Here is a 41,975-nt window from a genome sequence, read left to right as displayed (position 1 = left end):
AGATGTGTATAAGAGACAGAGCATAAGGCTCGCCGAATCATGTCCAGCTCGCCCAAGATCATCTATACGCTCACCGACGAAGCGCCGTTCCTCGCCACCGCCTCGTTCCTGCCGATCGTCGAGGCTTTCGCCGGTACCGCGGGCGTGGCGGTGGAAACGCGCGACATCTCGCTCGCCGGCCGCATCCTGGCGCAGTTCCCGGAGTGCCTCACCGATGCGCAGAAGATCGGCGACCACCTCGCCGAATTGGGACAGCTGGCCACCACGCCGGAAGCCAACATCATCAAGCTGCCGAACATCAGCGCCTCCGTGCCGCAGATGAAGGCCGCCATTCGCGAACTGCAGTCGCAGGGCTACGACCTGCCGGACTACGTGGATGCCCCGTCGACCGACGAGGAAAAGGAGACCAACGCGCGCTACGGCAAGGCCATGGGTAGCGCCGTGAACCCCGTGTTGCGTGAAGGCAACTCCGACCGCCGTGCGCCGCTGTCGGTCAAGAACTACGCGCGCAAGCATCCGCACCGCATGGGCAAGTGGTCGCCGGAATCGAAGTCGCACGTCGCGCACATGGATGGCGGGGATTTCTACGGTAGCGAGAAGTCGGCCACCCTGGCCAAGGCGGGTACCCTGCGCATCGAATTCATCGGCAAGGACGGCGCGACGAAGGTCCTGAAGGACAAGCTCGCGGTGAAGGCCGGTGAGATCGTCGACGCCGCCGTGATGAGCCGCAAGGCGTTGGCCACCTTCATCGACGCGCAGATCGCGGACGCGAAGGCCAGGGGCGTGCTGTTCTCGCTGCACCTGAAGGCCACGATGATGAAGGTCTCCGATCCGATCATGTTCGGCATCGTGGTACGCGAGTTCTACAAGGACGTGCTGGCGAAGCACGCCGACGCGCTCAAGCAGGTGGGCTTCGACGCCAACAACGGCATCGGCGACCTCTATGCACGACTGGACAAGCTCGACGCGGGCACGCGCGCGCAGATCGAGGGCGACCTGAAGGCGGAGTATGCGCAGCGACCGGCCCTGGCGATGGTCAACTCCGACAAGGGCATCACCAACCTGCACGTGCCCAGCGACGTGATCGTCGACGCCTCGATGCCGGCGATGATCCGCGACTCCGGCTGCATGTGGAATGCGGAAGGCAAGTTGCAGGACACCAAGGCGGTCATTCCCGATCGTTCCTACGCCGGCGTCTACCAGGCGGTGATCGAGGATTGCATCGCCCACGGCGCGTTCGACCCGGCCACGATGGGCAGCGTGCCGAACGTGGGCCTGATGGCGCAGAAGGCCGAGGAATACGGCTCGCACGACAAGACCTTCCAGATCCCCGCCGATGGCGCGGTGCGTGTCGTCGCGGACGATGGCAGCGTGGTGTTCGAACACGCCGTCGAGGCGGGCGACATCTGGCGCATGTGCCAGACCAAGGATGCGCCGATCCAGGATTGGGTGAAGCTCGCCGTCCAGCGCGCGCGGCTGTCGGCGACGCCGGCGGTGTTCTGGCTGGACAAGAACCGTGCGCACGACGCGCAGGTCATCGCCAAGGTCGAGCGCTACCTCAAGGACCACGACACCCGTGGCCTCGACATCCGCGTGCTTGCGCCAGTGGAGGCGACGAAGTTCTCGCTTGAGCGCATCCGCAAGGGCGAAGACACCATCTCGGTCACCGGCAACGTGCTGCGCGACTACCTCACCGACCTGTTCCCCATCATGGAGCTGGGCACCTCCGCGAAGATGCTCTCCATCGTGCCGCTGATGGCCGGCGGTGGCCTGTTCGAGACCGGCGCGGGCGGTTCGGCGCCGAAGCACGTGCAGCAGTTCGTCGAGGAAGGCTACCTGCGCTGGGATTCGCTGGGTGAATTCCTGGCATTGGCAGCCTCGCTGGAGCACCTCGCCGAGCGCTACGACAACAAGCACGCCCGCGTGCTGGCGAAGACGCTGGACCAGGCCAACGGCCGCTTCCTCGACAGCAACAAGTCGCCCGCCCGCAAGGTCGGCGAGATCGACAACCGTGGCAGCCATTTCTACCTGGCGCTGTACTGGGCCGAAGCACTCGCCGCGCAGGACGACGACGCGGACCTGAAGGCCAGGTTCACCACGGTGGCGAAGACCCTGGCCGGGAACGAGGCGAAGATCGTCGCTGAACTCAACGGCGCACAGGGCAAGCCGGTGGAGATCGGCGGGTATTACCACCCGGACATGAAGCGGGTAAGCGCCGCCATGCGCCCGAGCGCGACGTTCAACGCGGCACTGGACGTGTTGGTCGCTTCGCGCTGACGGGTAGGCGGGTTCGCCGCGGGCGCCCATCGCCGACAGGGTCGGCTCCCGCCACGAGCGGGAGCTTGCCGGTTTGGTGAGTCTGATGAACTTGGTGGGAAGCCGCTTCCCACCAGGACTCTCGCTCAAGCCGCCAGTCAGTAGTCGCTGGCGGCCTTCAGGGTCGCCAGGTCGGCTGGCGTCAGCTCGAGTGTCGCCGCCTTCGCGATCTCGTGCAGTTGTTCCAGCGAGGTGGCACTGGCGATCGCGGCGGCGATCGACGGCTGCGCCATCACCCATGCCAGCGCTACCTGTGCCGGCTTCGCATCGCGGGCCTGTGACACCTCGTCCAGCGCCGCCAGGACGCGGTACCCGCGATCGTTGAGGTACGCCTTCACCTTGCCGCTTCGGGCGCTGCTCTTGGACAGGTCGGCCTCGCTCCGGTACTTGCCGCTGAGGAAGCCGCTGGCCAGCGAGTAATAGCTGATCACGCCGACCTCCTCTTTCACGCATAGCGGTTGCAGTGCTTCCTCGAAGCCCTTGCGGTCCATGAGGTTGTATTCCGGCTGCATCGATTCGTAACGCGACAGGCCTTTGGACGCACTGGTGCTCAAGGCGTCGTCCAGTCGCGTGGCGTCGTAGTTGGAAGCGCCGATGACACGCACCTTGCCTGCATTCACCAGGTCGTCGAACGCGCGCAAGGTCTCCTCGAGAGGCACCTTCGGGTCGTCCTCGTGCGATTGGTAAAGGTCGATATGATCGGTTTGCAGGCGGCGCAGGGAGTCTTCCACGGCCTCCTTGATATTGGTGGGCGCCAGTCCGGGATAGCGCGCCCATTTGCCCACCTTGGTGGCGACGACGACCTTGTCGCGCTTGCCGCTCTTCTTCAGCCACTTGCCGATGATCGTCTCGGATTCGCCACCCTCGTTACCCGGTACCCAGGCCTCATAGACATCGGCCGTGTCGACGAGGTTGAAGCCGTGGTCGACGAAGGCGTCGAGGAGGTCGAACGACCGTGACTCGTCGACACTCCAGCCAAAGACGTTGCCGCCGAAGGCGAGCGGGGCGACCCGCAGGGGCGAACGCCCGAGGTTGCGTAACTTCATGCGTCATCTCCGATGAGGGCGGAAACCCCCATGATGACGCAAGCCAGGTTCAGGCCGTGTGTTTCAGCAGGTGGCGCAAGCTGGGTTTCCCGGTAGTCTTACTGCCGGCTTGACGCTTTCCTTGCGCGGAGCCGCCGAGGCCTGCCGGGCGCCTGCGCCGCGGTCGATCACGGTTTCCTCCCGGCCGAGCCGGAGCACGAGTTCCCGATTGACGATGTGGCCGTGCATGAAGGCAAGGCCGGTGAAGATCGATGCCATGACACCCTCCCATTACACCGTTCGCAACGACTTGCGGCTTTCGGTGAGGTAAAGGGTGCCCGTTCTAACGCGGGCCAAAAAGCGATATGTTTGCAACCCGGCCTTGAGGAATTTTCACATGTCTCGCCTCCCGCTTGGTCTGCTTCAGGGGTTCGTCCTGGTCGCCCGCACGGGCAAGCTGTCACGCGCGGCGGAACAGTTGAACCTCACCGTCAGCGCGTTGAGCCACCAGATCCGTAACCTCGAGGAACGGCTGGGGCGCTCCCTGTTCGATCGTGGGCCGCGCGGCGTGACGCTGACCGCCGACGGCGCCAACCTGCTGGAAGCCATCGGCCATCATTTCGAGGGTATCGAGCATGCCCTGGGCCGTTTCGAGGGAAGGCACCAGGATGCGGTGACGCTGAGCGTGCTGCCGTCGGTCGCGTCGAGCTGGCTGGTCCCCCGGCTGCCCAGACTCGTGGGCAAACATCCGGAACTGGAACTCAGTCTTCATTCCTCCGTCGCGGTGGTCGATTTCGACCGCGAACCCACCGTGGACGTGGCGTTCCGCTACGGCCTCGGCGCATGGCCGCGCACGAAGGCGGACCGCTTGTTCGACGAATACATCGTCCCGATCGCCAGCCCCTCCCTGGTGCGCCGCATGGGTGGCTTGCCTGATACGTCGCTCGCGGGATGGCCCTTGCTCGGCGATCCGTCCGGCCGCTGGAACGACTGGGCCGAAACCTTTGGCATGCCGCTGCCGTCGCGCTATGTCGCGCGCTTCGACAATACCGAGCATTTGCAGCGCGCGGTGCTCGAAGGCATGGGCGTGGCGCTGGGCCGCCTCGTCATGGCTCGCTCGCTGATCGAATGCGGCGCGTTGACGGTGCTGTGCAAGGAGCGCATGCGCGTCGCCGAGGCGTATTACCTCGTCTACCCGAAGCGCTCGGAATCGCATAGCGGCGTGGCGCGCTTTCGCGAGTGGCTGCTGGCCGAGGCGGCCGAGTACGAGGCCGGCATCAAGCAGGGTTTGCCCCTGCCGGCATGAATCCTCCCGGTCCGGCGGTTTTCGCTTGACCGCGCTTCGCCGCGGCGCGACAATCCCCCGGCTACCGCACGGGGTCTCGGGCGGCGGCAACCCTCTTAGCTTATCCAGGCATATGGACGTCTACCCTAGTCGACGCGCCGGCTCCCGCACGCATCGGGTCCCGGCGCTGGCAAAACTCATCGCCCGCGGCGACCGCACCCGGTCGGCCGGCGCTTTCCTCCGCTAGGGAAAGTCCGGCTCTCCTCGTCGGAAGCCGTGAGCTTCCGTTATTCGAGGATTGAGCCATGAACCTCCAGCTCGACAAGACCGCGCCGCGCATGTTCGGCCGCCGTCTCGCTTTCGCACTCGCCCGCCGTCGCGCCACCGGCCCGGTGCCGGCCAAGCGCACGATCACGGTGCCGCGCTCGCTCGACACCGTTGAAAGCTCGTTGAAACCCGCGGATGGCAAACTTCCGAGGCCATGAACAGCGACATAGACACTACGGCGCGGCTTACGCCGTCCGCCGTCGATATCCATAGCGACACCGAACGTCGGCTCCGCGCCGGCGCGCTCGCCTTCGGCTGACGCCGACGGCCGCTCGCGCCTGACCGGACCGCGCGTCCGGAGAGGTAGCGAGCCATGAAGATCCACACCTCGCAGGCGGCCGTCGCCGCCAAGATCTACACCCAGGCCACCGCGGACGCCTACCGTCCCGCGGACGAACTGCTGCGTGCGCTGGACGCCCGGCCGGACGGCCTCGACGAGGCCGCCATCGCCGAGCGCCTCGACCGCGACGGCATCAACGAAGTGGGCCATGAAAAACCGCCGCACTGGTCGATCCAGCTGCTGCGCGCTTTCCGCAACCCCTTCATCATCGTGCTGCTCGTACTCGCCGGGGTGCAGCTGTTCACCGAGCCCGACGACGTCACCGGTCCCGTCATCATCGCGGTGATGGTGGCGATCAGCGTGCTGCTTTCCTTCACCCAGGAGTTCCGTTCCTCGCGTGCGGCGGAGAAGCTGAAGGCGATGGTGCGCAACACGGCCACCGTCACCCGCCGTGCGGACGACGGCCACGCCGAGCGCATCGAGGTGCCGGTCGAGGAACTCGTCGTCGGCGACATCGTCCACCTCGGCGCCGGCGACATGGTGCCCGCCGACCTGCGCCTGCTGGCGACGAAGGACCTCTTCATCAGCCAGGCGATCCTCACCGGCGAGTCGATCCCGGTCGAGAAAGCCGCGCCCAACGGCACCACGGCCGGCGATACCTCGTCCGGTCCGCTCGACCTGCCGACGATCTGCTACATGGGCACCAACGTGGTTTCCGGCACCGCCACCGCCGTGGTGCTGGCGACGGGCGGGCGCACCTACCTGGGGTCGCTGGCGCATACCCTTTCGGGCGAGCGCGTGCAGACCAGCTTCGACCGGGGCATTTCCTCGGTGAGCTGGTTGCTGATCCGCTTCATGGCGGTGATGGTCCCGGTGGTTTTCCTGATCAACGGCTTCGACAAGCACGACTGGCTGGAGGCCTTCATGTTCGGGCTTTCGGTGGCGGTGGGCCTGACGCCGGAAATGCTGCCGCTGATCGTCACCGCCAACCTCGGCAAGGGCGCCCTCGCCATGTCGAAGCGCAAGGTGGTGGTGAAGCGCCTCAACGCGATCCAGAACTTCGGCGCGATGGACGTGTTGTGCACGGACAAGACCGGCACCCTGACGCTCGACAAGATCGTGCTGGAGCGCCACGTCGACCTCAATGGCGACGACTCGGACGAGGCGCTGGAGTACGGCTACCTCAACAGCCGTTTCCAGACGGGCCTGCGCAACCTGATGGACAAGGCGGTGCTGGCCCACCGCGACCTCGAACCCGTGGCGCACCGCTTCCACGTGGTGGACGAGATCCCCTTCGACTTCCAGCGCCGCCGCATGTCGGTGGTCGTCGCGGACGGGAAGGGCGAGCAGCTGCTGGTCTGCAAGGGCGCGGTCGAGGAGATGCTGGCGATCTGCAGCGAGGCCCGCATCGGTGATGTGACCGAACCGATGACGGCCGAGAAGCGTGCCGAGATCCGCGCGATGACCCGTCGCCTCAATGAGGATGGCCTGCGCGTGCTGGTCGTGGCCGTCCGCCGCGACCCGACGGGCGAGCGCGCCTATGGCGTGGCCGACGAGCAAGGCCTCACCGCCGTGGGCTGCCTGGCCTTCCTCGATCCGCCGAAGGACTCGGCCGCCACCGCCATCCGCGCGCTCAACCACCATGGCGTGGCGGTGAAGGTGATCACCGGCGACAACGAGGCGGTGACGCGGAAGATCTGCACCGAGGTCGGCCTCGACGTGGAAGCGTCGGCCCAGGGCCGCGACATCGAGCAGCTGGACGACGAGGCGCTCGACGCGATGGTGGAGAAGACCACCGTCTTCGCGAAGATGTCGCCGGTGCAGAAGGCCCGCGTGGTCCGCTCGCTCCAGCGCAAGGGACATACCGTCGGCTTCCTCGGCGACGGCATCAACGACGCGCCCGCCCTGCGCGACGCCGACGTGGGTATCTCGGTCGATACCGCGACGGATATCGCGAAGGAGTCGGCGGACATCATCCTGCTGGAAAAGAACCTCATGGTGCTGGAGGAGGGCGTGATCGAGGGACGGGTCACCTTCGGCAACATCATGAAGTACATCAAGATGACCGCCAGCTCGAACTTCGGCAACGTGTTCAGCGTGCTGGTGGCGAGCGCCTTCCTTCCCTTCCTGCCGATGCTGCCGTTGCAGATCCTCGTGCAGAACCTGCTCTACGACCTGTCCCAGCTGTCGATTCCGTTCGACCGCATGGACGAGGAATACCTGCGCCAGCCACGCAAGTGGGACGCCGGCGACATCGGCCGCTTCATGGTCTGGATCGGTCCGGTCAGCTCGGTGTTCGACATCACCACGTTCTGGCTGATGTGGCACTGGTTCGGCGCCAACGACGTCGCGCACCAGTCGCTGTTCCAGTCGGGCTGGTTCATCGAGGGCCTGCTCTCGCAGACCCTGATCGTGCACATGATCCGCACGCGGCGCATTCCGTTCCTGCGCAGCATGGCGTCCGCGCCGGTGCTGGCGTTGACCGGCGCGATCATGGTCGTCGGGATGTTGATCCCTTACTCGGGACTCGGCGCGCGCATCGGCATGCATCCCTTGCCAGGCATCTATTTCGCCTGGCTGGCGTTGACGCTGGTGTGCTACTGCGTGCTCACGCAGGTGGTGAAGACGATCTATATCCGCCGCTACGGGCGCTGGCTATAGACTCTTCCTACCCGGCGGCTGACCGGGTGGCTACACGCGTGCGTGGGCGGCAAGGGACATACGCGCCTTCGCGATGAGCGTTTCATGGTGGCTCCTCAACCAAGGAGTCACCATGATGCTTCGAAACGCGCTCGCCGCCGCCCTCTTCATCCTGCCTGCCGCCGTCTTCGCCCAGGTCGCGCCCGCTCCCGCCCGCTATGTCGACGCCATCGACTGGCCGGCATCGGAGCAGGGCATGGATCGCTTCTTCGAGGCGGAAGTCCGGCTCAACGCCGGCTTCGAGAAGATCTGCGGCGATACCTTCTGCGAAGGGGAATATGCCAACCTGCGCCCGATGCAGCTTCGCTGTTCGGTCGACAGCACCAAGGGGACACTGAAGCAGTGCCTCTGGCTGTTCTCCGGCAGCACCGCGGCGGTGAACCCGAAATCCGGTGCCGTGCAGACCGCGGCCAAGCTCTACAAATGCAAGCTCCTGCTCGCCAAGGACACCCCGGTGGACAAGTTCTACGAGGTGATGAACGGCGACGACGCGCTGCACGCGAAGCTGCCGATGTCCCGTTACTCCGTTTACGACGGGCTGGTGGGTTGCCTGTAACGACCGTTTCACAGCGTTGATCCACCGTCCCGCCGCACGCCCACTGGCGGCGGGACGGTTCCGCTGGTTTGCTCGATGCACCCATCATCGAGGTCATACCATGCGCATCCGCCACCTTCTCGCCCTGCTGGCCCTCGTGGCCGCCGTTCCCTGTGCCGCCGCCGATTCGCCGAAGGCCGAGATCGAACAGGTGGTGACGCGTTTCCAGGCGTCCCTGAAAACCCACGACCGCGCCGCACTGGCAAACCTCTTCCTCGCCGACAGCAAGGCGTGGTGGAACGTGCTGGGTGATGAAAGCTACCGCAAGGTCAAGGCGAAGCATCCGGAAGCCGCCCGCTACAAGGCGGGTACCTGGCAGGAGTTCGCCGACTACGTCGGCAGCACCAAGGCCGGCATCGAGGAGCGCTTCCACAACGTACGCATCGAAACCGACGGCAGCGTGGCCTCGGTCTACTTCGATTTCGAGTTCGTGGCCGACGGAAAGGTGGGCAACAAGGGCGCGGAGACCTGGCAACTGATCCATACCGACGACGGCTGGAAGATCGCCTCCATGCTGTACTCCTCCAACTTCTGACCGATACTGCGGACACGGAAGCCACGGGCAAGGCCATGCGTGAAGATCGCAGCGCGACGGTGTCGCCAGGCATGGCCTGGATCGCGGGCCTGCCCGTGCTGGGCTGCATGCTCGTCATGGGACTGCCGTCGGTCGGCGATGCGCATGTGCTGGCCTTCCGGCTCTTCTACGCCGTGGCCTATTTGTTCTGGATCGTGCCGGTGGGTTGGCTGCAGCGCATGCTTTGGCGGCGCGGCGCCAGCGGGTGGACGATGGCCGCGGTGCTCCTTCCGGCCACCTATGCGATGTCGGTGTTGAACGCCTTGATCGCCTTGCGCTTCATCGCGGACGAGGGCGCGCGTGCGCGCATGGACTGGACCTGGGTCTTTGGCGGACTGGACGGTTGCTGGCTCGCGCTCATCGCCTTCTGCGGATTACAGGCGGTCGTGCTGCACCGTGCGGCCCTGCAAGCCGAGGGCGAGCGCGTGAGGCTCGCGGGGCTCGCGGCGCGCGATGCCGAACTGCGCGCCTTGCGTTACCAGCTGCAGCCGCACTTTCTCTTCAATACCCTCAATGCGATCTCCGCCCTCGTCGCCGACGATCGAAAGCGGGAAGCCAGCCGGATGATCGCCCGCCTGGGCGATTTCCTCCGCGCCACGCTGGAGGAAACCCGTGGGCACGAAGTCAGCGTGGCCGAGGAGATCGCTTTCACCTCCACCTACCTGGATATCGAAAAGGCCAGGTTGGGCGATCGCCTGCGCGTGGACATGCGGGCAGGGCCGGATGTCCTCGACGCGAGCTTGCCGTACCTGCTTCTCCAGCCATTGGTCGAGAATGCGATCCGCCATGGCATCGCCCCGCGAGGAACCGTGGGTGTGCTGGCGATCCACATCGTCCGGGACGACGATCGCCTTCGCGTGACCGTCGACAACGATATACCGTTCCCCGCGGGTAGCCGGGCGACCGGCGTCGGGCTGGCGAACGTTCGCGCACGGCTGGAGGCGCTGTATCCCGGCGCGCATCGCTTCGAGGCCGGGCTCGTCGAAGCGACATGGCGCGCCGCGATCGAGCTGCCGTATCGGGTCACGAGCGCAGCGCGGGTCGCCGCATGATCCGCGTGGCGGTGGTGGACGATGAACCGCTGGCTCGCGCTGGTGTCCTGGCGCGCCTCCGCGGCGAGACCGATATCACGGTGGTCGGCGAGTTCGCGGACGGGCATGAACTGGCCATGCTCCGCCGCCATTCGGTGGACGTGGCGATCGTGGATGTGCAGATGCCGGGGCGCGATGGACTCGATGCCCTGGCGGCGATTCCGATGGCCGAACGTCCGCTTGCCATTCTTCTCACGGCGCACGAGCATTTCGCCGTGCGCGCCTTCGAACTCCAGGCGGTGGATTACCTGCTGAAACCCATCGACGACGAACGTTTCGGCGAAGCGATCGACCGGGTACGGCGGCAGTTGCGTGGCCAGGCGGCGGCCGCGACGATACAGCGCTTCGCCATCCGGACAGGTACGAAACTGAGTTTCATCGATGCGGACGAAGTCGAATGGATCGAAGCCGACGGTGACTACGCTGTCTTGCACGTGCAGGGACGACGGCATCTGCTGCGCGAACCGCTGCACGCGCTTTCGCGCCGGCTAGACCCTGCGCGATTCGTGCGCGTGCACCGGTCGGCGATCGTTCGCATCGACCAGGTGGAGGAGCTGCGCCCGCGACCGAATCGCGACGCGATGTTGCGCCTGCGCGACGGCACGGCGCTCAGGGCCAGCCGTACCTACATCGAGACGTTGCTCGCGGCGCTGCACCGCATCCCCTAGTGCCGCGCCACCCAGGCCGACGACGAGGCCTGCTTGGCTTCGGTGGACACGGATTCGGGCAAGGGTTCGTCAGGCAAGGCGATCTCGACGCGATTGCGTCCTCCGGCCTTGGCCCGGTAGAGCGCCTCGTCCGCCTTTGCCAATAGCCGGTCGAGCTGTTCGCCGTGGCGCGAGGTGCAAGCCACGCCGAAGCTCGCCGTGACGTGGGCCGTGGACGGGCCGCCGGCGGGTGGCGCGGCGAGCGCCACGCGGATCATGTCCGCACGCTTCGCGCCGGCGGTCTCGTCGGCGTTCGGCAGGAGGATGCCGAATTCCTCGCCGCCCAGCCGTCCGAACACGTCTCCCTCGATGATGTGGTCGCGGCATTCGGCGACGACGCGCAGGAGCACCCAGTCGCCCTCGGCGTGCCCGTAGGTATCGTTGACCAGCTTGAAATGGTCCAGGTCGAACAGGATCAGGCACGAAGGCTTGCCGTTCTTGCGAACGGCCTGCAATGTCTGCGTGGCTTCCTCGACGAAATGCTGGCGGTTACAGATGCCGGTGAGGCTGTCACGGCGAGCCATGCGCATGAAGCGCAGCTGCGAGCGCTTGGTGCGGACCAGCCACAGGCCGATCGCCGCCAGCACGGTGAGCAACAGCAGGATGTAGAGCCGGCTCGTTTCCATCGAGCGTCGGTCGACTTCGCGTTGCAGGTGCAGGATCTGGTTCTGGCGGTCGAGCGCGTCGGCTTCCATGCGGCTGGAGGTCACTTGTTGCTTTACCACCTGATAGGCGAGCGCACGTGCCGTCACGTCGTCGAGATATCCCTTGTCCGCCTGCATGTAGCGTTCGAGCCAATCGGTCGAGGCGCGGAAGTCGCCACGCCGCTTCGCGGCCAGGTAGAGCGTTCTCAGCGCCACCGCCAGTGGCTCGGAGTATTCCCCCGCGATCGAACTGTCGACCGCCGCATGCGCATACTTTTCCGCCGCGTCCACATCGCCGGTCTGCCAGTGACCCTCGGCGAGCAGCGATTCGAATTGTGAAATAAGGCTCGGGTACTGGTCGCGCACGACCGCCGGATAGTGTTTCTCCAGCATGGCGACGGCTTCGGCGGCATGTCCGGCGCGGATGGTCCCTTCGGCCATGTCCGCACGGAGCGCATTGGCGATGAGGTTCTCGCCGGCGGCCTCGCATGCCGCGATGCCTTGGGTGAAGCGCGGGTCGGCTCCCTCGATGCGCTTGCCCCGATAGAGCGCGTGGAGCTTGATGAAGGTGCCCTTGCAGGCGCTGTCGCCGGTGGGCGTGCTTTCGATCATCCGCTCGGCGTACTCGGCGGCGATGTCGTACTGGCCGGCGGACGTGAGCATCTGCGCCGCCTCGCCCAGGCCCTGGAGGCGTGCCTGCGGGTCGCTGACCTCGGGCAGGCTATCGGTGAGTTCCGTCAGGCGGGAGAAGGCTTCCTGGTAACGGTGCCCGATGCCCAGGATGTTGATCAGCGTGGCGGTGGCGCGAAAGCGCAGGGTGGTGTCGGAGGAACCGCCGATCACCGCCTCGAGCAACGGCACCGCGGCTTCGTAATCGCCGGCATAGGCGACCTGCCAGGCTTCGAGGTAATGCAGGTGGGCGCGTTGTGCCGCGGTCAGCCGTGGCGCGTCGCGGCCGAGCCGCGCCACCGTATCCATGAAGGCGGGATGGTCGGAGGTCTTGGTCGCGTCGGCACGTGCGAGCGTCGCCGTCGCGTCCTCGCCCGGCGTGTGCTGCGCGAGGACGGCGCCGGCATGGGACGCCAGCGTGAGTGCGATCGCCAGCCCCAGCCGGCGTCCGAAGCGACCGATCATGCGACCGTGGCCTCGCGCTCAGGCGTCCGAGGGATCGGGGACGTCGGGTGTTTCGGGTGTGTCCTTCGCCGGCGTTTCGGACTCTTCCTCGCTCTGTGGCGTGTCGCCGAGCTGGATGCTGTTGAAGGTGCCCGGCGCGACGCGGTCGCGCAGCGCTTTCTCGTCACCGGCGAGAATCGCGGCGGCCAGCGCGCCATCGACGGCGGCCTCGTCCAGCTCGCGGGCCAGTTCAGCCGTGCCAGCAGCGCGCAACGTGGCATTGCCACCCATGCGTTCCAGGAAATCGATAACGTCAGACATGTTCGCCCCTTGATGAGACGCCGGACCACCTCCCCGGTGCCCGTGCGCGTGGCGATCATAGCGCGGTGGGGCGCGGCCCGTCGGGCGCCCCGGCGGGGGCCACAAGCATTTGCCCCGGGAATGCCATGAAGGGGCCCCCGGTCCGGCCGCTGGCGGCTTCACCATGCCCCGGCCACGAGGGGAAATCCATGCACCGAACGCCAGGCCTCGATTCGCTCCGCGCCATCGCCATCGCCTGGGTGATGCTTTTCCATAGCTATCTCGTCGGCGGCCTCGGAGAGGGCTTCTCGAAACTGGAACGGTCCGGCTGGATGGGCGTCGACCTGTTCTTCGTGCTCAGCGGCTACCTTATCGGCTCACAGGTGCTGAAGTCCCTGGCCACCACGGGCCGGCTCGACTTCGCCGACTTCTACCGGCGCCGTGCCGTACGCATCCTGCCCGCGTTCCTCACGGTGCTGGCGCTGTACGCATGCTGGCCCGCATGGAGGGAGACATCGGGAATGCAGCCGCTATGGCAGTTCCCCACCTTCACCTTCAACCTGATGTTCGACAACGGCGAGAACTACGCCTTCTCCCACGTATGGTCGCTTTGCGTGGAAGAGCACTTCTACCTCGTGTTTCCCATCCTCGCCTTCGCCCTGACGCGCAAGCCAGCGGCGTGGAAGTTCGCCGTCGCGTGCGCCGCCGTGGTCGTCGGCGGCATGCTCGTGCGCGGCTGGTCGTGGACGCACTGGTTCGCCCCGGCCCAGGCGGCGGGCGATAACGTGGGAACCGTCTATCTGCGCTACCTGTACTACCCCACATGGGCCCGCCTCGATGGCCTGCTGGCCGGTGTCGCTCTCGCCGTGTGCGGCGTGTATCGGCCGTGGGCCATGGCGTGGTTGCGGACGCGGGTGAACGCGGTGCTCATCCTTGGCGCACTCCTGCTCGCGTCCGCGCTCGTGCTGTTCGATGGCGCGCGCACCGGGTTCTGGCCCTGCGTCGCCGGCTATCCGCTGATCGCGCTGGCGATGGCCGCCTTCGTGGCCGCCGCCAGTGGCGACACCTGGCTGGCGCGGCTGGATATCCCGGGTGCGGATTGGCTGGCGCGCGCCTCCTACAGTCTCTACCTCAGCCACAAGGGTGTCTTCCACCTCGTGCAGTCCGCCCTGGACGGCCAACTGGCCGACCATCGATTCCTGCGTTTCGCCATCTATGCGGCCGCGACCCTGGCCGGAGGCGCCGTCCTGCACTACGCGGTCGAGCGGCCCTTCCTGCGTTGGCGGGACAAGCGCGCCGTGCGTTCGGCTACACTGTCGGCGCCCAAGGTGATCCGCGGCGTCAGCGCCGGGGATTGAAACGGGAATCCGGTGACGTGCGCGGCCTGCCAAGGGGTCGCCGCCATTCCGGAGCTGCCCCCGCAACGGTAGGCGAGCAAAAGGTCGGCATCGAGCCACTGTGCCAAGGCATGGGAAGGCGCCGTCCCCGCAGGGATTCCCTGCGCTCGCGAGCCCGGAGACCGGCCTCGAGGTACACCGGACAGGCGGAGGGCCATGTCGTGGGTGGCCGACAGCCTTCCGCCGCCGGCGATCCCGCCATCCCGCTTCCTGTCCCTCGCCATTCATGCCGCGCGGGTAGGCGCGGTGAGCAGGGAGTCACCCCGTGTCATTTCGTTCCTCCAGCCTCGCGGTCGCCATCGCGGTGGCTTTCCTCACGCCGGCCGCGGCGTTCGCCGATGCGTCCACCGACCTCGACCAGGTCGTCGTCACCGCCAGCCGCACCGACCAGGCCCTCAACCAGGTGCTCGCCGCTTCCACCGTGATCGACCGGGCCGAGATCGAGCGGCTGCAACCGCGGTCGCTGGCCGACCTGCTGCGCGGTACGCCGGGCGTCTCGATCGCCAACAACGGCGGCCCGGGCAAGGCCACCTCGGTGTTCCTGCGCGGCACCGAGGCCGACCACGTGCTCGTCCTGGTGGACGGCGTGAAGATCGGCTCGGCCACCTCCGGCACCGCGGCGTTTCAGGACATCCCGGTCGACCAGATCGAGCGCATCGAGATCGTGCGCGGCCCGTATTCGAGCCTGTATGGCTCCGACGCCCTCGGCGGCGTCATCCAGATCTTCACCCGCCATCCCGAGGGTGGCTTCGTCCCCCATTTCTCCGTGGGCGTGGGCAGCTACGACACGCTGCGCGGTTCGGCGGGCTTCGCCGGCCGTGGTGCCCAGGGCTGGTACGCGGTGGAGGCGAGCCACGACCAGACCGATGGCATCAACGCCTGCCGGGGCAAACCCAGCCCGGGCGGTGGCGGCTGCTTCACCTATGAGCCGGACAAGGATGGCTACCGTAACAATGCGCTGTCGTTGAAGGGCGGCTGGCGATTCGACGAGCAATGGGATGCGGACGCCAACGCCACGCGCACGGAAGGACGCAACCACTACGACGGCACCAGCAGCAACTTCGCCGAATCCGCCACCCAGGTCGTCGGTGGCCGCCTGCGTTACAAGCCATCGCAGGACATGTTGTTCACCGCCAGCCTGGGCCGTAGCGAAGACCTGTCCACCGATTACGAGAACGGCGTCTACGCCGATACCTTCAACACGCATCGCGACGTCGCGTCCGTGCAGGCCGACCTTGGCCGCGTGGGCGGTGGCGCCGGCCTCACCACGCTCGGCTTCGACTGGCAACGCGACCGCGTCGTCGGCAACACCGACTACCTGGTGGACGCGCGGCGCAACCACGCGTTGTTCGCGCAGTGGCAGCAGGAGTTCGGGGCCAGTTCGGTACAGGCCAGCCTGCGCCGCGATGAGAACAGCCAGTTCGGCGGAAAGACCACCGGCAGCCTGCAGTACGGTTACGCGCTGACGAAGACCCTGCGCGTCACGGGCAGCTACGGCACCGCGTTCAAGGCACCGACGTTCAACGATCTCTATTACCCCGACTACGGCAACCCCGACCTCGGCCCCGAGACCTCGCGGAACTGGGAACTGGGTGTGCGTGGCACGCCTGGCTGGGGTAACTGGTCGATCAACGCCTTCCAGAACAAGATCGACCACCTGATCGTATTCGACTCGGGCCTGAGCGGGCCGCTGTTCCCCTTCGGTGGGGCGAACAACATCGATCGTTCGCGCATTCGCGGTGTCGAACTGGCGGCGGACACCACGCTTGGCGATTGGCGCATCGCCGGCAACGCGACATGGTTGCAGCCGGAAGACGATAGCGACGATGCCTCCCACGGCAACCTGTTGCCGCGCCGCGCGCGCCGTACCGCGCATGTCGACGTCGACCGCAGCTTCGGCGCGTTCAGTGCCGGCGCGAGCGTGTTCGCCTCCGGTTATCGCTACGACGATACCGCCAATGCCCATCGCCTCGGCGGCTACGCGTTGACCGACCTGCGCATGGCATACGCCTTCGACGCGGCATGGAAGGTCGAGCTTTCAGCCAACAACGTCTTCGACCGCCACTACGAGACGGCCCGCTACTTCAACCAGCCGGGCCGCAACTGGATGCTGACGCTGCGCTACCAGCCCCGTTCATAACCGTGCATACATCGAGGTTCTTCCGATGAAATCGCTTTCGCGCCCCTTGTTCGCCGCCGTCGCCGCGTTGTTCGCCTTGCTCATGATCGGCACGCGCTTCTCCCATTTCGGCGACGCCTTGCACCTGCCCGACGCGTCGATGGCGCTGTTCTTCCTGGGTGGTCTGTACTTGCGCAAGCACCTGGCCTTTCTCGGCTTCGTGGCGCTTTCGGTGCTGATCGACTGGTATTCGGTGAGTTATGCGGGAGTGAGCGACTTCTGCATCACCGTGGCCTATTCGTTCCTGCCGCTGGCTTACGCGGTGCTGTGGTACGCGGGGCGGCTCCTGGCGCCGCGCTTCGACGGATCGCTTGCCTCGCACGCCCTCGTCTTCGCGGGCATCGTCGTCGGCGCCACGGTCTCCTATGCGATCTCGAACGGCGCGTTCTACTGGCTGGGTGGCCGTTACACCGAGCCGAACATGCCCCAGTACGTGCAGCGTTTCGCCCAATGGGCGCCGTTGTTCGTTCGTGCCGCCGCCGGCTACGTGCTCGCGGCCCAGCTGGTCCAGGCCCTGGTGTTCCGCTTCGCGCCGCGCGCAGGCGACGGCAAGACGGCCAGCGCATGAACGACGCGGTGCCCTGGCAGGACATGGACGAGGATGCGCGCCATCGGGACCGGATGCGCCGCAAGAAGGAGTTGATCGACCGGCGTATCGCCAAGGCGACCATCGACCGCGGCGTGCTGGTGGTGAACACCGGCAACGGCAAGGGCAAGAGTTCGTCGGGCTTCGGTATGCTGGCGCGGTCGCTCGGCCACGGCTTCCGCTGTGGCGTCGTGCAGTTCATCAAGGGCAGTTTCTCCACCGGCGAGGAGGCGTTTTTCCGCATGTTCGAGGACGGCCCGCTGGACTACCACGTGATGGGCGAGGGCTACACCTGGGAGACCCAGGACAAGGCGCGCGATGTCGCCGCGGCGACGGCGGCGTGGGAGGTGGCGGAGAGCATGCTTCGCGATCCCGCCTACGACTTCGTGTTGCTCGACGAACTCAACATCGCCCTGGTGAAGCGCTACGTTCCGCTCGACCGCGTGCTGGAGGCACTGCGCTTGCGGCCCGAACGCCAGCATGTCGTCATCACCGGCCGTGGCGCGCCCGATGAACTCGTCGCCGCCGCCGACACCGTCACGGAGATGCGCGTGGTCAAGCATGCATACCAGGCAGGTATCCGCGCGCAGAAGGGCGTCGAGCTGTGACCCGTGCCTGTCCCGCGTTGCTGGTTTCGGCGCCTGCGTCGGGGCAGGGCAAGACCAGCGTCACCGCCGCGCTCGCCCGTGCCCACGCGCGGCAGGGACGCCGCGTGCGCGTGTTCAAGACGGGGCCGGATTTCCTCGATCCGATGATCCTGGAGCGTGCGAGCGGGGCACCGGTGTATCAGCTCGATCCCTGGATGGGTGGGGACGACGACGTTCGCGCACGGCTTCATGCCGCCGCGGGCGACGCCGACCTGATCCTGGTCGAAGGCGTGATGGGCTTGTTCGACGGTGCGCCGTCGAGTGCGGACCTGGCCATGGCTTTCGGCTTGCCGGTGATGGCGGTGATCGACGGCGGCGCCATGGCACAGACCTTCGGTGCGCTGGCACATGGGCTGGCGAACTATCGCCCCGGCCTGCACGTGCAAGGCGTGCTCGCCAATCGCGTGGGCGGCGCGTACCACGCCGGATTGTTGCGCGACAGCCTGCCCCCGGGCATGGCGTGGTACGGCGCATTGCCGCGCGACGCGGCCATGGCCTTGCCGGAGCGGCATCTGGGCCTCGTCGCGGCGGCGGAGCTGGCCGATCTCGATGCGCGGCTGGATGCGCTGGCGGATGCGTTGCTTGCACAGGGGCCGATCGATCTGCCGCCTCCCGTCGCCTTCGATGCGCCGCCGTCGATCGTATCTTCGGTACGCCTGGACGGCGTACGCATCGCCATCGCACGCGATGCGGCATTCGCCTTTCTCTATCCCGCCAACCTCGACGTACTCCGCGACGCGGGCGCGGATCTGTCGTTCTTCTCGCCCGTGGCGGGCGATCCGCTGCCCGATTGCGACGCGGCCTGGCTGCCCGGTGGTTATCCCGAACTGCATATCGACGCGCTCGCCGCACGCGACGACCTGCGCCGCGACCTGCATGCGCACGTCGAGGCAGGCCGTCCGCTGCTCGCCGAATGCGGTGGACTGCTCTACGCGCTGGACCGCCTCGCCGATCGCGATGGCCATGAAGGCGCGATGATGGGCTTGTTGCATGGCCACGCCACGATCCAGCCGCGGCTGGCGGCGCTGGGCATGCAGGCCGTCGACTTGCCGGAGGGAAGCCTGCGCGGCCACTCGTTCCATTATGCGCAGGCGACGATGGAGGCGACGCCGCTGGCCGTGGCGAGCAACCCTCATGGCGGTCCCACGGCGGAGAAGGTCTATCGTCGCGGACGCATGACGGCGAGCTTCGTGCACTTCTATTTTCCGTCGAATCCCGACGCGGCGTGCCGGCTCTTCCTTCGATGACGACCCTGCTGGCGATGCTGCTGGCCTTGACGCTGGATGGGGTGTTCGGCGAGCCACGCCGTTTCCATCCACTGGTCGGCTTCGGCGCGCTGGCCAGCGCGGTGGAGCGCCGGCTCCATGCCGACCATCGGCTGGCGGGTGTCGCCGCGTGGACGGTCGTCGTGCTCCCGCCCGTGGCGTTGCTTTGCGGGTTGCACGCCGCTTCACCACCATGGGTGGTCTTCGTCGTCGATGTACTCGTGCTGTACTTCGCCTTGGGACGACACAGCCTCGGTGAACACGCCCGGCCGGTGGCTGCCGCCTTGCGCGACGGCGACCTGCCACGGGCGCGTGCCGCCGTGGGCCGCATGGTGAGCCGCGACACAGGTGTATTGGATGCCACGCATGTCGCCGCGGCCGGTACGGAATCGGTGCTGGAGAACGGCCACGATGCCGTGTTCGGTGCGCTGTTCTGGTTCATCGTGTTCGGTGCGCCCGGGGCCTTGCTGTTCCGCCTGGCCAATACGCTGGATGCGATGTGGGGCTACCGGACCGCCCGTTACGAACGCTTTGGCTGGGCCGCGGCGCGAGCCGACGACGCGCTCGGTTATGCGCCGGCCCGGCTTACCGCGCTCGGCTATGCCGCCATGGGCGATGCCGTCACGGCCCTCCGTTGCTGGCGCGCGCAAGCCCCGTCTTGGGACAGCCCCAACGCGGGCCCGGTGATGGCCTCCGGTGCGGGTGCGTTGCGCGTGCGCCTGGGTGGCCCGGCTCCTTATCACGGCCGGTGGGAAGACCGGCCCGTGCTTGGCGACGGTGAGCTGCCCGATGCGTCCTCGATAGTTCGTGCGTTGCGACTGGTCGATCGCACGGTCGTCGCCTGGCTGGTTGTCGTGCTCTTGGTGGGAGTGGCGGCGCATGCTTGAACACGGTGGACGTCTTGCGCGTGCCGCTCGCGAGTTCGGTATCCCCCGCGAGGTGTGGCTCGATCTGTCGACGGGGGTGAGTCCCCGCGGGTGGCCGGTGCCTCCGGTCCCGGCCGACGCGTGGCAGCGTCTTCCCGAGGACGACGATGGGCTCCTGGACGCCGCGCGTGCTTATTACGGTACCCGGCACCTGTTGCCGGTCGCGGGATCGCAAGCCGCCATCGCGGCGTTGCCGCGATTACGCGCACGTTCGCGCGTAGGCGTGATCGCGCCCGGCTATGCGGAGCACGCGCATGCGTGGCGGCAAGCGGGCCACGATGTCGTGGCACTGCCGCTTCCGGAGCTGCTCGCGCGTGCCACGGAATTCGACGTCGTCATCGTGATCCGCCCGAACAACCCCACCGGTGCCTGCCTGGACCGCGAGGGACTGCTGGACTTGCATGCCGCTCTTGTGGGAGCCGCTTCAGCGGCGATCCCGCGGCAGCGGGCCAGTTCGAGTCAAGCACCTATCGCCGCTGAAGCGGCTCCCACAAAAGCAGGCCCTGTAGCAGGCCCCGTAGCAGGCTCTATGGCAGGCCCTGCAGCAGGTTCCGCAGCAGCTCCCATGGCGGGTAACGATCCTTGGCTCGTGGTGGACGAGGCTTTCATCGACACGCGGCCGGACGACAGCCTGCTGCCGCATGTACGCGACGGCATCATCGTCCTTCGCTCGGTCGGTAAATTCTTCGGGATGGCCGGTGCACGCGCGGGTTTCGTCGCGGCATGGCCGGGCTTGCTCGATGCATTGGCGGAGGTGCTCGGACCGTGGACGCTGACGGGCCCGAGCCGGTATGCCGTGACACAGGCGCTGATGGACCGCGCATGGCAGGTCTCCGCGCGGGCGTGGTTGCACGAGGCGTCCGTACGATTGCGGACGATGCTTATGAAGCATGGCCTGCGTCCGTCCGGTGGCTGCGAATTCTTCCAGTACTGCGAACGATCCGACGCGGCGGAGCTGCACCGGTCGCTGGCGCGACACGCGGTCCTGGTCCGCCATTTCGACGCCCCGCGGGCCTTGCGTTTTGGCTTGCCCGTGGATGATGCGGCTTTCGCGCGACTGGACCGTGCCCTCGCGGAGGTCATGCGATGAGCGCGCGCGTACTCATGGTGCAGGGCTGCACGTCCGACGCGGGCAAGAGCACCGTCGTCGCCGCCCTGTGCCGTTGGCTGCATCGCCGCGGTGTCGCCGTCGCGCCGTTCAAGCCCCAGAACATGGCGCTCAATTCCGCCGTGACCGTGGATGGCGGGGAAATAGGCCGCGCACAGGCCGTGCAGGCACAGGCGGCGGGCGTGCCTCCGCATACCGATTTCAATCCGGTGCTATTGAAACCGAACAGCGATACCGGCGCCCAGGTGATCGTGCACGGACATCCCATCGGCAACATGGATGCCGTCGGCTACCACGCCTACAAGCGCGTGGCGATGGAGGCAGTGCTCGCGTCGCACGCGCGCCTGGTGGAGCGGTACGAGGCATTGGTGGTCGAGGGCGCGGGCAGTCCGGCCGAGATCAACCTGCGCGACCGCGACATCGCGAACATGGGTTACGCCGAAGCCGTGGATTGTCCCGTCGTGCTGGTCGCCGATATCGACCGCGGTGGCGTGTTCGCGCACCTTGTCGGCACCTTGGCCTTGCTCTCCGGAAGCGAGCGCGCACGCATCGTGGGTTTCGTCATCAACCGGTTCCGTGGCGACATCGCCTTGCTTCAGCCTGGATTGGACTGGTTGGAGCGCGAAACGGGAAAGCCGGTGCTCGGCGTGCTGCCCTACCTGCATGGCCTGGTTCTGGAAGCCGAGGATGCGTTGCCGCGGGATCGCGGCGAACGTCCGCGGTCCGCCTTGCGCGTCGTCGTACCCGCATTGCCGCGAATCAGCAACCATACCGATCTCGATGCGCTGCGCTTGCATCCCGACGTGGACTGCATCTTCGCCGGTCCTGGCGACGCGCTTCCACCCTGCGACCTGATCGTCCTGCCCGGTTCGAAATCCACGCGTGCCGATCTCGCCTGGTTGCGTGCACAGGGTTGGGACGAGGCGATCCTCCGACACGTTCGCTATGGCGGACGGGTGATCGGTATCTGCGGCGGCATGCAGATGCTCGGCCGGGCCGTGCACGATCCCGATGGCATCGAGGGCCAGGAAGGTTCCAGCGAAGGCCTGGGCTTGCTCGACCTGGAAACGACCCTGGCGCCGACCAAGCAGTTGCGCAACGTGCGTGGTCGGCTCGCAGGTAACCATGCCGCCGTGAGCGGTTATGAAATCCACTGCGGCGTGAGCGAGGGGCCGGCCATGGCCACGCCGGCGGTGTGGCTGGATGATGGCCGTGGCGATGGGGCACGTTCGGACGACGGGCGAGTGATCGGTACCTATCTGCATGGCGTTTTCGATCACCCCGAGGCATTGGCCGCATGGCTCCACGATGCCGGATTGCAGGCCGCCACGCCGTTCGACATCCAGGCACGGCGTGAAGTGACACTGGAACGCCTGGCCGATACGGTCGACGCGCATATGGATGTCGCCAGGCTGGAACGGATCTTCGGATGGTCCGCATGCTGACGCTCGTCCTCGGCGGCGCGCGCTCGGGCAAGAGTGCACTGGCGGAACGCCTCGCCATCGACAGCGGCCGCGACGTCGTCTACATCGCGACGGCGCAGGCGCTCGATAGGGAGATGGCGGATCGCATCGCGCATCATCGTGCGCGGCGGCCCGCCGGATGGGTGTCGGTCGAGGAACCGCTGGCCTTGGCAGCCACGCTTCGCCAGCACGCGCGGGCGGACCGCTTCCTGCTGGTGGATTGTCTCACCCTCTGGCTTTCGAACCTGCTCGGCATCGACGAGGGTGCGCACTTCATGTCACAGCGCGACGCCTTGCTCGACGGTCTCCGCGGATTGCCGGGAGACGTCGTCTTCGTCAGTAACGAAGTCGGCCTCGGCGTCACGCCGTTGGGCGAACTCACGCGCCGCTTCGTCGACGAAGCGGGACACCTCCACCAGGCCCTGGCGCAACGGTGCGATCGCGTCGTCTTCGTCGCCGCCGGACTACCCCTGACCCTCAAAGGAACACCACCATGATCGACTGGCTCGCGGCACCGGGCCGCGTTCCGGACCACGCCGTCGCCCGCGCCGCGGCCGCACGCCAGGACACCCTCACCAAACCGCCGGGCTCGCTGGGCCGGCTAGAGGCGCTCGCCGTGCAACTGGCCGGCCTGCAAGGGCGTGAACGACCCTCCGCATCACGCGTCCGGATCGCCGTGTTCGCCGCCGATCATGGCGTCGCGGCCGAAGGCGTATCCGCGTTTCCGCAGGCGGTCACGGGAGAGATGCTGCGCAATTTCGCCGGCGGCGGCGCGGCGATCGCCGTGCTGGCGCGCGAAATCGGCGCCACGCTCGAGGTGGTGAACCTCGGCACGGTGAACGATCCCGGCGAGGTCCCGGGCGTGCGGCGTCGCGTGATCGCCCCCGCGAGCGCCAACTTCTGCGAAGGGCCGGCGATGACGGATACCCAGCTGGATGCCGCGTTGATGGCGGGTGCGGCGAGCGTGGCCGATGCCATCGACGCGGGTACGGACGTCTACATCGGTGGCGACATGGGCATCGGCAACACCACGGTCGCCAGCGCGTTGGCCTGCGCCTTGCTCGGTGCGGAGCCGGAGGTGCTTACGGGCGCGGGGACCGGGCTGGACGCCGACGGCATCGTGCGAAAGCGGCATGTGATCGCGCGCGCCCTGGCCCTGCACGCCGATGCGACCACCGCACGCGAACGTCTGCGCCGCCTGGGCGGTTTCGAGATCGCGGCATTGGCCGGCGCCTTCGTCGCCGCGGCACAGCGCGGCTTGCCGGTGCTCGTCGATGGCTTCATCACCAGCGTGGCGGCACTCGCCGCGGTCGCATTGCGTCCGGATGCGAAGCCGTGGCTGATCTTCTCGCACCGTTCGCAGGAGCTGGGTCATGCACGCGTGCTCGCGGCCCTGGAGGCCGAGCCGTTGCTCGACCTGCGGTTGCGCCTGGGCGAAGCGAGCGGCGCGGCCATCGCCGTGCCGCTGCTTCGCATGGCCTGCGCGCTGCATGCGTCCATGGCGACCTTCGCCGAGGCGGGCGTGTCCGAAGCATGAGCATCGACCTGCTTCGCCATGGAGATACGGGCCAGCGCAGCTATCGCGGGCAGCTGGACGATCCGCTCAGCGAGCTCGGCTGGCGGCAGTTGCGCGAGGCCGTCGAAGGCCGCGGGTGGGATCGCGTGGTGTCATCGTCGATGACGCGTTGCGCCGCGTTCGCGGCGGAGTTCGCGCAACGGCGCGGATTGCCTCTGCGTGTCGACGCGCGCCTGGCCGAATACCATTTCGGCGACTGGCAGGGCGTGCCGATCGAGACGATCGCGGCGACGGACAGCCAGGCGCTGGAGCGTTTCTGGGCCGATCCGGTCATGTGTCCGCCGCCGGGGGCGGAACCCTTCGACGCTTTCCACGCGCGCTTGTCCGCGGCGCTGGACGATGTCGCGGCGGAGGCGGGCGATGCGCGCGTCCTCGTCGTCACCCATGGTGGCGCGATCCGCCTGTTGCGTTGCATCGCGGAAGGTCGTGGCTTCGGCGACATGGCGGGTATCGACGTGCCACATGCGTCGCTGCACGCCGTGCACTGGAGCCGGTGATGCGCGGATTGGCGGTAGCCTTCGCGTTCCTTACGCGCCTGCCCGTGCCACGGGTGAACTTCGGTACCGTTGCGCAGGCGGCGTCGCTGAAATGGTATCCACTGGTGGGACTGGCGATCGGCAGCTTGCTGGTGGCTACCGCGCACCTGCTGCATGCATTCCCCGTGCTACCGGCCGCGGCGATCGTCCTCGTCGTCTGGGTGGGGTTGACCGGCGCCTTGCACCTGGACGGCCTCGCCGACAGCGCCGACGCGTGGATCGGCGGCATGGGCGACCGCGAGCGCACGCTGTCGATCATGAAGGACCCGCGCAGCGGCCCGGCCGGCGTGATCTCGCTGGTGCTCGTGTTGCTGTTGAAGTTTTCGGCGCTGGCGACGCTGGGTGGCACATGGTGGCTTGTGTTGCCACCGTTGCTCGGGCGCACGGCGATCGTCGCGTGGTTCCTCACGACACGCTATGTGCGCCGGCAGGGCCTTGGCGAACCGTTGCGCGGCGCACCGGCCATCGGTTGCCGCGTGGCGCTGCTGATTGCCGTGGGATGGGCGGCGTGTTTCGGATACGCCGGATTGCTGGCACTCGGTACCGCCACCATCGTCGGCTGGCTATGGCGGCGCGCCTGCGTCCACCGCCTCGGCGGTTTCACCGGCGATACGGCCGGCGCGCTGGTGGAAATGGTCGAAGCGACGACGCTGGTCGCACTCGTGGCGATCCACGGCTGAGCGTCGATACTTTCCAGGTAGCCACAATTTGGTGGGAGCCGACCTTGTCGGCGATCCCGCGGCAGCGGGCCAGGCTACGGCAAGCACCCATCGCCGACAGGGTCGGCTCCCACCCAACGACATGACGGGTCCCTAACGGAACCCCGCGTTCAGCCGCCTACTTCACGCATCCACGCTTCCATCCCGCCTTCGACGTTGAAGATGCGGGTGAAACCGTGGGCGGCGAAACGCTCGGCGGCGGCGCGGCTGGACATGCCGACGTTGCAGATGAAGGCGATCGGCGTGTCCTTCGGCAACTGGCCGAGGCCTTCGTAGCCCTCGTCTTCCAGGATGCGTGCGCCGTTGATCGGGGCGACCATCGCGCGGCTCTGGGCCGGGCGGACGTCGATGAGGACCACATCGCCCGCGTCGAGCTTGCCCTTGAGTTCCTGCACGCTCATCGAGCCGATCTCGACCGCGCCGGGGAACTTCAGGCTCAGGCCTTCGCCCTGCACCGTCGACACCCAGTCGATCACGATACCCTTCGCGCGCGCGGCGCTGCCCGGATCGAAATGCACTTCGATGCCGTTGGCGACGACGACGATGTCGTGGTCGCCGGCCGGCGCCAGCTGGAAGCCGGCGCTGTGGTCAGGGCCGATCTCCAGGTGCAGGGCCATGCCCTGGGCGTTGGCCATGCCACCGCGGATCGCCTCGGCGGCCTTCTCGGTGATGGTGATTTCCGGCGGCGTGCGGTCCGGCGCGTCGACGCCGAACATCGTGTAGAGCTCGCCGCTGGTGTAGAGCTGGCGGATGATGTCCGAGCCGCCAACCAGTTCGCCCTTCACGTAGAGCTGGGGAATGGTGGGCCACTGGCCGTATTCCTTGATGCCTTCGCGGATCTCCGGATCCTGCAGCACGTCGACCGTGTGGTAGGCGGGAATCACGTCGTTGAGGGTGTTGATCGCCGCCGCGGAGAAACCGCACATCGGCTGCTGGCGCGAGCCCTTCATGAACAGCACGACGTCGTGCTGGCCGAGAAGGGTTTCGATGCGCTCGCGGGTGGGGGTATCGAGGGCCATGGGGTCACCGCGGAAAGGGAAGGGAGCCATTTTACCGGCATCCACCGCACATGGGCCCTATCCGGTCCGTTTCAACCCGCTATCGACACCCCGGTGCCTCGGAGGGTGGAGAGATCGGCCCGGCAATCGGCCAAGGGGGCGAATCCGAGCACTGCCTCCGGCGAGGGCAATACGGTCTCGCGGCTGGCCCGGCCCAGCGGGGTGACCCGCTCCGTCCAGTGGATCAGCTCCATGGCACCGGTGGCGTCCTCGACCAGGGCGGTGCAGTGCTCCACCCAGTCGCCGTCGTTCAGGTAGAGGATGCCGTCGATCGGGCGGACGTGGCCGAAATGGATGTGTCCGCAGATATGGCCGTCGAGACCACGTTCGCGGGCGTCGCGGGCCACGCGCTGCTCGTAGCCGCGGATGTAATCGAGTGCCGCGCCGACGTGCGACTTCAGGATGATCGACAGGGGCAGGTAGGGCAGCTCCAGGCGCAGGCGCACCGCGTGCACGCGGCGATTGGCCCAGCAGATGAAGCGGTGCAGGGTGTCGCCCAGCCAGGCGATCCAGCGACGGCCGACGTGCTCGGGATCGAATTCGTCGCCGTGGCTGACGCGGTAGCGGCGGCCATCGGCGCCTTCGTGGATGGCATCCAGTTCCACGCGGATGCCGGCGATGCTCGATCCGGCCAGGCCGCGCATCTGGAAGTCGTGGTTGCCGGGGATGTAGATCACCTCGACGCCACGCGCGGCGATCGCGACCAGTTCGGCGATCACGGCGCCATGGTCCGGATGCCACCAATGGCGCTTCGCCAGCGCTTCCAGGTCGACGATGTCGCCGACGAGGTAGAGCCGCTCGCACTCCAGGTGGCGGAGGAAGTCGAGCAGATAGGCCGCCTTGCAGTCGGGGGTGCCGAGGTGCACGTCGGAGATGAAGGCGCTGCGGCAGGTGAGCTTCGCCATGGCATCGGTTCCCGGGGTTGTCCCGGGTGCCCAGTCTCGGGCCCGGAGGTAACGGATGCGTGGCGAAGGTGTTGCAGGGGTGTTGCGGCCTGGCCGGCGCTTCGCGCCGGATCGCCGATGAATCGGCTCCCACAGGGCAGGAGCATCGCCGACGGGGAGCGGGCTCCCACAGGACAGGAGCATCGCGACGGGGATCGGCTCTCACAGGACAGGAGCATCGCCGATGAATCGGCTCCCACCCTGCCGGACCCTGGACAGTCAATGCTCTGGTGGGAGCCGACCCTGTCGGCGATGCTCCTGTGGGAGCCGATTCATCGGCGATCAGCGGTGAAGTTCACGCAACGCCGCCTGCGCCTCGGGAAGGATCCGCTTCACCCACTCCGCATACTGCGCAGCCGACGGATGCAGCCCATCGCCCACCAGCATGCCGGGCTTAGCCCCCGCTTCGCGCGATGCCGCCGCCACGTCCACCCACCGCGCATGCATGCGCGACGTTTCATCGCGTGCGATGGCGTTGAACGTATCGATCTCGCGGCCGATCGCCGCGCGGTCGCGCCCTTCCGCGAAGGCGGTCACGCCCCAGTCGGGAATCGACACGACGACGACCCGGCGGATATCGCCGGACAACTCCGCCGCCCGTCGGAGCAAGGCGAGGAATTGCTCCCGGTATTCCGTGGCGGGTCGCCCGCGATACTGGTTGTTCACCCCGATCAGCAGGGTGACGAGCGCATAGCCTGGCTGCAGTGCCGCCGCGTCCATCGCCGCGGAGAGCTCGTCCGTCGTCCATCCCGTGGTGGCGACGATGCGCGGAGCCCCCACGGCGATGCCGCGTTCACGCAGCCGTGCGACGAGTTGCACCGGCCAGCGTCCTTCGTCGGGAACGCCTTCGCCGATCGTGTACGAATCGCCCAGGGCGAGAAACGCAGGATCCGCCATCGATCAGGCGACCGCGCTGGCAGCGGGTATCGCCTCGTCTGCCATGCGCGCGAGCACGCGGTCCATGCGGACGAACACCTCGGCGAGTTGTTCCGGTGGCGGCAGCAAGGTGAGGCGCAGGTGGCGGCTCGCGGACAGGTTGAAACTGGTGCCTGGCACGACGAGCACGTTCTCGTCCTCGAGCAGGCGCAGGGCGAAGGCGGTGTCGTCGAAATGCGCGATCGCATCGGCGCGCACCTGGGGGAAGGCGTAGATCGCACCGCCCGGTGCCACCGTCTGGAGGAACGGACTGGCGGCGACGCTTTCGAGCACGATGCGGCGGGCTTCGTGGAGGCGGCCGTCGGGCGCGGTCAGTGCGCCGATCGTCGGCTTGTCCAGCAGGGCGGGGCGTACGGCCCACTGCGCCGTCACGTTCGCGCACAGGCGCAGCGCGGCGAGCAGCTGCAAGGCATCGCGATACTCGGCGGTGCGCCGCTGGTCGCCCGAGAGGCTCATCCAGCCGACACGATAGCCGCAGGCGCGATGGACCTTGGACAGGCCGCCGAAGCTCACGCAGGGATGGTCGCCGGCGACCGCCGCGAGGGGCTGGAACGGCGTGCCGTCGTAGAGGATCTCATCGTAGATTTCGTCGCACAGCAGGAGCAGGCCGTGCCTCCGGGCCACCTCGACGATGCGCTCCAGCAGCGCCTTCGGGTAGACCGCGCCGGTGGGGTTGTTGGGGTTGATCAGCACCAGCGCGCGCGTGCGCGGGCCGACCAGCGCGTCGATCTCGTCGGGATCGGGCAGGTGGCCGTTTTCGGCAAGGCAGCGGTAATAACGGGGGCTGCCGTCGTTGAGGATCGTGGCGGCGCTCCACAGCGGATAGTCCGGGCTGGGCAGGAGGACCTCGTCGCCGGGCTGGAGGAGGGCGCGCAACGAGATGTCGATCAGCTCGCTCACGCCGTTGCCGATGAAGACGTGCTCGACATCGACGCCGGTCGCGCCGCGGCTCCGTTGCTGGGCGACGATCGCCTCGCGGGCTTCTTCCAGGCCTTGTTCGTGGCCGTAGGCCTCGCTGTCCACCAGATGCGCGCCGATGGCTTCGCGCAGGTGCGGCGGGGTCGTGAACCCGTAGCGGCCGGGGTTGCCGATGTTGAGCTTGATGATCGGCTGGCCCGCCGCTTCCATCTCGCGCGCACGCCGGGTGAGGGCGCCGCGGATTTCATAGCGCACTTCCGCCAGGTGCGCGCTGGGCTTGATCGAGGACACGTCGGGACTTCCGTTGCATACCGTCCGGGCCCTTCCCGGCGGTCGTGTCCCGATCCTAACAGCGTCTTTACGGCGTCGCGAGGCGGAAAACGGGCCGAGAGCGGGCATAATCGCGCCCATGACCGATTCCTCGGACCTGGCGCGCCTGCGCCACATCGGCTGGCGCGACCCCGCCTTGCCCGACGACCCACGCCGCCTCGCGCGCGTGGTGGCACAGCATCGCGCGGGCTACGAGGTGCACGACGGCTCGGCGGCGTTCAACGCCCAGCCCGCCGGCCCCTTCCTCAAGCGGGGACTCGATCCGTCGCTGCGGCCGGCGGTGGGCGACTTCGTCTTCCTCGACCACGCGAACCACCCCGTGATCGAAGCGGTGTTGCCGCGCCGCTCCGTGCTCACCCGCGCCGCCGCTGGCGAACGCTACGAACGACAGATCATCGCCACCAACATCGACTACGTGCTGGTGCTGACCGGGTTGGATGGCGACTTCAATCCCTCGCGCATCGAGCGCTACCTGACCCTGGTGGAAGGTTCCGGCGCCCGTCCCGTGGTACTGCTGAGCAAGGCCGACACGGGCGTGGACGTGGCCGCGGCGATCGCCGCGCTGGGGACTCGCCTGCCCGCCGATGCCGCGGTGCATGCGATCAACGCCAAGGATCCCGCCACGGTGGACCTGTTGGCGGCTTATCTCGGTCCCGGCACGAGCGCGGTCCTGGTCGGGTCGTCGGGCGCGGGCAAGTCGACGCTCACCAATACGCTGCTCGGCGAGGAACGCATGGCGACGGGGGCGGTGCGTACGAACGACAGCCGTGGGCGGCATACCACCACGCATCGCGCCCTGCTGAGCCTGCCGACGGGCGGTTGCCTGATCGACACCCCCGGCATGCGCGAACTCAAGCTCACCGGCGAGGAAAACCTCGACCTGTTCGCCGACATCGAAACGCTCGCCGCGCAATGCCGTTTCGCCGATTGCAGCCACGGCAACGAGCCGGGCTGTGCGATCCAGGCGGCACTCGCCTCGGGTGAATTGTCGCCATCGCGCTGGCGCAACTACCTCAAGCTGCATGACGAACGGGAGGAGCAGGCCGCCACGCTGGAAGCCCGCCTGAAGCGCAAGGCCGGCCCCAAGTCCGTCGGCAAGCCCCGTCGCGGCGACTGGTCCCGCGGCGAGGATTGACCCGACCTGTCGGCACCAATCCACCACCCGGTGGGAGCCGACCCTGTCGGCGATGCTCTTGCACCGACCCTACACACATCACGCCCGCAACCGACATACACCACGCACCCCGGTAACTAACTTGCTTGTCCCTATCGGCATGCAAGGAGGCCACCATGGCCACGATATCGTGCGGGCGCGGCGCGCTCGCCATGGTCCTCGCCGGCGCATTCGCCTCGCCTGCGCAGTCCACGGAATGGAAGACCGGCATCATCGTCGATCGTGGTGAAGCCGGGCAGCTGGACCCCGGCGACATCGTCCATGTCTCCGGGGACAAGACCGTCGGGATCCGCGTGGCCTCGCGCGCCACCTTCGACGCGGAAGCCCTGACCATCATCCACGACGGAGCGACCGTCCCCACGGGCCATGCGTTCGGCATCCTCGCCATTGATGGCGCCGAGGTATCGCTGGCCGACAGCCTCGTCCGATTGAACGGGCGCCGCACGATCGGGGTCCAGGCGCAACGTCACGCCACGATCGATCTGGACCGTTCCGGCATCGAGGTAGCCAGCGGCGCGGGAGACAGGTCCATCGCACTGGCGCTCGCCGGCGGCACGGCACGGCTTCAGGGGTCCTCGATCGATGGAGGACATGGCCACGCGATCGCCACGCAGTTCCCCGGTGGCGGCACGGCACAGGTGCTGGCGGAGGATTCGACGATCCGCGGTCGTATCGCCAGTGGCGAGGTAGGTCTCGGCATCATATCCGTCGCTGGCCGTATCGACGGCGACATCGCACGCGAGGGCTCGGGCGCGCTCGACCTGCGAATGCTGCGCAGCGAATGGCGAGGCAAGGCGGGACGGCTTTCAAGCCTTTCCCTCGAAGACAGCACCTGGGTCGTGGGCGGGGACAGCGCCATCGACGCTCTGCGGTTGTCCCGCGGCGGTACGGTCGCGCTCGACAGGAACCGGCCGGGCTTCACGACGCTCCGGGTCGGCACATGGACGGCTGATGCCGGCGCCACTGGCGTCGTACTCGGTACCCGGCTCGATGCCGGCGGGTCGTTGCGCCGGCAGGCTACCGACCGCCTGCTCATCAGCGGCGACGCATCCGGCAGCGCCGTGGTGCATGTGACCCATGTCGGCGGCACGGGCGCGGCGACCGCGGGGTGGGACGGTAGCAACGGTCCCGCCGACGGCATCAGTCTCGTGCAGGTCGGCGGCACGGCGAGCGCCGGGTCCTTTCGACTGGCGGGAGACCACGTCGTGGTCGGACCGTGGAGTTACGCATTGCAGGCCTACGAGCCGGGACGGAGCGATGCCCGGCAGCGGCTGGTCGAGGGCGAGGGCGAGGGCGGCGGATTCTGGGATTTCCGCCTGCAAAGCACGAAGGTCGAAGGCCCGGCGCAGGGGCGCGAGGGACGAAGCCGCTCGACCGTACCCGCCATCCGTCCCGCACTCGCCCCGCAAGCGCCCGCTTACCTGGTGTTGAACCATGCGTTGTTCGGGTACGGCGTGGTGGCGCTCGATGCGCTCCATCCGCGGGAACGGGATGTCGCTCGCGACCCGGCGTTGCGCGTTAGCGCGGTCGGCGGCGACGTGGCCTATCGCAGTACCTTGCCATTCACCTCCTATGGCGTGGATTACCGGCGCAGCGATCGCGGAGTGCAGGTCGCCGGCGACTTTCTCGTCCATGCCGATGGCGACACGACCTGGCGTGTGGGCGCGGCGGCTTCGCTGGGTGGCAGTGTCGTGTCGCCCCGCGTTGTCGACGGTCGGAGTGAAGCCCGCGTCGGTGCCCGCGGCGCGGCATTGCATGCGCAGTGGGTGTCGGAAGGCGGCTGGCAGGTAGCGGCCGGCTACGCCATGACGCACTACCGGATCGGCGTGCGTACACCCACGCGCGGCGAGGTGCTCGGGCGGCTGCGGGCCAACGGCCACGACAAGGCGCTTTCCGCGCGATACCGCTGGCAAGTCACGGATCGGTTCGTCATCGAACCTGGCTCATCCCTGTTCTGGCAGCGACTCCGCTTCAGCCGTGCCGTCGATGGCGACGGGCTCGACGTGCTTGGCGGCATGCCCCGGCGCGTGGTGCTGCGGAGTGGGGCGAGGGCATCGCTGATGCTCGCGCCCAAAGGCGGCGTGCTATATGCGTGGATGCCTTACCTGGAGCTTCGGCATGCGCTCATCCGTCCTTCGGGTGGATCGACCGACCTGTCCGGAGAACAGTTTCCCATGGAGCGCGCGACACGTGCGGCCGAATGGTCGATTGGTGCGACCTTTCAACTGTGGTCGCGCATGACCGCCCATGTCGATGCGGTCCGGCGCGTCCGCATCGGGCAAGGCGGCGAGGCCGGGATCACCGCGCGCGCCGGGCTGGCCCTCACGTTCTAGGCGCGGGCCACGTCCATGCCACGCGTGGCCTGCTCCAGGCTCAATACGGTTTGCGCGATGGCTTCCGTCGTGGCCAGCGTATCGATCACGCCCGTGCGCAACGCACCGAGGATGGCCGTGGCCTTGGTGTGCTCGCTGGCGATCGCGATCACGTTGGGGATGCGCTCCAGGTCGGGCAGGGAAAGACCCACCACGCGGTCCTGCATCAGGGTGGTGGCGGGCCGGCCATGGATGTCGATGAAGTCGTAGCCCATGATGTCGCCCACCGCGCCGGAGCGCTTCGCCTCGGCGATCTCGGCCTGGGTGAACCAGCCCATGCGCACCATGTTGCTGTCCTCGAGGATGTCACCGACGCCGACCAGGGCGATATGCGCGCGCTGCGCCTTGCTCAGTGATTGACGGACGGTCTCGTTCTCGAGCAGGGCCTTGCACATGGCCGGATCGCTGACCAGCGCCGGCGCGTACAGGGTTTCGCTGTCGCCGCCGAAACGCAGCGCGAGGCGGCGGCTGATGTGATCGGCGTTCATCGCCTCGCCGCCGCGGTACGACCCGCCGATGGCGCAGACGAAGGAGCACTGCCGCTGGGTGGACGACACGGCATGGTGCGAGATGGAACTGACGTTGCGGCCCATGCCCACCGCCACGATGCTGCCGTCGGTGAGGATGCGGTCGAGGTAGCTTGCCACCAGTCCGGCCAGGAGTTCGCGTTGCTTGTCCTGGTCCTTGTGGTCCACCGAGATGATGGCGCGGTCGATGCCGAACCGGGAGGTGAGCTCGTCCTCCAGCGCCTGGGTGGCCTGGGGGTGATGGCGCACGCGGATCTCGACGATGCCCTCGTCCTGGGCGCGCTTCAACAGACGGCCGACCTTCGCCCGCGACAGCGAGAACTTCTTCGCGAGGTCTTCCTGGGTCAGCCCGTCCACGTAGTAGAGCTTGGCGAGCTGGGTCAGTTCTTCGTTGGTCATCGCGTCCTTCGGGCGTGGGAACCGCACGGAGCATCTTAGCGGCCTGGCGGCCCGGGCGATGCGCCCTGCCGTCCGGGAGGTTCGTCAAAGATGGCCGAGCGTCTTCTCGTAGGCGAGGATTTTCTCGACCTTCGGCGTGGAACGGCCGCCGTCGAACTCGGCGCCCAGCCATGCGTCGACGATGCTGTTGGCCAGTTCGTTGCCGATGACGCGGCCGCCCAGGGTCACGATCTGCGCGTCGTTGCTGCGCCTGGCCCGCTCGGCGGAATACGTGTCGTGGCACTGGGCGGCGCGCACGCCCGGCACCTTGTTCGCCGAAATGGCCATGCCGATACCGGTGCCGCAGAGCAGGATGGCGCGCGGAAAGTCGCCCGCGGCGATGCGTTCGGCCACGGCGATGGCCACATCGGGATACAACGCCTTCTCCTCCGGGCCATGCGTGCCGAAGTCGGTCAATTCGACATGGGGGTGCTTCTCGGCGATATGCCGCTTCACCGATTCCTTGAGCGCGTACGCGGCTTCGTCGCAGCCGATCGCCACTTTCATGGGGTCTTTCTCCGAAAATCGCGCGATCATATGCGCGTCGTTGAGCAAAAGATCATGCTGGCGATTTATAGGGGTGGGCTCCTGTCCTGTCAAGCATAAACGAGGCCCTGACTCGAATGTTGCGTCGCAGCAAAGAGTTAGCTGTGTCGCCGCCCCTGTTGACACCCGAAAAACGACGTGGCTACTATCGGCTCCGCTTAGATCAACTGCTCACTGTTGAGCAAAAGTTCTAGAGGTGTTCGGTGAACGACGTCCTGCTCGAAGCACGCGAGGTTTCCAAGAGCTTCAATGGCGTGACCGCCCTGCGCGACGGCCGGCTCACCCTTCGCGCGGGTAGCGTCCACGCCCTCTGCGGGGGCAACGGCGCGGGAAAGTCGACCTTCCTGAATGTCCTCATGGGCTTGCTACGGCGCGATGGCGGCAGCATCCGCCGCAACGGCGTCGAGGTGTCGTTCGCCAGCCCGGGCGACGCGCTGGCCCACGGCATGGCGATCATCACCCAGGAGCTCTCCCCGGTGATGGGCATGACGGTGGCGGAAAACCTCTACCTCGGCCGCGAACCCACCCTGGGCGGCTTCTTCGTCGATTACCGCAAGCTGCGGAAGCAGGCCCAGGCCTTGCTCGACCGGCTCGGCTTCGCCATCGATGCCGGCCGCGTGATGAGCGAGCTGAGCCTCGCTCAGGTCCAGCTCGTCGAGATCGCCAAGGCATTCAGCTACGACTGCCAGGTGATCATCATGGACGAGCCGACCTCCGCGATCGGCGAGCGCGAGACCGAAACGCTGTTCGCGGCGATCCGCAGCGTCACGGCCAATGGCGCGGGCATCGTGTACGTGTCGCATCGACTGTCCGAACTCGCGGAAATCGCCGAGGACTACACGATCTTCCGCGATGGCGCCTTCGTCGAAAGCGGAAAGCTGGCGGATATCGACCGTGCCCACCTCGTCCGCGGCATCGTCGGCCGGGAACTCGTGGCCGTGGACAAGGAGAAACGCCCCGCCAGCGACAAGGTGTGCCTCAACGTGGACGGTCTTTCGCGCAAGAACGAGTTCAGCGACGTGAGCCTGCAGGTGCGCCACGGCGAAATCCTCGGCATCTATGGCCTGATGGGCTCGGGCCGCAGCGAATTCCTCAATTGCGTCTATGGCCTGACCACGCCGGACGGCGGCAACGTGCTGCTGGACGGCAAGCCACTGCCCAAGGGCGATCCGGCCGCGACGATCCGCGCCGGCATCTCGCTGGTGACGGAAGACCGCAAGGACACCGGCCTGGTCCTGTCCGGCAGCGTGCGCGAGAACATCGCGATGGCGGCGTATCCAAGCCTGTCGAGCCTGTCGGTCATCAATGGCCGCAAGGAGCGGGCGCTTGCCGACGAGATGATCGGCAAGCTCAACGTCAAGACGGCCTCGCAGGAATTGCCGGTCGGTTCGATGAGCGGCGGCAACCAGCAAAAGGTGGTGTTGGCCAAGTGCCTGTCCACCGGGCCGACGCTGCTGCTTTGCGACGAACCCACGCGCGGCATCGACGAGGGCGCCAAGCGGGAGATCTACAAGCTGCTCGATCAGTTCGTGCGCGCCGGTGGCGCCGTGATCGTCGTCTCGTCCGAGGCGCCGGAGCTGCTCTACCTCTCCGATCGCATCGCCGTCTTCAAGGGCGGCCGGATCGTCGCCACGCGCGACGACGACAACCTCTCCCAGGAAACCCTGCTGCATCTCGCCTCATGAACGCACAGACCCTCACCACGCCGGCAACGGCACCCGTCGCGCCGCGGCAGCGGATGCGCACCTTCATCGACCGCTTCGCGATGCCGATCATCTTCGTCGTGCTTTGCGTGGTGCTCGCGTTCTCCAGCGAGTACTTCCTGACCGCGCGGAACCTGATGGATATCCTCAGGCAGACCTCGATCAACGGCATCCTCGCGATCGGCATGACCTACGTCATCCTGACCAAGGGCATCGACCTCTCCGTGGGCTCGATCCTCGCCTTCGCGGGGATCTGCAGCGGGCTCGTCGCCGCGCAGGGCCACGGCGTGCTCGCCGCCCTCAGCGCCGGCCTGCTCGCGGGCGCCGTGCTGGGCGCGGTGAACGGCTTCGTCGTCGCGCGCCTCTCGGTGCCACCGTTCGTGGCGACGCTGGGCATGCTGAGCGTCGCCCGTGGCCTCACCTATATCGTCAACGACGGCAGCCCCGTCGCCGACCTGCCGGACGGCTATCTCTCGCTCGGCGATGGCAAGCTCGGCCCGCTGAGCATGCCTATCGTGATCTTCGCCGCCGTGGCGCTGCTGTTCTGGATGGTCCTGAAATACACGACCTACGGCCGCTATGTATACGCGGTCGGCGGCAACGAGAAGAGCGCGCGCACCTCCGGCATCGGCGTGCGCAAGGTGATCTTCTCCGTCTATGTGGTCTCGGGCCTGCTTGCCGGACTCGCCGGCATGGTCCTTTCCGCGCGCACCACCTCGGCGCTGCCGCAGGCGGGCCTTTCCTACGAGCTCGACGCGATCGCCGCGGTGGTGATCGGCGGGACCAGCCTGTCTGGCGGCACCGGCAGCCTGGTCGGCACGCTGTTCGGCGCGCTGCTCATCGGTGTCATCAATAACGGCCTCAACCTCCTCGGTGTGTCCTCGTACTACCAGCAGGTCGCCAAGGGACTGATCATCGTCCTGGCCGTGCTCCTCGACGTATCCCGCAAGAAACAGCGCTGAACCGGCGCTCCCATTCCACGGAGAGAAACACATGAAATTGCGCAAGCTCCTTGTCTGCATGCTGGCCGCGAGCACCCTCATGGCGGGCGCCGTCGAAGCGAAGACCTACAAGATCGGTGCCGCCGTCTACGGCTTGAAGGGCCAGTTCATGCAGGCCTGGGTGAAGTCGATCAAGGAACATCCCGCGGTGAAGGACGGCACGGTCCAGATCACCGTCTTCGACGGCAACTACGACGCCAACACGCAGAACAACCAGATCGAGACGATGATCACGCAGCATTACGACGCGATCATCTTCGTGCCGATCGACACCAAGGCCAGCGTGGGCGCGGTACGCCACGCCATGGCCGAGGACATCCCGGTGGTCGCCTCCAACACCAAGGTCGCCTCGGACAAGGTCGTCTACGTCGGCAACGACGACGTGGAGGGCGGCCGGCTCCAGGCGGCGGCGCTCGCGAAACAGATCGGCGGCAAGGGCAACGTCGTCATCATCCAGGGCCCGATCGGGCAGTCGGCGCAGATCGATCGCGAGAAGGGCGAGCTGGAAGTACTGGCGAAGAACCCGGGCATCAAGATCATCGAGAAGAAGACGGCCAACTGGGACCGCGCCCAGGCACTGAGCCTCACGGAGGACTGGTTGAACGCGCATCCCAAGCAGATCGCCGGCATCGTCTCGCAGAACGACGACATGGCCCTTGGCGCGCTGCAGGCCCTGAAATCGCATGGCGTCTCGCCCAAGGACGTGCCGATCACCTCGATCGACGGCATGCCCGACGCGATCAAGGCGGCCCAGGCCGGTGAGATCACCACCTTCCTGCAGGATGCCCAGGCGCAATCGCAAGGCGCGCTCGACGTGACGCTGGCCAAGCTCATCGGCGACAGCTACAAGCCGCGTTCGGTGATCTGGCAGCGCTACGGCAACCAGGTGAAATGGGCCGACGGCAAGGCCGCCAGCTATATCCTGCCCTGGGTGCCGGTCACTCCGCAGAACGCGGATGCGTTGTACAAGCAGGTGACGGGCGGCTGATCATGAGCTCATTCTGGAACGACGCATTCGACCTCGGCGGCCAGGTGGCCGTCGTCACCGGCGGTGGCGCGGGCATCGGTTTCGCCTGCGCCGAACTGCTCGCCTCGCGCGGCGCCTCGGTGGCGTTGCTCGACCTGCGGCCGGACGTGGCGGATATCGCCGCCACGCTCCCGGGCGAAGCGGGCAAGCACATCGGCGTCACGCTCGACGTACGCGACCTCACTCAGGTGCACGCCGCCGTCGACACCGTGATGAAGCGTTTCGGGCGCATCGATCACCTCGTCAACAGCGCGGGCGTGGCGATCCTCGACAAGGCCGTGGACGTGACCGAAGCCGGCTGGGACACGACCATGGACGTGAACCTGAAGGCCTCGTTCTTCGTGGCCCAGGCCGTCGCGAAGCCGATGATGGCTGCCGGCCGCGGCCGTATCGTGAACCTCGCCTCGCAGGCGGCCGTGGTCGCGCTCGATCGCCACGTGGCCTATTGCGCCAGCAAGGCGGCCATCGTCGGCATGACCAAGGTGCTGGCGATCGAATGGGCCGCCTCGGGTATCACCGTCAACGCCGTATCGCCCACCGTGGTCGAGACCGAGCTGGGCAAGAAGGCCTGGGCCGGCGAAGTCGGCGAGCGGGCGAAGAAGCAGATTCCCATGGGGCGTTTCGCCCAGCCCGCCGAGATCGCCGCGATGGTGCTCTACCTCCTCTCCGACGCGGCCGCGATGATCACCGGCGAGAACGTGGTGATCGACGGCGGTTACACCGTCCAGTAATCCCTTCCGCAGAACACGCAGGCGACCCATGTCCACCGTCATCGAACCGAGCGAAGCGCGCGCCATCCCATCCATCCCCAAGACCATGCAGGCCGTGGTCTGCTACGCACCCGAGGATTATCGCCTCGAGGAAGTGCCCGTGCCCACCCCGGGCCCGGACGAGATACTGACCAAGGTGGAACTGGTCGGCATCTGCATGGGCGACATCAAGACCTATCGCGGCGCGCCATCGTTCTGGGGTGACGACGAGCAGCCGCGCTACGTGAAGCCGCCGATGATTCCCGGCCACGAGTTCGTCTGCCGTGTCGTCGCGCTGGGGCCAGGGGCCGGGAAGCGTGGCGTCGCCGTCGGCGACCGCGTGATCTCCGAACAGATCGTGCCGTGCTGGGGCTGCCGCTTCTGCAACCACGGCCAGTACTGGATGTGCCAGAAGCACGATCTCTACGGCTTCCAGAAAAACGTGCAGGGCGCCATGGCCGAGTACATGATCTTCACCAGGGAAGGCATCGTGCACAAGGTGCCCGATGAGATCCCGCCGGACGAAGCGATCCTCATCGAGCCGCTGGCATGCTCGCTGCACGCGGCGGACCGTGCGGACGTGGGTTTCGACGACATCGTCGTCGTGGCCGGCGCCGGCACGCTCGGCCTCGGCATCATCGGCGCGGTACGCCTGCGCAACCCGAAGAAGCTCATCGTGCTCGACATGAAGCCCGAGCGCGCGGCGCTGGCGCTGCGCATGGGCGCGGACGAGGTATGGAATCCGGGCCAGGAAGACGTGGTGGCGAAGATCAAGGCGATCACGGGCGGTTACGGTTGCGACATCTACATCGAGGCGACCGGCCATCACCGGGCCGTGAACCAGGGCATGGCGATGCTGCGCAAGCTCGGCCGCTTCGTCGAGTTCAGCGTGTTCAACGACGAGGCCACGGTCGACTGGTCGATCATCGGTGACCGCAAGGAACTGGACGTGCTCGGGTCGCACCTGGGACCGTACATGTATCCGCGCGCCATCGACTTCATCGGGCAGCGCAAGATCGACGTGCGCGATATCGTCACCCACAAGTTCCCGCTGGCGAGGTTCGCCGAAGCCTTCGCGGTGATGGAGCGCGGTGAACATTCCTTGAAAGTCGTACTCGAACCCTGAGCCCCTCCGGCGCACACTCCAAGTTTTCAGGAACCACACGTAATGAACCGAGTGATCAACGACCCCGAGAAGGTCGTCGAAGACATGGTACGCGGCATCGTCGCCGCCCATCCCGAGATGGCGCTGGATAGCGCGAACCCGCGCGTGATCGGTGTCGCCACGAAGAAACCCGAAGGCTCCGTCGGCCTGGTCACGGGCGGCGGTTCCGGACACGAACCCGCCTTCCTCGGCTATGTCGGTCCGGGCTTGCTGGACGCCGTCGCCATCGGCGAGATCTTTTCGTCGCCCACGGCGAAGAGCTTCCTCGATGCCTTCAAGGCCGCGGACCGCGGCGCGGGCGTGGCCTGCCTCTACGGCAACTACGCCGGCGACAACATGAACGTGAAGATGGCGGTGAAGATGGCCGCCGCCCAGGGCATCACGGTGAAGACCGTGGTGGCCAACGACGATGTCGCCTCCGCGCCGAAGACCGAACGCGAAAAGCGCCGTGGCGTGGCCGGCGAGATCGTCATGTGGAAATGCGGTGGCGCCCGCGCCGCCTTGGGTGGCAGCCTCGACGAAGTGATCGCCACCGCGCAGAAGGCGATCGATGCCACCCGCTCGGTGGGCATCGGACTTTCCGCCTGCACCATCCCCGCCGCGGGCAAGGCCAACTTCCACATCGCCGATGGCGAGATGGAGGTCGGCATCGGCCATCACGGCGAGCACGGCGTGCAGGTAACGAAGACGGTGTCGTCCAGGGACATGGCGAAGATGATGCTGGACATCATCCTTCCCGACTTCCCCCTGGCCAAGGGCGACGAAGTGTCGGTCCTCGTCTCGGGGCTCGGCGCCACGCCCTTGATGGAGCAGTACATCTTCTATGCCGATGTCGCCGAGCAACTCGAAGCCGCCGGCGCCGTCGTCGCCTTCCGCTTCGTCGGCAACCTGTTCACCTCGCTCGAAATGAACGGCATCACGCTGACACTGACCCGGCTCGACGACGAACTGAAGACTTGCCTCGCCCATCCCTGTTCGAGCATCGGCCTGAAGGTGCTGGCATGACGACCGTCCTTTCGCTTCCGCTTTCCGACGGGCGTTTCATCGTCGATGGCCTCGTCGCGACGATCCGTGCCAATCGCGACTACCTCTCCGAGATCGATGCCGCCACGGGCGACGGCGATCACGGCATCAACATGGCCAAGGGGTTCGCCTTGTGCGCCGAACGCATGGATGCCGAAGGCGTGCGCGGCGGGGGCGAGGCGTTCGAAGCCCTGACGATGGCCTTGATGGACGACATCGGTGGATCGATGGGGCCGCTATACGGCAGCTTCTTCCTCGAATTCCAGCTCGCCTTTAGGGGACACGACACACTCGACGCGGCGCTGTTCGGGCAGGCGCTGGCCGCGGGCGTCGCGTCGGTCCAGGAATTGGGCGGCGCGAAGGTCGGCGACAAGACCTTGATGGACACGCTGGTGCCGGCCGAGGCCGCCTATCGCGAAGCGCTGGCGCAAGGTGGCGGCTTTATCGAGGCCCTGGCCGCGATGTCGGCGGCGGCGGAGAAGGGCAAGGATTCCACCAGGGACATGCAGGCCAGGATCGGCCGCGCGGCGCGACTGGGTGAACGCTCCATCGGCACCGTGGACGCCGGTGCCACTTCATGTTTCCTGATTCTCGAGTCGATGGCGGATTCGATCACGCGTCGCCTCGCGCCGTGACTTGTGGGAGCCGCTTCAGCGGCGATCCCGCGGCAGCGGGCCAGCCTGCCTGAGGCAAGCACCCATCGCC

The 41,975-nt window shown here is 67.2% G+C and carries 38 protein-coding genes, 1 pseudogene and 1 riboswitch; of the genes and pseudogenes, 29 read left to right on the top strand and 10 right to left on the bottom strand.

Features of this window, described 5'->3' with window-relative positions; genetic code table 11:
• Nucleotides 1-39 precede the first annotated feature (39 nt).
• Nucleotides 40-2,277: an NADP-dependent isocitrate dehydrogenase gene (locus ACR9ZJ_RS08080; RefSeq protein ID WP_481287465.1), complete on the top strand. Its 2,238-nt coding sequence runs from the start codon at nucleotides 40-42 to the stop codon at nucleotides 2,275-2,277.
• A 137-nt stretch (nucleotides 2,278-2,414) separates the two neighbouring features.
• Here ACR9ZJ_RS08080 and ACR9ZJ_RS08075 read toward each other — a convergent pair whose 3' ends face one another.
• Together ACR9ZJ_RS08075 and ACR9ZJ_RS08070 are read right to left on the bottom strand one after the other, a co-directional pair.
• Nucleotides 2,415-3,362 carry an aldo/keto reductase gene (locus ACR9ZJ_RS08075; RefSeq protein ID WP_481287464.1) on the bottom strand — a complete coding sequence of 316 codons (948 nt, stop codon included), beginning with the start codon at nucleotides 3,360-3,362 and terminating at the stop codon, nucleotides 2,415-2,417.
• 63 nt (nucleotides 3,363-3,425) lie between these two features.
• Entirely contained in the window at nucleotides 3,426-3,620 is a 195-nt protein-coding gene (locus ACR9ZJ_RS08070) for a hypothetical protein (RefSeq protein ID WP_481282317.1), read from the bottom strand.
• 118 nt (nucleotides 3,621-3,738) lie between these two features.
• On the opposite strand from ACR9ZJ_RS08070, the gene ACR9ZJ_RS08065 reads away from it, so the two are divergent.
• From ACR9ZJ_RS08065 to ACR9ZJ_RS08035, 7 genes are all read left to right on the top strand, one after another.
• Nucleotides 3,739-4,647: a LysR substrate-binding domain-containing protein gene (locus ACR9ZJ_RS08065; protein ID WP_481287463.1), complete on the top strand. Its 909-nt coding sequence runs from the start codon at nucleotides 3,739-3,741 to the stop codon at nucleotides 4,645-4,647.
• A gap of 284 nt (nucleotides 4,648-4,931) precedes the next feature.
• Nucleotides 4,932-5,111 (top strand): hypothetical protein, encoded by a 180-nt coding sequence (locus ACR9ZJ_RS08060; RefSeq protein WP_481282319.1) that lies wholly within the window; start codon nucleotides 4,932-4,934, stop codon nucleotides 5,109-5,111.
• A 155-nt stretch (nucleotides 5,112-5,266) separates the two neighbouring features.
• Nucleotides 5,267-7,894: a magnesium-translocating P-type ATPase gene (gene mgtA / locus ACR9ZJ_RS08055; RefSeq protein ID WP_481282320.1), complete on the top strand. Its 2,628-nt coding sequence runs from the start codon at nucleotides 5,267-5,269 to the stop codon at nucleotides 7,892-7,894.
• Between the two features lie 112 nt (nucleotides 7,895-8,006).
• Nucleotides 8,007-8,489 (top strand): hypothetical protein, encoded by a 483-nt coding sequence (locus ACR9ZJ_RS08050; RefSeq protein WP_481282321.1) that lies wholly within the window; start codon nucleotides 8,007-8,009, stop codon nucleotides 8,487-8,489.
• A 100-nt stretch (nucleotides 8,490-8,589) separates the two neighbouring features.
• Nucleotides 8,590-9,063, top strand: a complete 474-nt coding sequence (locus ACR9ZJ_RS08045) for a nuclear transport factor 2 family protein (protein ID WP_481282322.1) — start codon at nucleotides 8,590-8,592, stop codon at nucleotides 9,061-9,063.
• Nucleotides 9,064-9,098: 35 nt separating this feature from the next.
• Nucleotides 9,099-10,154: a sensor histidine kinase gene (locus tag ACR9ZJ_RS08040; protein ID WP_481287462.1), complete on the top strand. Its 1,056-nt coding sequence runs from the start codon at nucleotides 9,099-9,101 to the stop codon at nucleotides 10,152-10,154.
• Nucleotides 10,151-10,861, top strand: coding sequence for a LytR/AlgR family response regulator transcription factor (locus tag ACR9ZJ_RS08035; RefSeq protein WP_481282324.1), 711 nt, complete (start codon nucleotides 10,151-10,153; stop codon nucleotides 10,859-10,861). The genes ACR9ZJ_RS08040 and ACR9ZJ_RS08035 overlap by 4 nt, the downstream gene beginning before the upstream one ends.
• On the opposite strand, the gene ACR9ZJ_RS08030 is transcribed toward ACR9ZJ_RS08035, so the two are convergent.
• Together ACR9ZJ_RS08030 and ACR9ZJ_RS08025 are read right to left on the bottom strand one after the other, a co-directional pair.
• Nucleotides 10,858-12,678 (bottom strand): GGDEF domain-containing protein, encoded by a 1,821-nt coding sequence (locus ACR9ZJ_RS08030; RefSeq protein WP_481287461.1) that lies wholly within the window; start codon nucleotides 12,676-12,678, stop codon nucleotides 10,858-10,860. The two genes, ACR9ZJ_RS08035 and ACR9ZJ_RS08030, sit on opposite strands and share 4 nt — an antisense overlap.
• A gap of 18 nt (nucleotides 12,679-12,696) precedes the next feature.
• Entirely contained in the window at nucleotides 12,697-12,978 is a 282-nt protein-coding gene (locus ACR9ZJ_RS08025) for a hypothetical protein (protein ID WP_481282326.1), read from the bottom strand.
• A gap of 188 nt (nucleotides 12,979-13,166) precedes the next feature.
• Here ACR9ZJ_RS08025 and ACR9ZJ_RS08020 point away from each other — a divergent pair.
• From ACR9ZJ_RS08020 to ACR9ZJ_RS07965, 12 genes and pseudogenes are all read left to right on the top strand, one after another.
• A pseudogene (locus tag ACR9ZJ_RS08020) lies at nucleotides 13,167-14,243 on the top strand (acyltransferase family protein); the annotation flags it as partial.
• 23 nt (nucleotides 14,244-14,266) lie between these two features.
• Nucleotides 14,267-14,499: riboswitch (cobalamin riboswitch) on the top strand.
• A gap of 120 nt (nucleotides 14,500-14,619) precedes the next feature.
• Nucleotides 14,620-16,494, top strand: a complete 1,875-nt coding sequence (gene btuB / locus ACR9ZJ_RS08015) for a TonB-dependent vitamin B12 receptor (protein ID WP_481287460.1) — start codon at nucleotides 14,620-14,622, stop codon at nucleotides 16,492-16,494.
• A gap of 25 nt (nucleotides 16,495-16,519) precedes the next feature.
• Nucleotides 16,520-17,101, top strand: coding sequence for a hypothetical protein (locus ACR9ZJ_RS08010; protein ID WP_481287459.1), 582 nt, complete (start codon nucleotides 16,520-16,522; stop codon nucleotides 17,099-17,101).
• Between the two features lie 23 nt (nucleotides 17,102-17,124).
• Nucleotides 17,125-17,727 (top strand): cob(I)yrinic acid a,c-diamide adenosyltransferase, encoded by a 603-nt coding sequence (gene cobO, locus ACR9ZJ_RS08005; RefSeq protein ID WP_481287466.1) that lies wholly within the window; start codon nucleotides 17,125-17,127, stop codon nucleotides 17,725-17,727.
• The gene (locus ACR9ZJ_RS08000; protein WP_481287458.1) at nucleotides 17,724-19,013 is read left to right on the top strand and encodes a cobyrinic acid a,c-diamide synthase CobB; all 1,290 of its coding nucleotides are present in this window, start codon (nucleotides 17,724-17,726) and stop codon (nucleotides 19,011-19,013) included. The genes cobO and ACR9ZJ_RS08000 overlap by 4 nt, the downstream gene beginning before the upstream one ends.
• A complete protein-coding gene (cbiB, locus tag ACR9ZJ_RS07995; RefSeq protein WP_481287457.1) occupies nucleotides 19,010-19,918 on the top strand; it encodes an adenosylcobinamide-phosphate synthase CbiB in 909 nt (302 codons plus the stop codon). Before ACR9ZJ_RS08000 ends, cbiB begins: the two co-directional genes overlap by 4 nt.
• Nucleotides 19,911-21,047 (top strand): threonine-phosphate decarboxylase, encoded by a 1,137-nt coding sequence (locus tag ACR9ZJ_RS07990; protein ID WP_481287456.1) that lies wholly within the window; start codon nucleotides 19,911-19,913, stop codon nucleotides 21,045-21,047. The genes cbiB and ACR9ZJ_RS07990 overlap by 8 nt, the downstream gene beginning before the upstream one ends.
• Complete coding sequence (locus tag ACR9ZJ_RS07985) at nucleotides 21,044-22,510, top strand: cobyric acid synthase (protein ID WP_481287455.1); 1,467 nt, start codon at nucleotides 21,044-21,046, stop codon at nucleotides 22,508-22,510. Before ACR9ZJ_RS07990 ends, ACR9ZJ_RS07985 begins: the two co-directional genes overlap by 4 nt.
• Nucleotides 22,504-23,025 carry a bifunctional adenosylcobinamide kinase/adenosylcobinamide-phosphate guanylyltransferase gene (gene cobU, locus ACR9ZJ_RS07980; protein ID WP_481287454.1) on the top strand — a complete coding sequence of 174 codons (522 nt, stop codon included), beginning with the start codon at nucleotides 22,504-22,506 and terminating at the stop codon, nucleotides 23,023-23,025. The genes ACR9ZJ_RS07985 and cobU overlap by 7 nt, the downstream gene beginning before the upstream one ends.
• Complete coding sequence (cobT, locus tag ACR9ZJ_RS07975; RefSeq protein ID WP_481287453.1) at nucleotides 23,022-24,065, top strand: nicotinate-nucleotide--dimethylbenzimidazole phosphoribosyltransferase; 1,044 nt, start codon at nucleotides 23,022-23,024, stop codon at nucleotides 24,063-24,065. The genes cobU and cobT overlap by 4 nt, the downstream gene beginning before the upstream one ends.
• The gene (locus tag ACR9ZJ_RS07970) at nucleotides 24,062-24,601 is read left to right on the top strand and encodes a histidine phosphatase family protein (protein WP_481287452.1); all 540 of its coding nucleotides are present in this window, start codon (nucleotides 24,062-24,064) and stop codon (nucleotides 24,599-24,601) included. The genes cobT and ACR9ZJ_RS07970 overlap by 4 nt, the downstream gene beginning before the upstream one ends.
• On the top strand, nucleotides 24,598-25,320 hold the full coding sequence (locus tag ACR9ZJ_RS07965; protein WP_481287451.1) for an adenosylcobinamide-GDP ribazoletransferase: 723 nt from the start codon (nucleotides 24,598-24,600) through the stop codon (nucleotides 25,318-25,320). Before ACR9ZJ_RS07970 ends, ACR9ZJ_RS07965 begins: the two co-directional genes overlap by 4 nt.
• Nucleotides 25,321-25,469: 149 nt before the next feature.
• On the opposite strand, the gene grxD is transcribed toward ACR9ZJ_RS07965, so the two are convergent.
• The 4 genes from grxD to ACR9ZJ_RS07945 form a co-directional block, all read right to left on the bottom strand.
• On the bottom strand, nucleotides 25,470-26,378 hold the full coding sequence (gene grxD, locus ACR9ZJ_RS07960; protein ID WP_481287450.1) for a Grx4 family monothiol glutaredoxin: 909 nt from the start codon (nucleotides 26,376-26,378) through the stop codon (nucleotides 25,470-25,472).
• A 71-nt stretch (nucleotides 26,379-26,449) separates the two neighbouring features.
• Nucleotides 26,450-27,322 (bottom strand): UDP-2,3-diacylglucosamine diphosphatase, encoded by an 873-nt coding sequence (locus ACR9ZJ_RS07955; protein WP_481287449.1) that lies wholly within the window; start codon nucleotides 27,320-27,322, stop codon nucleotides 26,450-26,452.
• 321 nt (nucleotides 27,323-27,643) lie between these two features.
• Nucleotides 27,644-28,258, bottom strand: a complete 615-nt coding sequence (locus ACR9ZJ_RS07950; RefSeq protein ID WP_481287448.1) for an SGNH/GDSL hydrolase family protein — start codon at nucleotides 28,256-28,258, stop codon at nucleotides 27,644-27,646.
• A gap of 3 nt (nucleotides 28,259-28,261) precedes the next feature.
• The gene (locus tag ACR9ZJ_RS07945; RefSeq protein WP_481287447.1) at nucleotides 28,262-29,506 is read right to left on the bottom strand and encodes an aminotransferase class I/II-fold pyridoxal phosphate-dependent enzyme; all 1,245 of its coding nucleotides are present in this window, start codon (nucleotides 29,504-29,506) and stop codon (nucleotides 28,262-28,264) included.
• Nucleotides 29,507-29,624: 118 nt separating this feature from the next.
• Here ACR9ZJ_RS07945 and rsgA point away from each other — a divergent pair, with 118 nt between their 5' ends.
• Together rsgA and ACR9ZJ_RS07935 are read left to right on the top strand one after the other, a co-directional pair.
• Complete coding sequence (gene rsgA / locus ACR9ZJ_RS07940) at nucleotides 29,625-30,680, top strand: ribosome small subunit-dependent GTPase A (RefSeq protein WP_481287446.1); 1,056 nt, start codon at nucleotides 29,625-29,627, stop codon at nucleotides 30,678-30,680.
• 155 nt (nucleotides 30,681-30,835) lie between these two features.
• On the top strand, nucleotides 30,836-33,052 hold the full coding sequence (locus tag ACR9ZJ_RS07935; protein WP_481287445.1) for an autotransporter outer membrane beta-barrel domain-containing protein: 2,217 nt from the start codon (nucleotides 30,836-30,838) through the stop codon (nucleotides 33,050-33,052).
• Here ACR9ZJ_RS07935 and ACR9ZJ_RS07930 read toward each other — a convergent pair.
• Nucleotides 33,049-34,017: a sugar-binding transcriptional regulator gene (locus tag ACR9ZJ_RS07930; RefSeq protein ID WP_371022387.1), complete on the bottom strand. Its 969-nt coding sequence runs from the start codon at nucleotides 34,015-34,017 to the stop codon at nucleotides 33,049-33,051. The genes ACR9ZJ_RS07935 and ACR9ZJ_RS07930 overlap by 4 nt on opposite strands.
• Before the next feature lie 84 nt (nucleotides 34,018-34,101).
• Complete coding sequence (rpiB, locus tag ACR9ZJ_RS07925) at nucleotides 34,102-34,563, bottom strand: ribose 5-phosphate isomerase B (RefSeq protein WP_306849078.1); 462 nt, start codon at nucleotides 34,561-34,563, stop codon at nucleotides 34,102-34,104.
• Nucleotides 34,564-34,805: 242 nt separating this feature from the next.
• Here rpiB and ACR9ZJ_RS07920 point away from each other — a divergent pair, with 242 nt between their 5' ends.
• Genes ACR9ZJ_RS07920 through dhaL form a run of 7 tightly spaced genes read left to right on the top strand, consistent with a single transcriptional unit; the run spans nucleotide 34,806 to nucleotide 41,905 of the window.
• Nucleotides 34,806-36,287: a sugar ABC transporter ATP-binding protein gene (locus ACR9ZJ_RS07920; protein WP_481287444.1), complete on the top strand. Its 1,482-nt coding sequence runs from the start codon at nucleotides 34,806-34,808 to the stop codon at nucleotides 36,285-36,287.
• Entirely contained in the window at nucleotides 36,284-37,267 is a 984-nt protein-coding gene (locus ACR9ZJ_RS07915; RefSeq protein ID WP_481282343.1) for an ABC transporter permease, read from the top strand. The genes ACR9ZJ_RS07920 and ACR9ZJ_RS07915 overlap by 4 nt, the downstream gene beginning before the upstream one ends.
• A gap of 31 nt (nucleotides 37,268-37,298) precedes the next feature.
• Entirely contained in the window at nucleotides 37,299-38,294 is a 996-nt protein-coding gene (locus ACR9ZJ_RS07910) for a substrate-binding domain-containing protein (RefSeq protein WP_306849081.1), read from the top strand.
• Between the two features lie 2 nt (nucleotides 38,295-38,296).
• Nucleotides 38,297-39,064 carry an SDR family oxidoreductase gene (locus tag ACR9ZJ_RS07905; protein WP_481287443.1) on the top strand — a complete coding sequence of 256 codons (768 nt, stop codon included), beginning with the start codon at nucleotides 38,297-38,299 and terminating at the stop codon, nucleotides 39,062-39,064.
• Nucleotides 39,065-39,092: 28 nt separating this feature from the next.
• Nucleotides 39,093-40,208, top strand: a complete 1,116-nt coding sequence (locus ACR9ZJ_RS07900; protein WP_481287442.1) for an MDR/zinc-dependent alcohol dehydrogenase-like family protein — start codon at nucleotides 39,093-39,095, stop codon at nucleotides 40,206-40,208.
• Between the two features lie 42 nt (nucleotides 40,209-40,250).
• Nucleotides 40,251-41,252, top strand: a complete 1,002-nt coding sequence (locus tag ACR9ZJ_RS07895) for a dihydroxyacetone kinase subunit DhaK (protein WP_481282346.1) — start codon at nucleotides 40,251-40,253, stop codon at nucleotides 41,250-41,252.
• Nucleotides 41,249-41,905, top strand: coding sequence for a dihydroxyacetone kinase subunit DhaL (dhaL, locus tag ACR9ZJ_RS07890; RefSeq protein WP_481287441.1), 657 nt, complete (start codon nucleotides 41,249-41,251; stop codon nucleotides 41,903-41,905). Before ACR9ZJ_RS07895 ends, dhaL begins: the two co-directional genes overlap by 4 nt.
• Nucleotides 41,906-41,975: the final 70 nt, after the last annotated feature.

Source organism: Luteibacter sp. KNZ12-1A (assembly GCF_056755675.1).
Note: the sequence above shows the minus strand (reverse complement) of the source record. Positions and strands in the feature narration are given on the sequence as shown.

What these genes read in the sequence shown, in the direction of transcription:
- ACR9ZJ_RS08030 (WP_481287461.1), bottom strand. Translation starts at nt 12,678, where the DNA reads ATGATCGGTCGCTTCGGACGCCGGCTGGGGCTGGCGATCGCACTCACG.
- rpiB (WP_306849078.1), bottom strand. Translation starts at nt 34,563, where the DNA reads ATGAAAGTGGCGATCGGCTGCGACGAAGCCGCGTACGCGCTCAAGGAA.
- ACR9ZJ_RS08070 (WP_481282317.1), bottom strand. Translation starts at nt 3,620, where the DNA reads ATGGCATCGATCTTCACCGGCCTTGCCTTCATGCACGGCCACATCGTC.
- cobT (WP_481287453.1), top strand. Translation starts at nt 23,022, where the DNA reads ATGATCGACTGGCTCGCGGCACCGGGCCGCGTTCCGGACCACGCCGTC.
- ACR9ZJ_RS08045 (WP_481282322.1), top strand. Translation starts at nt 8,590, where the DNA reads ATGCGCATCCGCCACCTTCTCGCCCTGCTGGCCCTCGTGGCCGCCGTT.
- ACR9ZJ_RS08025 (WP_481282326.1), bottom strand. Translation starts at nt 12,978, where the DNA reads ATGTCTGACGTTATCGATTTCCTGGAACGCATGGGTGGCAATGCCACG.
- ACR9ZJ_RS08065 (WP_481287463.1), top strand. Translation starts at nt 3,739, where the DNA reads ATGTCTCGCCTCCCGCTTGGTCTGCTTCAGGGGTTCGTCCTGGTCGCC.
- ACR9ZJ_RS08010 (WP_481287459.1), top strand. Translation starts at nt 16,520, where the DNA reads ATGAAATCGCTTTCGCGCCCCTTGTTCGCCGCCGTCGCCGCGTTGTTC.
- rsgA (WP_481287446.1), top strand. Translation starts at nt 29,625, where the DNA reads ATGACCGATTCCTCGGACCTGGCGCGCCTGCGCCACATCGGCTGGCGC.
- ACR9ZJ_RS07985 (WP_481287455.1), top strand. Translation starts at nt 21,044, where the DNA reads ATGAGCGCGCGCGTACTCATGGTGCAGGGCTGCACGTCCGACGCGGGC.
- cbiB (WP_481287457.1), top strand. Translation starts at nt 19,010, where the DNA reads ATGACGACCCTGCTGGCGATGCTGCTGGCCTTGACGCTGGATGGGGTG.
- ACR9ZJ_RS07915 (WP_481282343.1), top strand. Translation starts at nt 36,284, where the DNA reads ATGAACGCACAGACCCTCACCACGCCGGCAACGGCACCCGTCGCGCCG.
- ACR9ZJ_RS07910 (WP_306849081.1), top strand. Translation starts at nt 37,299, where the DNA reads ATGAAATTGCGCAAGCTCCTTGTCTGCATGCTGGCCGCGAGCACCCTC.
- grxD (WP_481287450.1), bottom strand. Translation starts at nt 26,378, where the DNA reads ATGGCCCTCGATACCCCCACCCGCGAGCGCATCGAAACCCTTCTCGGC.
- dhaL (WP_481287441.1), top strand. Translation starts at nt 41,249, where the DNA reads ATGACGACCGTCCTTTCGCTTCCGCTTTCCGACGGGCGTTTCATCGTC.
- ACR9ZJ_RS07895 (WP_481282346.1), top strand. Translation starts at nt 40,251, where the DNA reads ATGAACCGAGTGATCAACGACCCCGAGAAGGTCGTCGAAGACATGGTA.
- ACR9ZJ_RS07905 (WP_481287443.1), top strand. Translation starts at nt 38,297, where the DNA reads ATGAGCTCATTCTGGAACGACGCATTCGACCTCGGCGGCCAGGTGGCC.
- ACR9ZJ_RS07930 (WP_371022387.1), bottom strand. Translation starts at nt 34,017, where the DNA reads ATGACCAACGAAGAACTGACCCAGCTCGCCAAGCTCTACTACGTGGAC.
- cobO (WP_481287466.1), top strand. Translation starts at nt 17,125, where the DNA reads ATGGACGAGGATGCGCGCCATCGGGACCGGATGCGCCGCAAGAAGGAG.
- ACR9ZJ_RS07970 (WP_481287452.1), top strand. Translation starts at nt 24,062, where the DNA reads ATGAGCATCGACCTGCTTCGCCATGGAGATACGGGCCAGCGCAGCTAT.
- ACR9ZJ_RS07955 (WP_481287449.1), bottom strand. Translation starts at nt 27,322, where the DNA reads ATGGCGAAGCTCACCTGCCGCAGCGCCTTCATCTCCGACGTGCACCTC.
- ACR9ZJ_RS07950 (WP_481287448.1), bottom strand. Translation starts at nt 28,258, where the DNA reads ATGGCGGATCCTGCGTTTCTCGCCCTGGGCGATTCGTACACGATCGGC.
- ACR9ZJ_RS08040 (WP_481287462.1), top strand. Translation starts at nt 9,099, where the DNA reads ATGCGTGAAGATCGCAGCGCGACGGTGTCGCCAGGCATGGCCTGGATC.
- ACR9ZJ_RS08080 (WP_481287465.1), top strand. Translation starts at nt 40, where the DNA reads ATGTCCAGCTCGCCCAAGATCATCTATACGCTCACCGACGAAGCGCCG.
- ACR9ZJ_RS08075 (WP_481287464.1), bottom strand. Translation starts at nt 3,362, where the DNA reads ATGAAGTTACGCAACCTCGGGCGTTCGCCCCTGCGGGTCGCCCCGCTC.
- ACR9ZJ_RS08050 (WP_481282321.1), top strand. Translation starts at nt 8,007, where the DNA reads ATGATGCTTCGAAACGCGCTCGCCGCCGCCCTCTTCATCCTGCCTGCC.
- cobU (WP_481287454.1), top strand. Translation starts at nt 22,504, where the DNA reads ATGCTGACGCTCGTCCTCGGCGGCGCGCGCTCGGGCAAGAGTGCACTG.
- ACR9ZJ_RS07935 (WP_481287445.1), top strand. Translation starts at nt 30,836, where the DNA reads ATGGCCACGATATCGTGCGGGCGCGGCGCGCTCGCCATGGTCCTCGCC.
- ACR9ZJ_RS07990 (WP_481287456.1), top strand. Translation starts at nt 19,911, where the DNA reads ATGCTTGAACACGGTGGACGTCTTGCGCGTGCCGCTCGCGAGTTCGGT.
- mgtA (WP_481282320.1), top strand. Translation starts at nt 5,267, where the DNA reads ATGAAGATCCACACCTCGCAGGCGGCCGTCGCCGCCAAGATCTACACC.
- ACR9ZJ_RS08035 (WP_481282324.1), top strand. Translation starts at nt 10,151, where the DNA reads ATGATCCGCGTGGCGGTGGTGGACGATGAACCGCTGGCTCGCGCTGGT.
- ACR9ZJ_RS08060 (WP_481282319.1), top strand. Translation starts at nt 4,932, where the DNA reads ATGAACCTCCAGCTCGACAAGACCGCGCCGCGCATGTTCGGCCGCCGT.
- ACR9ZJ_RS07900 (WP_481287442.1), top strand. Translation starts at nt 39,093, where the DNA reads ATGTCCACCGTCATCGAACCGAGCGAAGCGCGCGCCATCCCATCCATC.